Raw genomic sequence first — 57,671 nt, forward strand, 5'->3', positions numbered from 1 at the left:
TAGTTACTTCCACTTCCTTTTCAGCAGTCGCTCCCATTTCCGTTTCAGTAGTTACTTCCACTTCCTTTTCGGCAGTCGCTCCCATTTCCGTTTCAATAGTTACTTCCACTTCCTTTTCGGCAGTCGCTTCCATTTCCGCTTCAGTAGTTACTTCCACTTCCTTTTCGGGTACTTCTACTTCCTTTTCAGTAGTCGCTGAAATTTCGTCGGAGCTCCCAACATCAATCACAGTCTTTTCTAATGTCGAAACGTTCGACATTGATGTTACTGGTGCCATTGAAATGACTGACACACTCTCTGTTGTAGCATTGAATGGAGCAGTATTTGGAATAGAAACCTTGTCTTCCTCCGACGATTGTGGTGCTGTTGTATCATCCATCTTTAGCTCACTAATTTCTAAATGTATAGATTGTTGAATCTGATCTTTATTAGATTGATGTTCTTTCTCTAAATGAAACGGCTCAGAAGAAGACTCCTGTTCCTCTTGATAATTTTCAACAATTGTAGGGGTCGGCTTCGTATTTTTTAATTGCTGTCGAATTCTCCATTTCTCTTTATCTGTTTTTAGCATTAAAACATTGAATGGAACGCCACCACTTTTTTCTTTCTTTTCTACCGGTTGCTCTTCTACAGATTGTTCTTGCAATATATCTTGCTCATTATCTTCATTCATGGATGGCTGGACTACAGTAACTTCACCAATGTGGATGGTAGAATTTTCGATTTGTACTTGTTCTACAACTACTTCTTTCACATGAATTTCTGATTGATCAACCGGAAGTTGTTCAATATTCAGCTCATGCTGAACAGCTTCTTTCACTTGTTCTTCAAATTCTACGGCAAAAGAAGTTGTTAGCGGTACAGGTAATTCCACCGTCGTTTTATCTTTAGGATGATTGGTTTCGTCTGATAATTTATCATCAAAAGTAATCGGTTGCTTCGTAAGTGCTTCAATTGTTTCAGGGAACTGTTCAAGTCCATCTTTTTGCTCTGCGCTAATAGGCTCTTTTTCTTCTAGTATATTTTCAATGGCCTCATTTGTTGTCGCTTCTTTTATAGACTTAGTTGCTGTAGGTATTTCTAACTCTTTTTTGTCGTGCTCTTCCTTCCGTTTCTCTAATAGTTGCTCAATTGGGCTCGGCTTAGTAAAACCATAGACTGGTGAAGGAACATCAGTTGGTACAAAACGTTTGCGATTAGCGGGTAAATCACTTTCATCTGTTTTTTCTAATGGATACTTCGTTTCCTTAGGCGATGTAGGTAATTCATTCTGTGCATCTCGAAAAACAAGACTTGCCCTCGAACGATTCTCTGGTTCAGGCTGACTTCGCGTAATCGTCGTTCTACCTGTTCTTTTCGTTCGATTTGCTAATAGTTCTCGAATACCTGAAATCTCAATATCATACACACTTGAATCCACAATATGATTATTTAAATGCCTCGGTAGCGATAAATCTTCAATTTGTCCAGAGAATACATCGTCCATTTGATTGAATGCTTCTTTTGATGATGGTGGAGTTGAAAATTCATCATCATCAATTAACGGAAAACGAAAAGTTTTTTGCTTTGCTGCTGTTGTTTCTTTAAATGAGTTTTGTTGCTCAGATTGTTCTTCTTCATAGTCTTCATAAAACTCTTCATATTCGTAATCATTGTCATCTTTATTTAAAAATTTATCCATTTGTTTTTTTAACCAATTCACATTGTTTCACTCATTTCTCTTACACTTCATTTATAGCATTAACTAAATCAATTATGACTCAGCATTAATTGCGTCCGGAATCGGCTTTGTCTTAGGGACTGCACGAGGGCCGACACGATGTCGGTCATTTCAGAAATGCCACAGGACGTGACGTTTTTACCGATGCAGGTCAGTTAGCCGATATCGCATGGATGCGATGGTTTTAGGCTAACATCCTATGTGAGCACCTTTCCGATTCAGTGACATCCGCCGGAGGCTTTGGGCCAACACGATGTTGGTCAGTCAGTCATTACCACAGGACGCGGCGTTCTTAGGCTGGGTTCCTCTGCTTCAGCAGATATTTGGACACCAGCTGAAAAGTAGCCTAAATCTGCTTTCATCTACCACCTATAGAGATAGGAGACTTCTGTACCTGTCGCTACAGAAAACATTTTGCTGAAAGAAGTTAAATGTCTATAACAAAAAGCATACCATAAAAATGTAATAGAAACTTGTATTTAGAGGCTCATTCTAGACAAAAAAATCGTTATGTTACTAGCATATTAGTAGCATAACGATTTTAAGTACATATAATCAATTTGATATTGGTGTAAATTGGGTTATCGCTTACTTTCGCAAAGCTAAACCGTGTTTCCCAAGACTTTATTTAGTTGGCGCTTCGAACGCACTACCAGTTATCGCATCTTCTGGCAATACTAAAATCCCTTTTTCAGAAGGTGCATTTGGTATTGCTAATTCGCGTGCTGAACATAGCATACCGTATGATTCAACACCTCGTAAATTACCTTCTTTTATAAGCATTCCAGAAGGCATAACTGCACCGATTTTCGCTACGACAACCTTTTGGCCCGCCTCCACATTTGGTGCGCCACATACGATTTGTAATGTTTCGTCACCTACGTTTACAGCACAAATGCTTAGTTTATCAGCATTCGGATGCTTGTCCTTTGTTTCTACATAGCCCACAACAAATTTTGGAGAAAAATCTACATCTAAGCTGAGTTCAGCTCCGTTTTTTGTGATAGCTGCCTCTAGCTGTGCAGCTAATTCTGGAGTAACTTCAACTAAACCTTGTGCTTCAGTTTGTATATAGTTACTAGCATTAAATAAATTAAATGCTTTAATTTCTCCTGTTTGTGCTTCCTTTAAAATAGCGATATCACCCGCACGCTCTACCACTGTTTTAACGATTGATTCTGTCGCTAATTGTACTAGCAATACATCGCCTACATGCTCTTTGTTGTAAAATACATTCATTGTTTTTCTTGCTCCTTTTTAATTCTGTTTTTTGCTAATATAAAGATTGGTTCAAGTTCCCCATCTTCATAAATAAAAGATAATGACGTAATCGGTACAGTACCGACAGCAAAGAAATGCATTGTCATCTGTGCTAATACATCATACCCTGTTTCATTACGAATATCACCTACTATTAATACATCCTGATGTGGCACAGATAGCGTCATGTCACCCTCAATTTTAGTCTGCATTTCATTCAAAAAGCTTTCATTTAAAATGCGACTTGCATCATAGCCATCATTAGCATTAACAAAATAGAAAACATTCCCTGCAACTTCATCTTTCTTATAAACTGTTGGTAGTTGCTTTACAGAGAATCGTGCCATTTCACGAACTTGCTCTACTGTTAATTGTAGTACCTCTAACATGGATTCATCAATAAAACGATAAGTTTTTCCTAAATCAAGTGCATAAAAAATACGTGTTTCAGCTGTATGTTCAGTTTTGATGAATGCATGCCCCTCCTTTGAAGCTTGAGGGTAGGATGTCGCACGAATAACTGGATAAATTTTTGTAGTCGTTTGGAATCCTTGTTCCATCTCTTGCTCCATCGCATTAAAGGTTTGCTCGATTGTATAAACGACTTCATCGATTGCAGCCTCTTGCTTGTCATTATATTTGGCTAAAATGCCTGGCAGGGAAAGCTCCATCCCTTTACCGATTTTTTTATGGTTTAGACGTAATTTATCGTGCTTTTTGTCAAATTCAAAATCAAACTTTTCCTCATTCAATTGTTGTTTTAATAGGGACACAAGTTGTTCTGATTTAATTTGTTTCACCTAGCTCACATCCTTTCTTCAAAATCAATTTAGGTTCAGCACTGTTGCGCAGATAATGTCACTGGATGTGACGTTTATAAACTGAGTTCCTTTATTGTAGCTTAAAATATACCAAATGAAGAGAAAACGGCTCACATGTTTGTGAACCGCTCTGTTCAAAACTATCCAATTATTTAATCTTAACCGAATGAACGATTTTCGTCATCTCGTGTAGATTATCTTTAATATGTTTCGCGTGAGAAATGGTCGTCATTTTTACACCACCATTACTAACAATAAGCTCAAATTCGTTCTCATTATCAGTTTTTAAAACAGCAGCAAAGCCGAAAATACCATTCTTTTCATAAGTATTTTCTTCGATTATGTTTTTTGAACTATCAGCTTTTAATAGATTGTAATATAGTTTACTATCTGCATCTTCACGATCATTAATGAAAAGAATATAACTCTCTTTTCCTTTCGTTACTAATATATTATATGCATCTGAACTGTCGTCAACTTTAAAGTTTGAAGGTAAGTATAATTCTACATCCCCAATACGATCTGTTTGCTCCTCTGGTTGTTCTGCAAAAACGGTCTTCGTATTTTGAAGTCCATCTTGAATTTGTTCATCAACCGATTGATTACAACCAGTAAGCCCCAAAAGTAAAAGTAGTAAGCCAACAACTCTCACCGATGTAAAAGACATGTTCTTCTTCCTTTCATTGCTAACCTTTTTCTATTTTAAAAAAGCTTTATCAATTATGCAACTTCACTATTCCATTTTTACTAATTAACAATCACTACTCATGCGCTAATGAGAATAAATATTGACCAACAAGAAGTGAAACTATATGTTCGAACATCATCTGACGACTTACTAATCCTTGTGTAAAAATACCTACAGCTCCCGCACCTTGCCGGATATCCCTACGTTGTGTATATTGCTCCATTACAGGTCCAAGTTCCTTCCCTGCTCTTATTTCCTGGGCAATTTCTTCTGGTAATATAATTTGTGCACCCGAAGCTGTATAAGTTGTGCCATTTGATACTGTAAGAGCTCCCCAGTTGCAAACATACATCACACCATCAATTTCAGTCACTCCACCCTCTAATCCAAACGATAGTTGGGCACCCGTCTCATCAATTGCGTTTTTCGAACGGTTTATTGCGCCTATGCGTGTTTCTTCATGAGTCATCGGTTGATCAGACACTTGTGATGCAGCCTTAACGCAGGTGAAAATTGGTTTATCAAAATACTTTCTAGCTATAACTTCAACAGCCTCTGTTTTTGCTTTGTTTGTTGTACCAATAGCTATGTTCATTTTCTAATCCCTCTTTCTTTGCATAGAAAAAGATGCCCCTAAAGGAATCTTTTAACTTATTTCAACGGATGTCTTATTTTACACATTAGCGCGAATCGTTGCTAATGTCGAACGATCTGCATTTTTCACTAGTTCTACAATTAAAGCTTTTGCAGCTGCATAGTCATCAATATGAATAATCGACGCAGACGTATGAATATAGCGTGAGCAAATTCCAATTACTGCACTAGGAACACCGTCATTCGCTGTGTGCACACGTCCTGCATCCGTACCCCCTTGTGATACAAAATATTGATAAGGAATATGATTCGTTTCAGCAGTATCTAAGATGAACTCACGCATGCCTTTATGAGTAACCATCGTACGGTCAAGAATACGTAATAATGTCCCTTTTCCAAGCTGACCAAATTGATTTTTTTCACCTGACATATCATTTGCAGGTGAAGCATCTAGAGCAAAAAACAAATCTGGTTTAATCATATTTGCAGACACTTGCGCACCGCGCAAACCAACTTCTTCCATCACATTCGCACCTGAATATAAATGTGAAGCTAGCTTTTCATCCTTAACTTCTTTCATCAATTCAATTGCCAGTCCACAGCCATAGCGGTTATCCCAAGCTTTGGCCATAATTTTTTTCGGATTAGCCATCGGTGTAAATGGGCAGACAGGGATAATTGATTGACATGGACGAACGCCAAGTGCAATAGCATCTTCTTTATTGTCTGCACCAACATCTATAAGCATATTTTTAATATCCATCGGTTTAGAACGTTCAGTATCTGTTAATAAATGTGGTGGTATTGATGAAATCACACCTGGAATCGCGCCATTTTTAGTAAATACCTCAACGCGTTGCGCTAGCATTACCTGGTTCCACCAACCACCTAATGTTTGAAAGCGGATCATCCCGTTATCGGTAATAGAAGTAACCATGAATGCCACTTCATCCATATGACCAGCAACCAACACTTTTGGTGCGTCAGCAATTTCACTATGCTTTACACCGAAAATACCCCCTAAATTATCTTGAACGATCTCATCCGAGTACTTTTCCAACTCAGAACGCATGAATGCACGTACCGCATGTTCATTACCCGGCGCACCTGGTAATTCTGTTAATGTTTTAAATAATTGTAATGTTTCTTCATTCATGTTGACTCTCCCCCCACGAAGTAGAATATTCTTCCTTGTCCATTGTAACATATTTATCTATATTCAACGGAAGACTCCCATTTTCCAATGAGTAGCGAAAAAGTGCGCATGTAGTTTTTCTTCACAGTGTATCCCAAATTCGCCGAAGTATTTATTTGTAGCGAAAGCGAAGCGACAGCAACAAATATTTTCTGTGCGAAAGCGAAGCGACAGCAACAAATATTTTCTGTGCGAAAGCGAAGCGACAGCAACAATTATGCCAAGGTGAAACTGAACGTCAAATTCCAAATATGATACATTTCATAAAAAAGTGCTAACGTGTGAACGTGCATTCACTCTGTATGCTATGTTAAAATGAACCTATAGAAAAAGGAGGAAAAGAGCATGAAATTACGTGATTTTTTAATTGGTGTTGCTACTGGCCTTGCTGCCGCAGTCATTGTTAAAGAAGCAAGTGAAAAGGTTTCTCCGTATGTACCTGCAGGACAAGTACTCGAAAACATAAAAAAGGAATTTAAAAAAGATTCACCGATTGACGGTTCTTGGATTTTTATGAAAACAGACAATTTCTCAAACGGCATTATGACAATTCCTGTATACCGTGGAGGTATTTCTCGTTTACACGAGGGTGAAATGCAAACATTTGAATTTGCTGCTGACGCTCGCTCAGGTGTTGTAGTAGAGCTACAAGAAGTATAATCTTACACAGTATTACTCGAACAAATATTATAGAATCCTAAAAAGAAGCCATCTCAGTTTTTGAGAGGGCTTCTTTCATGTTGTTGAAAAACTATTATATCAATCAAATTAAGGTCATATTAAAGTGTGGCCCTTCTGCAATATGAGGGGTTGATTTTCGTTCTGGCTGAGCGCTTTCCTTGGGGCGTCCATTGAGCCGCTTCGCCTCGCTGCAAGGTCTCGAAGTTTTTTGCGCGAAAGCGTAGTGCTAACGTAGCGGCAGTAGCACGATGTTGGTCACGAAGGCCTTGTCACAGGACATGACGCATTTAGCCTTCGTTCCTTTAGCGGAGGAAGCGGCTCGACACTCGCCCACAGGAAGCTTTGCTCTGTGCGAAAGCGTAGCGACAGCAACAACAAAGCGAGTAGCCTGGAACAGAAATCCCCCTCATTTATTAAGGAATTTAGTTTTCCGACTCTACGAAAAAGCCATCTCATTTAATTGAGATGGCTTCTTTGTTTTATTCAGTCAAACCTTTATTGTTAAAGTACTTTTTATACTTTCGGTAATAATTTAAATTATTTAACGTTAGCTTCACCCAACGTTTCGCATTCATATCTTGATTATAGTAAAGGGAGTTTGTATATTTCCCTTCACGAATTAATTTTTTAGCTTCTAGTTTAAGCTTTTCATTAGATGCATATTTAAATAATACACCTTTAGGAATAATCATCCATAAATGCTTATCCTGAACATAAGTTACTTCCTGCTCAATATTTAACATATGGTCATCAGCTACATATTTCATTAAATTATGACCACTTGCTGTAACATAGTAGCTTGAGCGACCATTACGCAAATTGATTTCAAACAGCTTATACTGTTTGTCCCGCATATCGTATTTCATATCGAAGTTAGCAAAGCCAGTATAACCGATATCTTCTAGGAAGAATCGTACTTGATCCATTAATTCTTTATCGTATGTTGTAACGATTGCTGCATAACTACCAATTCCTTCAGGTGAATGCTCTTCTAAGATTGGATTTCCTAGACACATTAGCTTCACTTTGCCGTCTTTCCCTACATATGCATTTAATACACGCATATAAGAATCGTCACCTGGGATGAATTCTTGAATAATCATTGTATCCTGATAAGTTGAGCTATAGATTGCTTTTAAGATAGCTGTTTTTTCAGCTTCATCATGTGCAACAAACACTTTTTTCTTACCCGGGAATGAACATGCCCAGTAATCCACCGAGTTCGATGCCTTTAAAATAATTGGATATTCAAAAGGTGGTGTAAAGTTTTCGTAATTGTCAGCTGTCACAGTCGTCGTACCTGGATACTTAAAATCGTACTTATCACACATTTTATAGAAATTTTCTTTTAATAAAATTTCATCCATTAATGATTCGTCAATATATGGTACTGTAAAATGCTCCTGCAATGCTGGCTTATTTTTGATAATAAGCTTTGCATAATCATCTCCACATGCTAACAACAATAGTTTTTTATCAGAATATTTTTTTGCGACCTTTGCAAGTGCAGGTGCAAATACATCCTGTTCATTTAAGCGATCAATTTCTTGGAAATTTATGATATGGCTGTCTTGCGTTGCCGTTAAATGTGAACGTCCTAATACAAGTGGTTTAATTCCATATGCCTCATAAAATGCACGTGCCATACCATATGCATTCATATCTGATCCTAATAATACTGGTAAAAATGGTTGCTCCGTTGCCATGTATTTTCAACTCTCTTTTGTGTTTTAGTATAGTTTTTAGTGTATCATATTTTCCAAAATGTTCACGAAAAAAGTGTCAAAAAGATGGAGTATAGACAATTAGGCTCATCACCATAACGTAAAGTTGATTTCCGTTCCGACAGTTTAACTTCAATAATTTATATGCATGGCATACGTTTGCATATAAAACAAATGCTGAAGTTCAGTTTTATCACTATAAATTAGAGTGGCATACCAGAGAGACATACTATGTGAAGCGTTTGATCTTCGTTACGACTGGGCGAATCCTTGAGGATTAGCGATATAGAGGAATGCAAGCGAAGCGGCAGCTACAAAGCGCCCAGTCGGAACGGAAATCAAACCTAATTTTGCAAATGAGCAATACTTTATTTAATTCCTTAATTTTATTGATACTTTCAACGCAATAAAAAACGTGCGAACATAAAAGGTTCACACGTTTTTTATTTAGAATGTAATAACAGCTTGTCTGCTGCGTTCTAATTTATCTACAACTTCTTTACCTGTTTCATCCCATTTAATCATGCGGTAATACGCGTCATGGTAGAAGATAAAGCCGTAGCCATTCGCCAACGCTTCTTTCATTATACGTTCCTTCGCAAAGACACTCGCCATTGGATAATCATCATACGCTAAAACCCATAATGGATTTTGATGTGCATGTGTTGGCATAATATCTGCCATATGCAATAATACTTCGCCATTTTGAGTCAATTTTATAATGGCATGTCCATCACTATGTCCACCCGTATGAATCATTTCAATACCCGGAGCTACCTCTAACGTACCTTCATACGTTTCGATTAAGTGCTGAACTGGCTCCCAGTTTTCTTTCCAATACGTATTTTTCGAGCGGATATTTGGCTCACGCATTTCATCCCACTCAATTTTCGTTACAAAGATTTTTGCATTCGGGAATGTTGGCACAAGTACATCATCTTCCCATTGCGTTAAACCTCCAGCATGGTCAAAATGTAAATGCGTCATTAATACTACATCAATATCAGCAGTTGTTAATCCTAGCTCCTGTAAGCTAGCCGCTAATGTTGACTCCTCAGTTACCCCAAAGTTACGTAGCTGCTTTTCATTTAATTTGTTAAAACCAACGCCTGTATCAACAATATAATTTTTGCCTTCATATTGAATTAATATTGGCTCAGTTGGTAACTCGATTTGATTTTTTTCGTTGACTGGATATTTGCGTGCCCAAAGTGGCTTTGGCACAACTCCAAACATAGCACCGCCATCAAGGCAAGTGACACCCCCGTTTAGCCATGATAATGACATATTGTGAAACTTTAACTGATCCATCCATTCTCCCCCTAGTTAGTTAAGAATTGCGATTCTAGACGATAAATTGGTTGTCCTTTAGCAGAGAATTTCTCCTCATATTCAGTCATAACATTACCCTCGGGCATATTCGCATGTAGGTCGAGTGATACATACTTTAGTAACATACCATATTCAGATATACTCATTAATGAATACTCAAACAAACCACGGTTGTCCGTTTTAAAATGGATTTCCCCATTATCCACTAAAATCGACTCATATAATTTCAAAAAACCCTCGTGCGTTAAACGTCGCTTAGCATGGCGCGTTTTTGGCCAAGGATCTGAGAAATTCAGATACACACGATCCACATCATTTTTTTCAAAATATTTATTTAAATCTGCGCCATTTACTTTTAATAGTCGTAAATTCGCTGGAGATTTAGCCTCTAAAATTTTTTCCAATGCACAAACAATTACACTATCATAAAGCTCAATGCCAATATAATTTATATCTGGATTTTGTAAGGCCATACCTGTGACAAATTGTCCTTTCCCAGTACCTACTTCAATATGTAGTGGGTTGTCATTTCCGAAAACAGCCTGCCAATTTCCTTTAAAGTCTTCAGGATTTGGAACAATCACCTCTGGATGATCCGTAATCATTTCCTCCGCCCAAGGCTTATTTCTTAATCTCAATTTTCTTCCTCATTTCTTTTTCATGAAATTATTAATTTTTTATAGTATAACGTATTACTATAAAATTCGCATGAAATTATTGCGAAATGGTATTTTTCAGTCTCATCACTATAACGTGGGGTTGATTTCCGTTCCGACTGGGCGCTTTGTTGTTGGTCACGAAGGCGTTATCACAGGACGTGATGCTTTTAGCCTTCGTTCCTCTATATCGCTGATCCCCAAGGAGTCGCCCAGTCGTAACGAAGATCAACTTTTATGCATAGCATAGTTTAACAATTGTCATCCCCAACTTTTAGTTAGAAACCGATTATATCAATGTTTCTCCGATAGTACCTGCCAAGCATCGCGTTGCACTGTACTATGAATCCTCGTTCCCTCTCTTATTTCTCCAATATAGTTACCATCAGTATGACAATCAACATCATTTCCGTGCACGAAAATATTAAATTGATGGCCTTGCAAAAAAGTAATCTCTTTAAATTTTGTATGTTTTTCAAAAAACACTGTGACAAATACTAGTAACAATTTAAGTCGGGAAATACCGTGAACGATTGTTATTTCGATATGACCATCATCAGGTTTAGAAGTAGGTGAAATTTTCATTCCTCCTCCGAAATAAGGTTGATTGCACATCGTAACAAACCATGCCTGTTGAAAGTGCCATTCTTGATTGTCCGCTTGTATCTTTACATCAAAGCGTCTAAAACTAAAAAGTCCCCTTACAACAGCCACAGCATAGGATAGCTTACCGAGCCCTATTTTATTGAGGTAAAGCTTCAAACGGGATGTATTAATACGTTTAGTGACAAATGCGTCAAAGCCCACACCCGCATTATTGACAAATATCTCGTGCTGATGATCTCCAAGCTGAATGGCACCAACATCCATTGGGAGGTGAACCATTTCATTTTGTATATAGCTTTCAATTTGATAGGCATCTTGAAATGTAGAAAAGTATCGTGCAAAATCATTACCAGAACCAGCACGAACTACACCAATAACTATTAATTTATTATGTACAACGCCACTAATAACCTCATGTATTGTGCCGTCACCGCCAACAATAACAATTAATTTTTTTGTTTGAGCATCTTGCGCCCAATTTTTTGCAAGCTCCTGCCCATGTCCCTCATATTCTGTAAAGGCGACGTCATAGTTAATTGTTAAATGCTGTTGAAGACGATGCCAAACTTTTTTACCTTTCCCGTGCCCTGCTGCTTCATTCACAATAAATAATACTTGCATTAACTAATCCCCAGCTGGTTGAGAAGATTGCTGCCAAATATCTCGATTAAAGGAAGTTGTTTGTACATTGCTTAAAATCGTTTGAGAAGCACGAATTTGCATATGCTTCATAGGAGAGGAAACTTTCCTTAAATGCTCCATCCATTCTCCATAATTTCGACGATCAACAAATTGAATTCCGTAAGGCGAGCCTGGATAATCGAAATAGCCATTCTGTGATAAAATAACCTTGCGAATCGGCATATTGATATTATCCTGCTTAAATAATTGAGTTAATACGGACTCCATACGATTTAAACTTATCATTGGATTAAGTACTTTTGAATCCTTCGTCCCTACTTTCTTTATCCAGAATCGCTCACTGCCTCCTACATAAACTGCTTGATTTTCAGCTTCTAGTACTGTTATACAAATACATTCTGTCGGTGACATTAGCACGACATCAAGCTCTATAGGTGCTTTTCTAATTTGTAAAATAGGATAATAAAAAAGCAAATAGTTATCAGGTAATTTTTGTAACAAATTTCGCAACAAGGGATCACGCATAAAACGAGGATCCACATACGACTTTTCACGTAGTGTTGAACTTGCCCATTTCATTTGGAAATGGAAAAATTGATCGATAAACATTCGTTTTAATTCATGAATAGATTGTGGTGCGTAAACAATTTTTGGTTCAAATGTTAAAGTCGTTTCTTCTTCTGGTATGCTATCTTCATCACTCACTAGTTCATTCGTTATTTCGACCTCTTCAATATCCTCAATTTCTTCCCTCTGACGACCAGCAAAAATTTTTTTGAATAAAGAGAATCTTTCTTTTTCCTCAAAAGAATCATTTTCTGAATCGCCGTCGTTATGTTGCCACTCGCTAATTTCTTCTCCTAACTCCCACTGTCGCTTAACACGCTCCCACTGACTTTGCTTTAAGCGTACAAATTGTGTTGGATATCTTGCTAAATCAATTTGATAGCGTGAAATATAATCTTGTAATTTCACCAATTGTGCCATGTGTTTTGGTCACTCCAATCCTACTCGCCCTATATCTAATTTGCTAATTTCTCCACTCTTGCTTAGAAAGCAAATCAATTGCAATAACAATTTCGCCTTGACGTAATTGCGTTGTCGCAAACATTGCTAAATGAAGAGAAATAGACAATTGCATACATTACATCGACATTTGCTCATTGAAATTAAATCCCGATGGCAATCATTCTACAACTGTAGTCATCGTTTTTATTTTACATGACGTTCCAGGAGAAAACATCCATAATTTGTTCTATAGAAAAAGAGAGCTACCTAAAGTTTAGGGTAGCTCTCTTACAAGATTCACTTATCCATTAAATAGAAAGTGGTAATTTCGCCTCGAATGCTTGTTGTAATTTACGAGTCCATTCACCTGGAACTCCAGCACCAATTTTGTTACCATCAACATCGATAACAGGTGTTACTTCAGAAGATACAGATGACACAATAATCTCACTCATTGTTAATAAATCAGCCTTTGTCATTGGTTCTTCAATAACAGGTAAATTAATTTCCTCAGCACATTTTAAAATAACTTGGCGTGTAATACCGTTTAAAATGAAGTTATTTGCAGGGTGTGTATATAGCTTACCATCTTTAATGCCGTAAACATTTGCTGATGAACATTCTGTTACGATGTCACCGCGATGTAAAATAGCTTCATAGCAACCTTTTTCAGATGCTTCCTGTTTTGCCATTACAGCACCTAATAAGTTTAATGATTTAATATCACAACGTAACCAGCGAATATCCTCTACGAAGGTAGCTTTAACACCTTTTTCAAAGTTTTCATATGAACGCTCTCCTGCTTTAACATTCCCTGTTAATACAGCTGGAACACTTGCATCTGGGAAAATATGATTGCGAGATGTTGTACCACGTGTGATTTGGAAGTAAACATGGCCTGTTTCTAAATTATTTTTTTCAATAAGTTCATGTAATAATTTGTGTAATACGTCTTTAGTATAAGGAATGACAAGACGAATTTTTTCGGCACTCGCATAGAAACGATCAATGTGTTCTTGTGCTGTGAACATATTTCCGTTATATACTTTTATTACTTCATAAATGCCGTCACCAAATTGGTAACCTCTGTCTTCTGGAGATACTGTAATAGATCCTTCTTCAACGATTTGATCATTCCATAATGAATATGCCATGTTTCGTTCATCCTTTTCATATCTAATTTATTTATTTCCTGCAAGTTCAACAATTGCTTCAGCATAAATAGCTGTTGCTTTTATAAGATTTTCAATGACGACAAACTCATTCGCACGATGCGCTACGTCAGGTTCACCTGGGAATAACATGCCAAATGCTACCCCTTTTTTCATGACACGCGCATACGTCCCACCACCAGTAGACAGTAAAGGCGTTTCATAATCTCCTGTTTGACGTCTATAGATATTTGCTAAAGTTTGGATAAATGCATCATCCTCGCTTACATAATGAGGTTTAGAGTCATCTTGAATATCCAATGAAAATCCTTTTGCCACAGCTAAACGTTGTGCTTCCGTGATTTTTTCATCAAACGGATATGTGACAGAATAGCGCATGCTAATGACCAAGCTACCACCTTTAGCTACATCGTAAGTTACAATTCCGGGATTTAATGTAGTTTTACCAGACATTTCATCCTCGAATTGTAAATCAAGCTTGTTGCCATAATGGTCTTGATAAAAAACATCTGCGGTAAAGTCGACAAATTGCTTACTTGCCTCTGTCGTCAACTCTTGTTGTAAAAATGCTGAAAGATAAACAGCTGCATTGACACCTTTTTCCGGCTCCATTGCGTGGGCTGCTTTACCTTTGATAGTTATTATATAGTGAGAACCCTCAATTAATAAAGAGCCTTCTAGCTGATTTTTGCTTAAAAATGTGTGAAAATTCTGTTCGAATTGTTCGGAAACAAATTGAACTGTTGCTTTTGCAAAATCTGGTACCATATTTGGTCGCTTTCCAGCATTAAATAGTAATAGCTGTTCTTTCGAAGCATCGCCTGTTCTATTTTGAGAGAACACTAGCTCTGCAATGCCTTTTTCAGCATTGATGAGCGGGAAATCCGCATCTGGTGCAAAGCCAATCGTCGGCATTTCCTCATGTTTAAAATAGTGGTCGACACAGCGGAAGCCAGTTTCTTCATCCGTACCGATTATCATACGAACTCTTTTATTAAGCTCAATACCTGCATCCTTGACAAGTTTCATGGCCATCCATGCTGCAATTGTTGGGCCTTTATCATCTATTGCACCACGAGCAAATAGCTTTCCATCTGCTACAGTGCCACTAAAGGGTGGATATGTCCAATCTGTTTCATCACCAACTGGTACCACGTCAACATGACATAAAATACCTAATAAATCCTCACCTTCGCCCATCTGTATATGACCAGCATAATTATCAATATTTTTAGTTTGTAATCCTTCAGCTTCGCCCTTTGTTAATAACCATTCAAGAGCCTTTAATGGACCAACACCAAAAGGTACTTCAGTAGTGATCGTATTCTCATCGAGAACACTATTAATTTGCACAAGCTCCTGTAAATCTTGTATCAATTCATCTTGTCTTTCCTTTGCAGCTTGTAACCAATCCATATGATGTACCTCCTCTAAAGTAATAACATTATTCTACTCTTTACAACATAATTTACAATCATCTTTCTGGCAAGTTTTCAAAAACTTACTTCAATCACTACCACATATAGCACGTTTTTCACGTATTCCCACAAAATACAGTGAAAATTTTATGTCTGATTTGTAAATTCCTCTTGCATTCACTAGAAAACTGACTTGTTTTTCTATATAATAAACTTATCAGAACTATTTTTCTGAATATAAAATTAGAAAAGGGGATGTCTAAGGCAGCTACTTATTAGCCTAAGTGCACTCCGCACATATTGTCGTCCGCTAGTCTTTGCCAAGAGAATTAAGATGAAGGAGTGGTTCATTTATGAAACCAACTACTGATCGAATGCTTAATCGTATTAAAGATGTGTACATGTTTATTTTAGACAAAGGAACCGTGTCTACACAGGATTTAGTCGAAGAGTTTAGTATCACTCCTCGCACCGTTCAAAGAGATTTGAACGTGTTAGCCTTTAACGATTTGGTGATGAGTCCAAGTCGAGGCAAATGGACAACGACGAAGAAAAAAGTAAAATTGACGTCTTAGTTTTTACGTGTAACACGTAAAACATTTTGTATTGGAAAAGAATGACCTTTCGTCGTGGTCATTCTTTTTTTGTTTCCTACTTTTTTATTCCCCACAATTTATCAAGCTACCAAGTAAATACTCCAAAAAAATCGCGATTACTTTTAGTGAAATTTCCCTCTAACGATAAATATTCATTAGCTCATCATTAAAGTTGAGGATGACATCGGTTGGCTTGAGCGGCTCATCGGACGCCTTCAGGAAGCTATGCTCTGTGCGAAAACGTAGCGGCAGCAACAACAAATGTTTTCTGTAGCGAAAGCAAAGCGGCAGCTACAAATGTTTTAACTGTGCGAAAGCGTAGCGGCAGCTACAAAGCGCCTAGTCGGAAATCAACACACATTATGGTGATGAACCTTATTTATACAAAGCCCTATATCCGCTAAGAATTCATTTATTTTTACAACATTTGCTTCCTTGGCGGTATATTAAAATGTTTTTTCTGACTATTTACAATCGCTTAACAATCCGTTAAAATCGAAACATTCTACATTTTGGAAGGAGGATTTTTATGAAGCTTTCTAAACTGTTTCATCCTCTAGTTTGGATCATTTTAGGTGGAACTATTTTTACACGCATAGCAAGTTTTATGGCAATGCCCTTTTTAGCCATCTACTTACATAATGAAATTGAAGCATCCCCTTTACAAATAGGTTTGACGATTGGTATTGCACCGTTAATCTCCACTGTAGGAGGATTCTTTGGTGGTTATCTAACTGACCGGTTTGGCAGGAAAAGCATCATTTTACTTACTATTGTTGTTTGGAGCATTGTGTTCTTTGGCTTTGCTACAGCTCATACAGTTTGGTTCTTCGTAGCATTGAATGCCTTAAATGGCTTATGTCGCTCCTTCTTTGAACCCTCAACACAAGCATTAATGATTGATTTTACGCCTGTAGACAAACGAAAAAGATTGTTCTCGCTTCGTTATACAGCGATTAACATAGCAGCTGTCATCGGTCCTGTTATTGGTGTTTATATTTCTCAATTGTCTAGCCCAAGTATTCCATTTATGCTGACAGGAATTATGTATATTATTTATGCTGTATTTTTATTTTTAGTTTTAAATCACTATGAAATGCAGCAACCAAAAGCTCCAACACCTACAAAAATACTGCAAACCTTCACGATACTTTTGACGAATCGTGTACTACTAAGCTTTATTTTCGGGGCAATTTTAATAAATGTTGGATACTCTCAATTTGATTCAACACTGCCACAAATCATTGAACTTAAAATCGAAGAAGGTGCCAAGCTCTATTCTGTATTGATTTCACTAAATGCAGCGGTTGTATTATTACTTCAATTACCGATTAGTATACTTTCAGAACGTTTTTCATCTTCGGCTACTCTATTAGTAGGAATTCTGTTCTTCGCATTTGGCCTTTTATTATTCGGCTTCTCGAATAACTATCCACTATATATGATCGCTATGGTTATATTCACGATTGGTGAAATTTTTGCCTTTCCGACTATGAGCATCATGATTGATGAAATTGCCCCTGATACTCAAAAGGGAGTCTATTTAGGAGCAGCTCAATTTAAAAATTTAGGCGGCTTTATTGGACCAATTATTGGCGGGTGGCTTTTAACACATTACATGAATGCAATGTTTGCGGTTATTGCTGTTCTTGTTTTATGCAGTTGTATATTTTACAAATCAAAACATAAGCCACAACAGGGATAAATTAAATCAGCGAGTTCTTTCCTCGACTGATTATTAGTCTTCACCAATCGGGTTGTTAAGGAGTTAACATTCAGACAAAAAAATCGCTCCATGTCTATCAGCGAATCTCAAGCATTTGATATACTTGCTTGAACTTACTAATAGGATTGGAGCGAGCTAATGATTGGTTTTTTACAATTACATTCAAAATTTCAAAGTGGCTTTAACTTTCTTCCTCAACTGTAACTTCTTCATAAATGGTGTATTGGTCTTTACCGGCATTTTTCGATTGATATAATGCTTTATCTGCACGATCAAATAAGCTTCTTTCTGACTCATCTGGATGACTGCAAATGGCACCGCCCAAACTGACTGAAAGCACAGACCATTTATCAACAGAAATATTATCCGCAAACTTCAAGTGATGAATTTTCTCCAAAATAGAATGCGCTAATTTTTCCATATATTCATCTTCCGTATCATATAAAACAATTGCGAATTCATCTCCACCAAATCTAACGACAAAGCCATTTTTCCCCACTTCTTGTTTTAAAGTTCTGGCTGTTTCAATCAGAATCTTGTCACCTTCAACATGTCCAAATCGATCATTTACTTGTTTAAAATTATCTAAATCTAACAACAATAAACCTGGTTTATTCGTCTTCCTTTTTCTTAATAAATTATCCATTTTTCTAATATAGGTAGCACGATTATAAACATTTGTTAATGGATCATATGTTGCGAGATGAATCGTTTTGGAAAGAAGTTTATTAATGACTAATAGCATGATGAAAGAAGTTACTAAGGCAATAAACAGTAGGATTCGAAACTGCTTTGTATTTTTTGTAAGCGCTCTAATTTCTGTGAAATTACCGTATTTTACATATACAACTCTTTTCGAGGATTCTCCCCGAACCTTTTCTGCTTCTGCTTCATACGGTAAAAAACGATGCTTTTCGATATAACCATTTTCAAACTTCTTTTGATATTCCGTTGGCTTCATCGTTTCTTTGGCTAGCTTATAATGCTCTTGAAATCTTTTCGATTGATCATTTACAGTTTTACGAGATTTAGAATCAGAAAAGAAAACCCCTCCCGCAGTTATCGTTTGTACTTCTAATAAATCAGCATATTTATCAATTAAATAGTCAGCAGTCTTTTCGAAGTTAAAAGTTTGGAATACAGGATCTTTAAGTAAGTCTATACCGACCTCAAATAAATATTTCTTGTCTGGTGTTGCTAAATAACCAAATTTTCGATATCCCCCAGTAGTTGTTGAAACATCTATACCATCAACAAAGTATTCCCCGCTTATTCGACGTTCGTCTAGTAAAGCAGAAAAACGTGTGCAGCATTGAGAAAAATTAAAACCTTTATCTTTTTCAAAAGTTGTATAAATTACAGTATTTGATTGATCGAGAATGTACACATCCATTCCATGCTCGTTTTTTATTTTCTCCAAATCCCACTTTGCTATATGAGGGTTTCCTTCATAATATGTAATTAGTTTTCGTAGTAACGCTTCCATTTTCTCAGAGAGAGTTTTATCAAAATAGTAATGTGCATTATCTACCGTTTGCATATCTGTCAGAATATGATTTTCTATTAATGTTCTATTCATAACTTCTTGTTTTTCAATATCAACTGTAAGTATTTGCCTGTTGAAATAAAAAATTACAGCAACAAGTATTAATGCAAAGGCAATTAGAGATATTAATAATTTAATTCTTAGGTTTCTCATTAACGTGTCCTCTACTTATTTTCAACATCATTTTTTCGAAACTTTTAGTGATTTTTAGTACCATAGACTAAATAGCTTTTCACATAGATTACATTAATTATACAGTTACTCGTATAAGTATGTATATAAAAAATACCCCGATACTAATCGTCGTTAGCATCGAGGTATTCTCTAATCCCTATTTTGTAAGCAACCTAGCTCTTCAGCCGTTAATTCTCTATATTCACCTAAATTCAAACTGTCGTCTAGCTTTAAGTTGCCCATTGATAGACGCTTTAAATAGGTTACACGTTTTCCAACAGCCTCAAACATACGCTTCACCTGATGAAACTTACCTTCTTGGATCGTTAACTCAATTTCAGATTGTTGAGCAGATTTTAATATGATGAGCTCTCCTGGTTTGGTTACATAACCATCATCTAGCTCAACACCTTGAGCAAATTTCTCACAATCTTCCTCAGTCACAATTCCTTCTATTTCTGCATAATAAACCTTCGGCACATGTTTTTTAGGAGACAATAAATTATGTGCTAAAGAACCATCATTTGTTATTAGCAATAATCCCTCTGTATCTTTATCAAGGCGACCAACAGGGAAAGGCTGGAAATGCTGATGTAAAGGTTCTAACAAATCGATGACGGTTTCATCTCTTAAATCCTCCGTTGCAGAAATAACGCCAGGAGGCTTATTCATCATAAAATATACAAATTCTGTATAGTTCACACGCTCCCCAAATACAGAAACCTCCTGCTTTTCAGGATCAACATGTAATGCTGCATCCTTCGCATATGCGCCATCTACTGTCACTGCTTTCTGCTTTAAAAGCAATTTAACTTCCTTGCGTGACCCGTAACCCATATTAGAAAGTAATTTATCTAATCGCATTAGTACCTCCTATTTAAATCCCAGTTTGTTCGTTATTCTTGTCAATCGTTCACCGAGAAGCTTTTGTGCTAAGCCTAGGCGTAAAGACAAGAAGCCATATACTGCTATACCTACTCCAGCACAAATAATAGAATAAACTAATGCTGAGAATTTACCACTTACTGGTCCCATTAATAACTCTAAAAGCGTATGAACGATGAATACACTTACCGCCATTATCGCTGTCAAAAGAGAAATGAGCATGACACGACGAATAACCATTTCCGATCTGTAGTTCAATGTTTGTCGTAGCACAAGTATATTAATGATAATTGAAACACTATAGCCAATAGCTGTGGCAAGAAGTGCACCATCTGCCTCCATCAAACGAATTAACGGAATATTAATCGCTAGTTTGACTAAAATCCCCGATAATAAGCTGAGGACAATCCACTTCTGGAAATCAATACCCTGTAAAAGTGCTGCAGTCACTTGGAATAATGCAAATAAAATAGCAACAGGTGCATAATGGGCTAAAATCATAGCCCCCATCTCGCTTTCAGAATAGAGCATAAAATATATTTCATTCGATAACAACGAAATTCCAACTACTGCTGGTAATGTAATGAAAATTAATATTTGATATGTCTTATCCATTGCATTTCGTAACGATAAATATTCACCTTGCGTAAAATATTTTGTAATCGTCGGTACTAGCGCCATTGAAAAACCTGTAGCTAGCATTACTGGAATAATGACAACCTTATGTGTTGTAAAGTTAATCATTGATAAATACTTATCCGTTACTTCCGCTAAGCCTATAGATGCCATAGCTCCATTAAACGTAAGCATATCCACTAATTGGAATAACGGGTTAGCAACACCTACAAACACCATCGGAATCGAATACGTAATTACTTCTTTATATATGTTGGACATTGGTAGCTGTGTAGATGTAACACTTTGACTGCGCAATAAATCAAATTCAGGTTGATATTTTTTCCAATAATAATAGAGTACTAGCAACCCGCCAATTGCTCCAATAAAGGCAGCAAACACCGCAAAGGAAACAGCCGTTTCTGATTTCCCATTAAAAACTACTACAACTAAGAATGAACCACCTAATAACACTACAATACGAACAATTTGCTCTACTAGCTGAGAAACTGCTGTAGGCTCCATTTTGTCATAGCCTTGGAAAAATCCACGCCAAAGGCTCATAAATGGCACAACAATTAACGCAAAGCTAACCCAGCGAATAACTGAGGCAATTTGTTCTACCGAAAATGCCTGTTCATCACTTTTAATAACAAGACCCGCTATTGGTGTAGCTAATAAAAAGAGAACAATAAACGCCGCTAACCCAGTACACATCATAATAAGTATGCCTGATTTCATAAGCTTGCGGCCTGATTGATAATCACCCATTGCATTGTATTTAGAAACAAACTTGGATACAGCAATTGGCGCACCCGAGATGGCTATTGCTAGCATAATCGAGTAGGGAATATATGCATATTGATAGAGGGCTACATTCTCCTCACCCACAATCGCATAAAAAGGAAAAATATAAATTAATCCGAGCACCTTCGATAAAAACATCCCCATCGTTAATATCGCTGTACCTTTCATTAAATTGGACATTGTAACCATCCATTCATTTTAAAGTCAATATTTTCATTATCTTAACACTTAGAAAAACTTATAAACTATTTGCCAATCAATTATGCCTAGGCAAAATTCCAACGCACTCAAGGTTTAAGCTACTTCTTGAGCAGATCTTTCTGCGACCAAAGCACTTGTTTCAAAACTTGTAAACGCCGCTATATAAAAGCTTACTATCGCTGTAAAAACTACAAAGCTACATTAACAAAATTCAGAAAACAACAACCCTAGAAAATTAAATAAGTAAACCATCTGTAATCTTAACATATTTACTAGGTAAACAGACGCATAAATACATTAAAAAGTTCTAGCAATCAAAAAAAAATAGCAGTTATGTCCTCCCAAAGGAAAGTAGAAGTTTCAAAATAATCGGTGGAGATTACGAAAACCCCCACCGATTAAAGCTACCTCTCTATTACATATCTACGAAAAATTGTTTATACCATACTAAGAACACATAGGCTGTCCAAATATAACGCCCACGATTTGCTTTTCCTTCATAGTGCTCATCTAGATAGCCTACTAATTGTTTTGTATCAAAGAATTCATTGGCAAAGTCAGTTGTAAACATTTCTTTTACCAGTTTATAATACTTTTCTTCACGTAACCAGTGACGGATTGGCACTGGGAAACCAAGCTTTGGACGTTTTGCCCATTCTTCAGGTAATTCCTGATGCGCAGCTTGACGAAGAACATATTTCGTATCAATATCATTTACTCGATATTTCGAAGGAATGTTTTTCGCTAATTCCATCACTTCTTTATCTAAAAATGGTACACGTAATTCAATTGAATGGGCCATACTCATTTTATCTGCTTTTAATAAAATATCGCCTGGCATCCAAAGATTTAAATCAAGATACTGCATTTTAGTAACATCATCATCGCCTGGAACTTCATCGTAAATACGTTTTGTAATCGATTTTACAGATGGACCATTTTTATAGTCTGGTTTCAAGACATTTAATGCATCTTCTTCATCCCATACTACCGCTTCCCCGATGAAGCGCTCTTCTACTGTTTGACCACCTTTAACAAGGAAGTGCGTATATTGATTTTTAGGCAACGCCTCTGCTATGCCACGTAACGCTTTACGGATACCAAATGGAACTTTTTCATATTTTTGCATTTTGCCAGAGTTTTGATACCATGAATAGCCACCAAAAATTTCATCCGCACCTTCACCTGAAAGTACTACTGTGACATCCTTCGATGCTAACTCAGAAAGGAAGTATAGCGGTACAGAAGATGGGTTCGATTGTGGCTCGTCCATATGCCACTGAATTTTCGGTAATGCTTCAAAACACTCATCTGCCGAAATATATTTACGCTCATTTTGAATATCTAATGTATCCGATAATTCTTTTGCTAAATTTGTTTCATTGAACATATCCTCGTAGTCAGAGAAACCAACAGAGAAGGATTTATCAGGGCGTAATAATGAAGTAATATAGCTTGAATCAATACCACCTGATAAGAAAGAACCGACCTTCACATCACTAATTTGATGCGCATCTACAGATTCTCGAACTGTCGTACGAATGTCTTCTACATACTTTTCGATTGGAGCTTCTTTCGCATGGAATTTTTTATCCCAATACTGAACAATTTTCTTTTGTCCATTTTTAATAAGAATATAGTGTGCCGGTTGTAATTTGTACACACCTTTAAAGAACGTTTCGTCCATTGAAGAATATTGGAACGTCAAATAAGGACGTAGTGCATCTTTATTTAACTCTTTAATAAATGATGGATGTGGTAAAAATGATTTAATTTCTGAACCGAAAATAAAAGTACCATCTGTTGTGTTTTCTGTGTAATACAGTGGCTTAATACCGAAGCCATCACGAGCGATGAATTGTAAATCATTCTTTTTATCCCAAATACAGAATGCGAACATTCCGCGTAGCTTTTTGACAAATTCTACACCATATTCAACATAACCATAAATAATAACTTCACTGTCAGAGTGTGTTTTAAAGATATGACCTTTTTCAATCAAATCAGCACGTAGCTCTTGGAAGTTAAAAATCTCTCCATTAAATACGAGTACGATGTTACCATCCGCACTGTATAACGGCTGATTTGCCACGTCTGATAAGTCGATAATACTTAATCGACGGAATCCTAAAGTTACTTTATCGTCACTGTGAATCCCACCGCTGTCAGGTCCACGGTGAATAATTGTATTCATCATATTTTCGATCGTTTGATGATGATCGATCACATTTGTTCCATTAATATAGCCTATAAATCCGCACATTCTATTTTTCACCTCATAATTTAGTGCATAACCTTTACCATAATAGCATGAAAAGACATTCATTTCATACCGACAATACATATAAAGTAAAACTTTCATCAGTGAATTTATTCCACACCGATTATTGGTTCAACCAACGAGCACTTTATCTCATTTAAAAACACTTCAATTTCACATCTTCCATCCAAAATCCACACATGAAAGCTCCTCATTAAAACGCGGGTTTGATTTCCGTTCCGGCTGGGCGCTTTCCTGGGGGTGTCCGATGAGCCCCAAGGAGTCGCCCAGTCGTAACGAAGATCAACTAATATGGCATGGCATATGTTTTAACAAATGGCATCCCCCAACACTTGATGACGAGCTCTGCGTGAAAGTAGAAGATAAGAAATTATAAAATACTTTTGTCGTATTTTCAATGCGAAAGAAGCCTCTCTATATAGACTTCATGTATAATAGGAAAGATTCCTAATTTGAAAAGAAAGTGAGTTTTTAAATATATGTACGATGTTATCGTTATCGGTGGTGGCCCATCCGGTTTAATGGCTGCTATCGCTGCTGGAGAACGTAAAAAGAAAGTATTATTACTAGAAAAAGGAACAAAACTCGGCAAAAAATTGGCCATTTCAGGCGGTGGTCGCTGTAATGTCACTAATCGTTTGCCCGTTGAAGAAATAGTCAAGCACATACCTGGAAATGGCCGTTTTCTTTACAGCCCATTCACGGTTTATAATAACGAAGATATTATCGCATTTTTCGAGGGACTTGGTGTGGCATTAAAAGAAGAGGATCACGGACGAATGTTTCCTGTATCTAACCGAGCGCAAGATGTTGTAGATTCACTTATTCGTCAGCTTCAGAGGCTACATATTGAAGTGCGCTTAAACACACCCGTTAATAAGCTTCTAATGGATGAAGAAAAAATACTCGGGGTACGCCTTACAGATGGCACAGAAATTCGTAGCGAGGCAGTAGTCGTTGCCGTTGGTGGGAAAGCTGTTCCACAAACTGGCTCAACAGGCGATGGTTATCCATGGGCAGAGCGTGCCGGCCATAAAATTACTACACTTTTCCCTACTGAGGTTCCTGTTCTATCAAAAGAAGACTTCATTCAAGCTCGTGAGCTACAAGGACTTGCGTTACGCGATGTCGCTGTCTCTGTTTTAAATAAGAAGGGCAAAGCACTCGTAACACATCAAATGGACATGCTTTTTACTCATTTCGGGTTAAGCGGTCCTGCTGTTTTACGCTGTAGTCAATTTATCGTGAAAGAATTAATGAAAACAGGATACGAGCCTGTGACAATGCGAATTCAAACACTTGTTGATTATAATGAGGAAACGTGCCTGCAATATTTAAACAGACTCGTTAAAGAAGATCCCAAAAAAGCTGTAAAAAATGTATGGAAGGGTATTGCTCCTGAACGCTGGCTACTATTTTTATGTGAGCGTGCAAATATCGATGTGCAAATGACAGGCGCTGAATTATCACAGGAGAAAGTCCGCAACTTAGCTAGATTACTCGTTAATTTCACAATGACAGTTAGCGGGACACAATCTCTTGAAAAAGCATTTGTCACTGGTGGTGGCGTCTCAGTTAAAGAGATCGAACCAAAGACAATGGCTTCAAAGAAAAAAGATGGTTTATTTTTCTGTGGAGAAATCCTTGATATTCATGGCTACACAGGTGGCTATAATATTACGTCTGCACTCGTTACAGGACGTATCGCAGGGATGAATGCAGGAAAGTAATACACTCTGTTTCGGACTTCTATTAGTGGTTTTTATCACAAAAAAACTATTGGGTAATGAAGCTCTTCGGCAAAGCGAGTGGGGGTGATTTCCGTTCCGACTGAGCGCTTTCCTGGGGCGGCAGTAGCAAACAGATGTACAATCACATCACTGTTGTATATCTCTTTTGTTCGATTACGGTGAGTAGTCTGGGGTGGAAATCAACACATTAAAAAAAGCGTGTCCTTAAAATACGGACACGCTTTTTCAACCTTCTTTTGACATATATACTTCTTCATATGGTTGAATGATGACAAACCCTTCACCTGAAAATGCCATTTGAATGGATTCACCACTTCCTCGACCGATAAATGTTCGGAAGCTAATATCTGTTTTAAACTCTGGGGACAAAGTACCTGACCACGCTACGGTAGCATGTGGATCAGTATAAACCGTTTCACCAGGCTTTACTAACAAGGTTAACGGTTCGAAATGAGTTGTAATGGCAACCTTCCCTCTTCCTTTTAAAGTTACATTAAACAACCCACCTGACATAACTCCTGCCATTTTACGCATTAAATGAATATCCCAATCAATACTAGGCTCAAATGCGAGTAAATCATTACCGTTTACGCAAATTGTTTCATCCTTTAGATCGAAGACCGTTACTTTTTTCCCTTGATCGGCTAAATAAAGTCGCCCCTTACCCATCGCTTTCATAAGTTGTGTACCTTCGCCGGTTAATGCCTTTTTAAACATTTTACCTAAGCCATGCTCCAACACACGCTCACGCTCAAACTTAATATCTCCTACATAAGAAATCATTGCGCCCATTTTCGACCAAACCTCGCCATTTAGGTTAACCTCTAATACACGCTCAGTTTCTAACTCGAAATATTCATTTTCGCTATCATCCTGCTGTGTTTTATTAATAAACTCATTTAAAGAAAATCTCCCCATATCTCAATGCCTCCTTATTTATTTTATATACGTTTTAAGTTCCGGAAAGATTCAATCAAATTATCGGAGGGGTAAAAACGAACGATTGAATGATGCGTTGAATCTTTTATTCATGAAACCGCAAAAATTTCAAAATTAATTAAAAACAAAGATGTTGACCTAAAAACATTAGTTTGTGGCCACCCACTAGCAAATTTTCATACACCTCGCATTTGCTTTCCGTTACAAAATTTCTCTTTTAGTAGCGAATTCACTTTATTTCCCATAATGATATTGACAGCAGACACCAACTGTTATACATTAAACAAAGATTAATCAAGTGTTATATAACAACAGCTACAAAAAAAGACCATACAAGCGTCACGTGCGAAATGACACTCATATGGCCATTACTTTCAAGTGCGAATTGAAAGTAAACTTTATTGTGTAGCGGAGACGTCTCCAACCTTTTCAGAAGCTTCTTTTAATGCTGTTCGTTTACGTACATCTGCACGTAATGTTAAAGCAATAATTAATGAAGCTGCAATTAACCCTGTAAATACATAGAATACAGGAATATAGCTACCATAAGCATTTTTAATAGTGCTTACTAAAAGTGGACCAAAAATACCACCTAAAGACCAAGTTGTTAATAAATAACCATGAATAACCCCAAGTTGTTTCGTACCGAATAAATCACTTGCAAATGCAGGTAGATTAGAGAAACCTCCACCATAGCAACTAACAACTAAGAAAATAAGTGCTTGGAAAATAATAACGTTTGTAGTATGCGGTAAGACGATAAATGTAACTAGCTGTGCGATAAAGAAAATTACAAAGACATTCGAACGACCAATATAGTCAGACACAGCAGCCCATATTAAACGACCACCACCATTAAATAATCCCATTATACCTACCATTGCTGCGGCTCCTGCAACTGATAACCCTACAATTTCTTGAGCCATTGGAGATGCAACAGAAATCATCATAATACCTGCTGTAACGTTTACTAAATGCATTGACCAAAGCATCCAGAAATGCTTAGTTTTCACAGCTTCACGTGCTGTCATGACAGCTAAATCTTTCTTCACTACTTCTTTACCATTATCTGCAGCCGCCTTCATATTCGCTGGCATATAACCAGGTTTAGGTGGTGCTATATATGAAGCCCCTAAAATCATTAACGTGAAATAACTTGCCCCTAAAATAAAGTACGTTGTAGAAATTCCCACAGCCCCCATTAAGTTAGCTGCGACTGGCGCTGTAATAAGTGCTCCTGAACCAAATCCAAGTACAGCCATACCTGTTGCTAATCCTCGGCGATCCGGGAACCATTTTACTAATGTCGATACAGGCGCAATGTAACCAATACCCATACCCAATCCACTTAGTAAACCATATGTTAACCAGTACAATGTTACGGAATCCATTGAAATCGCTACACCTGCACCAGCTTGTCCTGCCCCAAATAGAACAGCTGCTATCATCGCAGATTTACGTGGCCCCATTTTTTCTACTAAGTTACCAAATAATGCTGCTGAAAAACCAGCAAGCCCCATCATTATTGTAAAGGCAACCGTTACGTTTGTTTCACTCCATCCCATTTCTGTAACAATCGGTATCTTATATACACTGTATGCATATGCTCCACCGATTGAAAGGTGAATAGCGATTGCAGATAATGCAATTAACCATCTATTTTTATTCATAATTTCTCTTTTCTCCCCTCTTTTGCTACCTGTGAAAGTTTTATGAACGTCCTGTAAAACAATTTAACACTTAGAATTATTCAAATGCAAGATGTTTTTTAAAAAAATATTATTTCTGCAAAAAGTATTTTATTTTTTACCCCAATAATTTTATAATGAAAACCCTACAGTCTCTAAGCAAATAGATGTTTTTTAAACAAAAAGCATAACATTTTTTAGCTATTATTATTTTTCTACTCTATTATCCAACTTCCCATTAACTATTTTAATATAATTAAATTTGTGCATATTTTCACATGTAATTAATGTATATTCCACTTTTTCTAACGCTTATTATTTCTTCGTGTTTCTATAAAGGGTCATGAACAAATATCCATTAAGTAGAAATAACGTGGATAAAAGAGAATTACAAAGCTAAAATAGACAAATTCTGTTCGCTCAAAAGGGAATCTGAAAATCATGTTAAATGATTCAATTAACTTTTAATGGATATTCAATTAAATAAATACAATATACATTGTGCATGCTTCAAAACGAATAATCATTACTTATTGATTTTTATTATTCAAATATATATTTTTTCTTTTAGTAAGAATCTTACACATCCTTTTTAGCTATGGATAGTTATACTTTTCAAACTAATAAACAACTAAACCAATAAGTTATAACAGAAATATTTGCTATAGCGCACAAGTAAAAACATACTTTTAAACCAAATACTGTTAATGTTTATAAAACTCAATTCTAGATTTGTTTATGTAAATACTAGCTTTTACGGAGAAATGCATTCTATTAGAGATAGTCAATCTCAGACGATCTTCAATGCATATTTCGAAATGAAGTTCCCCATTAATTTACTTCTATATCAAAAAGAGATGCTCTGGAATAAATTGAGCATCTCTTTCTTTTTATGAAAAGAAAATGATAAATACAATTATTAGTGCTAGTGACATAATAGATGATCCAATCGATGTATAATGTCTTTTTTCCTCTCGCACATAATAATAGTCAATCACAATAGAACTCATCATGAATACTGCTATAAATACACATATTGTAGCCGTATATAAAAACAAACCGTATATATTAAATAAAATTAAAGACGCCCCTTGAATAAACTTAGCAATATACGTTGTGCGTTGATGACCTGTATTTATATATTTTGGCTCTTTCGGAATGCTAAACATTTTTCGAAGAGCTTTTTCAGTAAGCCATACTAGAAAGAGAGCAATTATTAAAAAAATAAACATCTCACGGAAACTAAAATCTTTATCATCTTTTCGCATTAGGGTAATAAATGCTGACGCAGTTTCGGCATCTTCCACCTTGTAAAAGATATTTGTTTGTCGATCGCTAAAAGCTAACTGCTCATCGTTTAAGAACATTTTTAGCTGCACAACCTGCTCATTGTCAAACTCTACCCATACATCACGATATGCATAGTAATCATCATCCTTCTTCGAAATAACTGCCTTTTGAAGCGTATTGGCAATGAGCTTTGTTTCTGAATCATTTTTATAAGACTGTTGTCCTAAAATCCAGCCAGTTCTTCCGGCCTTAAAGGTTTCTTCCTCCCAATTATACGCACTCGTAAACTGTTTAACCTCATGTTGGGTTAGTTCAATAATCGTAGCATGCTTAGATGAATCTCCTTGCTTCCATGGACCAATTACAATCAAGAAAAGGATCGTCACGACTGCTCCTATGAAAATCATTGGATATTGCCATCTGCGAGGTTGTTTTTTTGGCTGAAATGCATTGTGCAAAATACGCTCCTGCAATTGTTGTGAGAAACGTGGTGCTTCTCCAAGCTCTTTATCCAGTTTATCCTTAAAAGATGTCATCTTTTAGCACCTCCCAATGGCTTTTGTCCAGTTTTTCCTGCAAAGTTTGTCTAGCTCTACGCAATCTTGTTTTCACTGTATTTTCGGTACATGCAAGAACCTCCGCTATCTCTCGAACCTTTAATTCTTGATAATAATAAAGAATAATTACTTCTCGATAGTTGATTGGAAGCTCAAACAAAGCTGCTGTCACAATTCTTCGTTCATCCTTTTCAATCAAATTTGTTTCTGGCGATCGTTTACTAACGCCAATGTGCAGCTTTTCAAATAAAATATGTCGCTTATTTTTCCAACTTCTTAAATAGTCATGACTTTTATGTACTGTTATTTTTACTAAATATGTTTTTAGCGAGGATCGTTGTTCAAAGCGCTCTTGTTGCCGATAATAAGCAAAAAATACATCTTGAACGATTTCTTCTGCAATAGCCCAGTCTTTAACATATAGATAAGCTACACGAAGGCAGTACTCACCATGCTCTTCCATAATATTTGCTAAATGTTCACTCAAACAAACACCTCCTATTCACACTATAGTCGTATCGAAATCTTAGATGGTTTCAGTATAAAAGAAAAAAGTGCCCAAATATTGGACACTTTTCACATTTTTATTTCACAACGATATTAACAAGCTTACCTGGAATGACAATTATTTTTACTAAGTTTTTGCCTGCCATATACTCTTGTACTTTGTCATCTGCAAGAGCTACTTTTTCAATTTCTTCTTTTGAAGCATCTTTCGCTACGATGATTTTTGCACGTACTTTGCCTAGCACTTGTACGGCGATTTCCACTTCATCATCAACAAGTTTAGACTCATCATATGTTGGCCATTCCTTATATGAAAGTGTTTCATCATGACCTAATATTTGCCATAACTCTTCTGCAACGTGTGGCACCATTGGAGCTAGTATTTTCACAAAGCCTTCAGCGTATGCTGTTGGAATTACTTCCGCTTTGTAGCAATCATTGATGAATACCATCATTTGTGAAATAGCTGTATTGAAGCGAATACCTTCATAATCCTCTGTCACTTTTTTCACAGTTTGGTGATATGATTTTTCTAATGTTTTGTCATCAGAAGCTTGAACTTTCGCAGCGATTGTACCATCTTCTTCATTGACAAATAGACGCCAAATACGATCTAAGAAACGACGTGCCCCGTCCAAGCCATTTGTTGACCATGCAACAGATGCTTCAAGTGGACCCATGAACATTTCATATAGACGTAAAGTGTCCGCACCGTGTGAAGAAATGATTTCATCCGGGTTAACGACGTTACCTTTTGATTTAGACATTTTCTCATTACCTTCACCAAGAATCATTCCTTGGTTAAATAATTTGTGGAATGGCTCTTTCGTGTGTACAACACCTAAATCGTATAATACTTTATGCCAGAAGCGAGCGTATAGTAAGTGTAATACCGCATGCTCTGCCCCACCGATATAAATATCGACTGGTAACCAACGTTTCAGTAATTCAGGGTCTGCAATTGCTTCTTTATTTGTTGGGTCAATATAACGAATAAAGTACCAGCTAGAACCAGCCCACTGTGGCATCGTATTCGTTTCGCGACGACCTTTTTTGCCTGTTTCAGGATCAACAACATTTACCCATTCAGAAATGTTCGCTAACGGGGATTCACCCGTACCTGAAGGACGAATATTATCTGTTTTTGGTAGTACTAATGGTAATTCTGATTCCGGTACTGGCGTCGTTGTACCATCTTCCCAATGAATCATAGGAATTGGCTCACCCCAGTAACGTTGACGAGAGAATAACCAGTCGCGAAGACGGTAAGAGATTTTCTTCTCTCCTACGCCTTTTTCTTCAAGCCATTGAATTGCTTTAGCAATACCTTCCTCTTTGTTTAAGCCATCAAGGAAGTCAGAGTTAATATGTTTACCATCACCTGTGAAGGCTTCTTTGCTAATGTCTCCACCTTCAAGGACAGGAATAATTTCTAAACCAAATTCTGTTGCGAATTCATAGTCGCGCTCATCATGCGCTGGAACTGCCATAATTGCACCAGTACCGTATGATACTAATACGTAGTCTGCAACCCAAATCGGCATTTTTTTACCGTTAATCGGATTAATTGCATAGGCACCTGTGAATACGCCTGTTTTCTCTTTCGCTAAATCTGTGCGTTCTAAATCAGATTTCAATTTTACTTTATCTAAATAAACTTCAACAGCTTGTCGTTGTTCAGCAGTTGTAATTTGATCCACTAATTTATGCTCAGGTGCAATAACACAGTATGTAGCACCAAATAATGTATCAGGACGAGTTGTAAACACTGTGAAGTTTTCATCTGTTCCATCTATATTAAATGTTACTTCTGCACCTTCCGAACGACCAATCCAGTTACGTTGCATATCCTTAATAGACTCTGGCCAATCAACTTCCTCTAAGTCATCGATTAAACGATCAGCATAGGCAGTAATTTTAAGCATCCATTGCTTCATTGGACGACGTTCTACAGGGTGACCACCACGCTCTGACTTTCCATCAATAACTTCTTCGTTTGCAAGTACTGTTCCAAGTGCTGGACACCAGTTTACAGCTACTTCATCTACATAGGCTAAGCCTTTTTTATAAAGTTGGATAAAGATCCATTGTGTCCATTTATAGTATTCTGGATCTGTTGTGTTAATTTCACGATCCCAGTCATAGCTAAAGCCCAACTCTTGAATTTGACGCTTAAATGTTGCAATATTTTTCGCTGTAAATTCTGCAGGGTCATTTCCTGTATCAAGTGCATATTGCTCTGCAGGTAAACCGAATGCATCCCAGCCCATAGGATGTAGGACGTTATAACCTTGCATACGCTTGAAGCGTGAAAGGATGTCTGTCGCTGTGTAGCCCTCTGGATGTCCTACATGGAGACCAGCACCAGATGGGTATGGGAACATGTCTAACGCATAAAATTTTGGTTTTTCTGTTTCGTTTTCAGTTTTAAACGTTTTATTATCAGCCCAATATTGCTGCCACTTTTTTTCGATTTGTTGATGATTAAAACTCATTATTTTTCCTCCTTTGAATGTGTCATGCTCTTCAACTTAAGAATTGACAAAATATTTAAAAAATAAAAAAACTCGCCCCTTTCTTCATTAGAAAGGGACGAGAGAATTCGTATCTCCCGCGGTACCACCCACATTAGTGATCACACTCGGCTTTAGCTTCCTTAACGCGGAAGGAACGGCACGAGCTGTTTCACTCGGGCAGACTCAGAAGGCGAGTTCAATTTGCTTTCCTACTAGCTTCCACCAACCGCTAGCTCTCTAAAAAGAAACACAAATTTACTATTCCTCATCATTGTCTTACATGTATTGCATTTATTCTAATGGAAAGTACTGAAAAGCACAAGACTTTGTTTACATACTAACCATTTTTGAACAAATTAAATCCCTATGAAGGTAACAATATTCGAAATAAGTTGTATCCATAGTGCTCGCTTTATTTTAAACTACGAGAAAGTTCCGTAAAGATAACTCCTAGCGCATAAGCACCTGCATCCGGATAACCTAGACTTCTTTCACCAACTGTTCCGGCACGACCCATTCGAGCAACGATTTCCTTTGTATATTCCGCTCCTTTAACAGCAGCCTCTGCCCCTTTCTCAAAAGCTGTTTTAAAGTCCGCACCAGTTGCAGCGCTTTCTAACCAGGAATTTACACAAGGTACAAGCGCATCTACAAGCGTTTTATCGCCTACCTCTGCCCCTCTTCCGAAAGAACGCTCACCGACAGATTGTATACCTTTCAGCGTAGCTTGTAACATTTCAGCAAACTCTCCGACAGTTAATTCCATTTTTCCCTCCACTGCTTTACTAGCAGCTCGGAAAGCCCCGCCCCAAATTGGACCAGAAGCTCCTCCGCAATATTCCATAATGATCATGGAACAACCATCAAGGAAAGTCCCAATACTTAAATGTTCATGATTTAGAATCGAGCTCCATCCTCGTTTTAATTCCTTAAAACCTTTAGCGACACTCATTCCAAAATCGCCGTCACCTGCATGGGTATCCAATTCGCAGAAAGGCACTTCGTTCTTAATAATAATCTCGCTCATTTTATCTACAAGATAAATCATATTATTTAATGTGATTACCTCATTTTTGATGATAGCGTGTTCTTTCTCTGTTTCCGTCTCAAAGAAAACTTGTTTCTCTTCTACGTTATCATTAATATCTACGTATTCTACACGCCCAACTGGTCCATCTACCTTAAATGCAGGTGTATTACATTCTTTCGATAATAGTGTATTCAGTTCATCATCTAGTTTCATTACTGTAAGAGAGATTCCAGCCATATCAATACTTGTCATGTAATTGCCGACAAATGTTCTATTGATTCGTATATTTCTTTTACTCAGCTCTCTAGAAACCGCATTATTAAACAGATAAAGTTCTTGAAGTGGTGTACCGCCAAATCCATTTACTAGAACAGCAATTTCAGCATCTTTATCTAATCTTAAATCTTTTAAAAGGTCATTTATCATACGTAAAGCTAATTCATCTGCAGCCATCATTTTTTCTCTTTTTCTTCCTGGCTCTCCATGAATACCGACACCATATTCCATCTCGTCTTCACCCAATTTGAAAGTAGGTGATCCACTAGCAGGAACCGTACAGGAAGTTAGCGCCAGACCAATTGTTCGAACATTTGCCGCTGCTTTTTCCGCTACAGCTTTGACCTGTATCAAATCCATACCTTCTTCAGCGGCTGCACCAGCAATTTTATGTACTAACACAACTCCTGCTACGCCGCGGCGCCCTACTGTATAAAGGCTATCTTCTACTGCAATATCATCTTCTACTCGGACGTACTCTACTTGAATGCCATCCTCCATGGCTAAGTGAGCGCCATTTTTAAAATTCATTATATCTCCGCTGTAATTTTTAATAATGAGCAGTGTACCTTTTTGGCTGGCTGTTGCTTTGATTGCTTGATATACCTGTATTTGTGAAGGAGAGGCAAACACATCACCACATACCGCAGCATCCAGCATTCCTTTTCCTACTAACCCTGCATGTGCTGGTTCATGTCCACTACCGCCACCGCTAATTAAAGTTACCTTATTTGCATTCATTGCTTTTTTCTTAATTACTTTATATTTTTTTAACAGCTCAAGTTCCGGATGAGCCAGAACTATCCCATTGCACATTTCCATAACAAGTGATTCAGGTTGATTCATAATTTTTTTCATCTTTAATCCTCCCCTATAAGTTTTGTCACATTCTACGGAGCCTATTCGTAGGCATATTTCTATAATTATTCAAAGAAGATTCCTGCTATGATACATAGGGGTTTTCTGTTCCCCACTGATTATTAGTCTTCACCAATCGGGCAGTTAGGGGCAGTTTTTTTTATTTACTGCCCCTTATTGCGGGATAACTCCTGACATTCACGGAAAGCGAAATGCTTACAGCCAATACATTTATTTGTATCTAAATAGCTTAAAGCTTTATTAATCGCTTCTCCTGTATGCGGAGAGAAATTATCTTCACCAATTTCATCATATAAGCCATTGTACTTTAGTGCCTTTTTTAATTCGTCTTGTACTCCTGTAACTAAAATGGTGCCACCCTGTGCTTTAAAATTCCGAATGACATTACCAAAATACGACTCACCTGTTGAATCCATAAAAGGTACTTTACCCATGCGTAATACTAAAACTTTTTGTTCGTGCTGAATAGAATTTACAATTGCCTGCTCAAAGGTTTGAGCCGCTCCGAAGAAAAGAGGACCCTCAACTGTATAAATACTAATTTGTGGACAGTCTCGTTTTTGATGAACAACATGTGATTGTAACTTTCCACTCTCTTTCGAATGATCCGGTAAAACCTTTGTTACTACAAGCTTTTCGCTCATACGCTTTGCAAATAATATGACCGCTAGTACAAGCCCCACCTCTACAGCTAATGTTAAGCTTGTAAAAACAGTAAGAAGAAACGTAATGATTAAAACGAGAGAATCTCCTGATTTTAATTTAATAATATGTGCAAAATGCTTTTGCTCACTCATATTCCAAGCAACAACCATTAAAACTGGAGCCATACTAGCTAATGGAATATGTGAAGCAAAAGGAGCAAGTAATAATAAAGTAACTAAAACAAATACACCGTGAATAACACCTGATATGGGTGATACTGCACCTGTTTTAATATTTGTCGCAGTACGAGCAATAGCCCCTGTCGCAGGGATCCCTCCAAAGAAAGGAGTGACGATATTAGCAATCCCTTGACCAACAAGTTCACGGTTACTATTATGCTTTGTATTTGTCATTCCATCCGCTACCACAGCAGATAAAAGTGATTCAATCCCACCAAGCATCGCAATCACAAAAGCTGGTCCAATAAGTAGCTGAATACGCTCCCATGTGATATCTGGAACTGCGAAATTCGGTAGTGTATTAGGAATTTGACCATAGGCTGTTGCTATTGTGGCAACTTGTCCAGAAAAAAAGAATGTTGCCACTAGTGTAGAAACAACAATCCCCGCTAACGCTCCTGGAACTTTGGGTAAAACTTTCGGTGTTATTAAAATAATGATAAGGCTTATGATCGCCGTTATAACACTATAAAAGTTTGTCGTACCAATATGCATAACAATTTCTTTTACATTGTCAATAAAATACTCATGTCTTTTAATATTTGTTAAACCTAAGAAATTGGCAATTTGACCTGTAAAAATAATCACTGCAATTCCTGCGGTAAAACCTATCGTTACGGGTCGGGGAATAAATTTTATTAATGAGCCCAGTTTAAACATACCCATTAAGCACAAAATAACCCCGGCCATTAATCCGGCGATTAATAAGTTTTCATAGCCATACGAAATGACTATCCCTAATAAAATTGGTACAAATGCACCTGTAGGTCCCCCTATTTGGAACTTCGAACCACCAAAAAGCGAAATAAGTATGCCAGCAATAAAAGCTGTATATATTCCATACTCAGGCTTAACACCTGACGCAATGGCAAAGGACATTGCCAGTGGTATTGCTACAATCCCGACAATTGTCCCTGAGATTAAATCTTTCTTCAAATGATGAACAGAATATCCTTCATATCGCCCTGTAAACAGTGACTTCATTTATAAATCTTCCCTTCAAAATAATAGCAAGGTAAATGTTTCGTAAAACCCCAGTTTACATATCCTCTTCATTATCTTCATTAATAGTCATTTCTTCTAATCTAGTAATTGTATTTATTAAGTGATTATTAAAAATTTCTTTTGCGACGCCAAGTAACTCTCCAATCATTGGATCGCTTAAAGAATAGTAAACTTTTTTCCCCTCTTTCGTTCCATAAACAATATTTTTGCCTCGTAATACACTTAACTGCTGAGAAACAGCTGAGCCCTCTTTTTCTAAGCAGCTTTGAATTTCATTGACATTTTTCTTACCATCTACTAGTAATTCCAATATTCTAATTCGTAATGGATGTGCTAAAGCTTTAAAAAAATCTGCCTTAAATTGCTGCAAGCTCTCTTCCACATAAATCCCTCCACGGAACTTCATTTTCATATATTCAAATATTTGAATATGTATGATTGATTGTACGCTACAATATGCTAACTTTCAATATCAAACACTAAAAAACGAACAAAAAACGTGTTTCCCACACAGTTTTTGCTCGTTTTGAGAATATTATTGTTAAATTTATCTATTAATCTGTCACTGTTTTATTCTTTCGTAAAGGATAATCATAGATAAGGCATGGAATTATCGCAAGCAATACAATAATTACTAGTATTAATACAAGTGCAATCATGCCAAACTGATCGACCATAATACCACCAAATAATGGGCCAATCATACGACCTGTTGTTGCTGCACTATTAATAATCCCTTGATAAAAGCCCTGACGCCCTTTTGGTGCAAGTTGATTGGCGATTGTAGGTAAGACAGGTGTATAAAACATTTCACCAAAAGTTAGCACAACCATTGCTGCTCCAAACATTTTAAAATCACTTGCAAACGCAATGATGCCAAAGGATATCGCGATCAGTATAACGCCAAACACTAATTGACGCTTCAATTTATTTTCCCAGCGTTTCACTAGCGGCGCAATTAGCGGTTGCCCTAAAACGATAAGTAAGCCATTAATAGTCCAAAGTAGACTGTACTGTTTCAATCCTAATCCTAGATCTTGTGTATAGGAAGAGATAGTCGCACTCCATTGTGAATAAGCTACCCAGCATAGTACAGAGGAAGAACTTATAATTAATAATGCATAAAACGGTGCTTTATTGATTATTCGCTTACTTTCACTCACGACATTTTTCGGTGCAATGCTTCCCTCTTCAAATCGTTTAAAAGTAAAAAATGCTATAAAAAAGAACAAAATATACATGGCTAAGTTGACCTTAAAGACGTAGTCAAATTGGTAAGCAGCAACAACACCGGCAAGTGCAGGACCAATTGCTACTCCTAAATTTTGAGCTAAATAAATTGCGTTAAAAGCTTTTCGTCCACCCTCCGGCCACGCAGTTCCAGCTAAAGCAAACATCCCTGGGAATACAATACCCCCACTAAAGCCGAGTATCGTTAAAATCCACACATAATGTGGCCAGCCGTGCCAAATCGTTAAAGCTATTAATGAGGCAATCGTCAAAAGAATGCCAAACATTGTTGATTTATAGCCACCTATTCTATCAAATAAGTAACCACCTAAGAGATTCCCTAATACACCAGCAGCAGAATTCAACATCAACACAAAGCCAGCCATCGCAAGTGACTTCCCTAAATAATCGTGCATATAAATGGCGTTTAAAGGCCATAAAAAAGAGTTGCCCGTCGTATTCACAAGCATTCCGATAATTAAAAACCAAACACTTTTTGGCATAGAATGTCCTCCATTATTTCGCTACTCTAAATAGTTAGTTTATGTTTAAACATACAAAAGCACAAGAAAAATAAATTTACTCTTTTTACATATGCTTTAGAATATTTTTTGTGTAGTTTTTCGGGGCCTCCCGGTGGTTTACGACGGTCGATGTACTTTCCGCATGCCTTCTCTCATAGTACATCCACATATTATTAAATTCTCCCTCATGACGGAAACACCAGCACGTGATAAAATATAGTGTTAGAGGAGTGAAATAAATGACAGAAACAAACTTTCCTTTTCCATCAGACGGGAAGAGGTATTATACATGGAATCGCTATTTACGTGAGCAATTTGGCCATAAAGTATTTAAAGTAGCACTAGACGCAGGCTTTGACTGCCCAAATCGTGATGGTACAGTTGCCTTTGGCGGTTGTACGTTCTGTAGTGCTGCAGGTTCAGGTGATTTTGCTGGCAACAAAGTTGATCCTATCGAGGTGCAATTTGCTGAAATACGCGACAAAATGCATCAAAAATGGAAGGATGGCAAATACATGGCTTACTTCCAAGCGTATACAAATACACATGCACCGCTACCAGTATTAAAAGAAAAATTTGAAGCTGCATTAGCCCAAGAAGGGGTTGTTGGATTATCTATCGCAACACGCCCTGATTGTCTGCCAGACGATGTAGTTGAATATTTAGCTGAATTAAATGAGCGTACCTATTTATGGATTGAATTAGGACTTCAAACTGTACATGAAAAAACAGCCAATCTTATCAACCGTGCCCACGATTATGCAACATATGTGGAAGGTGTTGAAAAGTTACGAAAACACGGTATTCGTGTATGCTCGCACATTATTAACGGTCTTCCTCTCGAAGACTCTGACATGATGATGGAAACTGCTCGTGAAGTCGCGAAGCTTGATGTACAAGGTATTAAAATCCATTTACTGCATCTTTTAAAAGGTACTCCAATGGTTAAGCAATACGAAAAAGGAATGTTAGAATTTTTAGATCAAGATGTTTATACAAAGCTTGTAGCCGATCAACTTGAAATTCTACCACCAGATATGGTTATTCACCGAATTACAGGCGATGGACCAATCGATTTAATGATTGGCCCGATGTGGAGTGTTAATAAATGGGAAGTATTAAACGGAATTGATGCTGAGCTTGAACGCCGTGGAAGCTGGCAAGGAAAATTTTATAAAGCTGAGGATGACAAATGAAGCTACAACGCGTTTTACAATATGCCCAACAGCTAATAAAAGATACTGTTGTAGAGGGCGACACTGTAGTGGATGCCACAGCTGGAAATGGCCACGACACATTGTTTCTAGCACAGCTTGTCGGTGATGAAGGACAAGTATACGCCTTTGATGTTCAAAAGAGCGCTGTTGATGCCACTCTCCATCGCCTTTTAGACAATGGTTTAGAGCATCGTGCGCTTGTTTTACATAGAGGGCATGAAGAAGTAGTCAACTATGTCCACAAACCAGTCGCAGCTGCAATTTTTAATCTTGGTTATTTGCCTGGTAGCGATCACGACATCATTACACAGCCAAATACGACGATACAAGCAATTGATAATTTGCTTAAGATGCTAAAAATCGGTGGTCTTATTGTCCTTGTCATTTATCATGGTCATCCAGGTGGGAAGGAAGAACGAGATGCTGTGATAGACTATGTCAGTCAACTTCCCCAAAAGTATGTACATGTATTAAAATACGAGTTTCTAAATCAACAAAATGATCCACCTTTTGTAATTGCTTTAGAAAAAATGAAAGATTACTCGTTAAGCTAAATAGATCGTTTTAATATTCATTTATTTAAGGCATGATTCCGATACCGTATTGGAATCATGCCTTTTAATTTTGAAACCCCCTGCTGTGTAGGGGGTTTTCAAAGAATATAAGAAAATATCCCCCGATGGCGCGGGGGATATGGAGGAGTACTTAACTTTACTTTCATGTCAAATTACCTTAATTAACTTAGCTTAGTTAGATTTTAAAAGTGTTTATTGTTTCCCTTGCATTCACATATCGTTGATTGACTTTGTCCCAATCAACTGTATTCCACCAATTCGTAACAAACTCAGGTCGGCGATTTTGATATTTCAAATAATATGCATGCTCCCAAACATCAATAACGAGTAGAGGGATTTTCCCCTCTTTTAAAGGCGTGTCTTGGTTAGCTGTACTCATAATGGTCAATTGCTCGCCATCTAGCACTAGCCATCCATATCCACTTCCAAAGCGTGAAATTGCCGCTTTAGAAAGCTGATCTTGAAAATTATCAAATGTTTTAAAATAATAATCGATCGCCTTTCCAATATCAGCAGTTGCCTCACCACCACCATTAGGACTCATCAATTCCCAAAATAAACTGTGGCAATAGTGTCCCCCACCATTATTTTGTACGGCTGTTTGAATGTCCGTTGGAAGCACATCAAGATTTCTTAATAAATCTTCCAATGACTGATCTTCTAAATCCTTATGACCTTCTAATGCCACATTTAAATTATTTACATACGTAGCATGATGCTTAGAATGATGAATTTCTAACGTTCTAGCATCAATAAATGGCTCCAACTGATCATAATCATATGAAAGTTTCGGTAAATGGAACACAGTCAATTTTTCACCTCCTCCCAAAAAGTTTCTTAAAGGAAAGATAATTTCCTTATGACAAAATATACCTTCTTTTTCTATTGCCGTCAATAGAAATTTTATTTTCTTTTATAGTTCTTCACCGAAATATGTAAACGACTGCACAGGATACAAGAGCAGATTTTAGTATTAATCTTTTTTTATGGCTCATCACCAAAAATTGTGCATGACATTTATTAAAACATATGCTTTGTATATAAGTTGATCTTCGTTACGGCTGAGCGACTCCTTGGGGACTAGCAATAGAGGAATGAGAGTGAAGCTGGAGGGAAACGAAGGCTAAAAGCATCATGTCCTGTGATAACGCCTTCGTGACCAACATCCTGCTACTGCCGCTTCGTTGGCACTACGCTTTCGCGCAAAAAACATCTTGTTGCCGCGACGCACCCAGGAAGCTTTGCTCTGTGCGAAAGCGTAGCGACAGCAACAACAAATGTTTCCTGTAGCGAAAGCAAAGCGGCAGCTACAAAGCGCCCAGCCGGAACAGAAATCAACCACACGTTATGGTGCTGAGCCTTTTTTAAAGAAAACAAAAAAAGCTATCTAATAGAATCTTTCAATCTATTAGATAGCTTCCTATCTTATTATCTATTATTTATTTTTACGTTTTTCATTATAATCAATCCAGAAATCTGCACCTTTAATTCCTAGTTTACGAGGATCAAAAACAGGATCTTTTCCTTCTTTTTTCTGCTTCTCATAGTCCTTTAATGCGACTATAGCAGGCTTCATAATAATTAAAATCGCTATAACGTTAATCCAAACCATTAGTCCTAATCCAACATCCCCCATAGCCCAAGCAAGGTCGGAAGTACGAATAGTACCGTAAAACGCAGCAATTAAAATTGCAAATTTAGCTAGCCAAATGACGACCTTCTCTGTAGTTCCTGAGAATAAATAAGCCACATTTGTTTCGGCAATGTAGTAGTATGCCATAATCGTCGTGAAAGCAAAGAAGAATAATGCGATCGCTACGAATGGTCCACCAAAGCCTGGTAATGAAGAGTCAACTGCATATTGTGTATATGCTGCACCTTCTTTAATACTTTTCGCAAATGTTATTTGCTCATCTCCAGTTAATCCACCTTTATTGAAATCACCAACATAAACATATGAATCAGTGCCTTCTGCAGCTTTTTCATCCTGTACATTGTACATGCCAGTAAATAAAATCATAAACGCAGTAGCTGAACAAATTAATAATGTATCAATGTATACAGAAGCTGCTTGCACGATACCTTGTTTAGCAGGGTGTGATACTTCTGCTGCTGCAGCCGGATGCGCACCTGTCCCTTGCCCTGCCTCATTTGAATAAATACCACGTTTAACCCCCCATGCAATAGCGGAGCCAACAATACCACCGAAGATTTCTTGCGCACCAAATGCACTAGAAAAAATTAATGAAAATACAGCTGGTACTTCTTTAATATTCATTGAGATAATGACAATGGCCATAAGAATATATGCTAATGCCATAAACGGTACAATGATCTGTGCAGCATTGGCAATCCATTTTACCCCACCGATAATAATAGTACCTAATAATACAACAATAATAAGTCCTGTAATCCAAGTGTCAACAGAGAAAGCGTTTTCAACTGCTGTCGCAATTGCATTCGATTGAACACCCGGCATCAACACTAACATGGCAGCTAATGCGGCAACAGCGAAAATAACTGCAAACCATTTTTGCCCCATTCCCTTTTCTATGTAAAACGCTGGACCACCACGATATTCTGTATCTTTCTCTTCTTTATAAATTTGAGCTAATGTCGACTCAACATAAGCAGTTGCCGCACCGATAAAGGCGATTGCCCACATCCAAAAAACAGCACCAGGTCCCCCCATCCCGATTGCTGTAGCTGTACCGGCAATATTACCTGTACCTACGCGACCAGATAATGCAATAGACATTGCTTGGAAAGATGAAATCCCCTTTTCCGATTTTTCGCCTTTAAACATTAAAACAAACATATCTTTAATGTGTCTTACTTGTAGGAACCTCGTAATGATTGAAAAGAAGAGCCCAATTAACAAAATGCCATAAATAAACCACGGTCCCCATAAAATCTCATTCATTTTCCCAACGATTGCTTCCATTTTACCCCTCCAATTTGAAAAATATTACTTTGAGTCATTATAGTATTACACTTTTCAGAAAATTACAACATTATATTTAAGTAACAAAAAGTTAGTATTTTTCTAGTTAATTGGAGAGGTCATTCACTACTTAATTATATAGCCAATGTTTCGAAGAGCATTATTAATAAAATCACGTATATAAACAAAAATCTCGTCACGCTCTACTTCATGAAATAGATTATGATAACTGTTTGCCCATTCTTTAAATTGAAACTCTGTAAAGTCCTGCAGATGAAGCCAATTACGAGTTTGTTTAGTTTCAGTAATATTATCTTTTTCAGCTGTCATCACTAACATAGGTCTATTAGGGAATTCTGCCTTAGGCAATAACACTATATTACGCATCATTTGCTGTAGTTCTCGATACCATTTCACTGAAACAACTGACGAAAAAGGAACTTCATCCTTCATCTCATCTCTACCTTCTACACTGCGCGTTAATGATTCTATAGTAATTTCATGAGTCAGCTTCACATTTGCAGTCAGGGCACTTAAACTAGTTAAAGCATTTGATAGTTTACCTGGCAGTAGCTTTAAATGAAGCCATGGTGAGGTTAAAATAATTCCTGCGCATTCATATTTTCTTTTTTGCATGGTATGTAGTAATAGTGTCGCACCAAGCCCATGCCCTATTAAAAAGACAGGTAGATTATACGAAAAAGCATTCTCGATTAAATGCCTAGTATATTTGTTGTATTCTTTAAAATCTTCATCGTGAACATTTGAAAACCCTTTATTCACTCCATGATTAGGTAAATCCCCCATGACTATGTGGAAGCCTTCCAATCTTAATTTTTCTATAAGCCATGCATACCAGCGGTGATTTTCATATGCCCCATGAAGAATTGCAACCACAGCCTTTGCTTGTCCATCAGCTTCCCATTTCCACATTTCACATAGTCCTCCTAAAAAAATAATTACACAATGATTATAACGGAATATCTAGCTCATTTTAATTTAATATTTCCATCAAGTTGCGTATTTGATACGATAATATTACATCATAGAAAGAAAAGAGGCGATTCTCATGATCTATCCATTTAAAGGGAAAACACCCAATATTGATCCATCAGTATTTATTGCCGATTATGCAACCGTTACTGGTGACGTAACAATAGGTGCTGAAACAACTATTTGGTTTAACACAGTTATTCGAGGGGACGTATCACCGACAATTATCGGAAAAAGAGTTAGTATTCAAGACCTCTGTTGCTTACATCAAAGCCCTAAATATCCACTAATTATCGAAGATGAGGTAACAGTCGGACATCAAGTAACTTTACATAGCTGTACGATTCGTAAAAAAGCCTTAATAGGTATGGGCTCTATCATATTAGACGGAGCGGAGATTGGAGAGGGTGCATTTATTGGGGCAGGTAGCCTTGTTCCTCCAGGCAAAGTCATTCCTCCAAATAGCTTAGCATTAGGGCGTCCCGCAAAAGTTGTAAGAGAATTAAACGATGAAGATAAAGAAGATATGGAACGCATCATACATGAATATGTAGAAAAAGGCCAATACTATAAATCTCTTCAACCAAAAAATAAATAGTTATTTCAACTTAATCAAAGCAGCTCCACGTTTGCTTGGACAACCTAGCCATACACGATTATATATGGAGTTTTTTTTAGTATAAATACAGTGAAAGGGGCAATAGCATGTAGAGCCCCTTTCTGTAATAGTATCTTAAAATATTGGTCCAGCTACTTTATTACTTTAGCTGAATAGTTTATAAACCTGCTTTTTCTTGTAATGCGTCTGCTTTGTCTGTTTGTTCCCAAGGTACATTTAAGTCTGTACGACCAAAGTGACCATATGCTGCAGTTTGCTTATAAATTGGGCGACGAAGGTTAAGCATTTTAATAATCCCTGCTGGGCGTAGGTCAAATAGCTCGCGTACCCATTTTACAATTTCACTTTCCGTAACTTTTCCTGTCCCGAATGTATCAACAGCAATAGATACAGGTTGAGCAACACCAATCGCATAAGCTAGTTGTACTTCAGCTCGATCTGCTAAACCAGCTGCTACGATATTTTTTGCCACATAGCGGGCTGCATATGCCGCTGAACGGTCTACCTTAGTTGCATCCTTACCAGAGAAAGCACCACCACCATGACGGGCATAGCCACCGTATGTATCAACGATGATTTTACGTCCAGTTAGACCAGCATCTCCTTTTGGACCACCAATTACGAATCGACCAGTTGGGTTGATGAAATATTTAGTCTCGGCATCTAATAATTCACTTGGAACAACTGGAGCAATAACAAATTCTTTTAAGTCTGCTTGAATTTGCTCAAGTGTAGCTTCTTCGTCATGCTGTGTAGAAATGACAATCGTATCAACGCGCACTGGTACATTGTTTTCATCATATTCAATTGTCACTTGTGTTTTTCCGTCTGGACGTAAATAACCTAGTTCATCAGATTTACGTACTTCCGTTAAGCGACGAGCCAATTTATGCGCTAAACTAATTGGTAATGGCATAAGCTCTGGTGTTTCGTTACATGCATAACCGAACATTAAACCTTGGTCACCTGCGCCAATTGCTTCAATGTCAGCGTCTGTCATAGAGCCTTCACGTGCCTCTAATGCTTGGTCAACACCTTGAGCAATATCAGGTGATTGTTCACCAATAGCAACAAGTACTGCTAGATTTTCAGCATCAAAGCCATATTTCCCACGTGTATAACCGATTTCTGCTACAGTATCACGAACGATACCTTTAATGTCTACATAAGTAGAGGTAGTAATTTCTCCTGCTACTAGTACTAAACCAGTTGTTACTGTTGTTTCACACGCTACACGTGCGTTTGGATCTTCTGCTAAAATAGCATCTAAAATGGCATCCGAGATTTGATCACATATTTTGTCTGGATGTCCTTCTGTTACACTCTCTGATGTAAACAGTCGACGTTTTGTCATTTGGTTTTCCTCCTATTACTTTTACAAATAATATTTGCGAATTAATACGGTACTCATTACCCATGTCAAGCCCGCTCCTATAGATTGAACTCTAAAGCAGTTGTTGCTGTCGCTACGTTTGCACTGCGCTTTCGTACAAAAAAACAACTGTTGCTGTCGTTTCACTTTCGCACAAAAAACAACTACTACTTTTAACACGAGGTTTTCGAAAGATCCGTCATTATAATAAGGAAAGGACTATATACTTACCTTTACATTCGTTTTTAACAATAAAAAAATCCTTTTCTCACGCTTACTTAACATGAGGAAAGGAATAATGACTTCGTAACCTTTCACTCTTATCGTTCAAGGGGGTTCCCTTGCATCAGGTTGGCACCAGCGCATGTCGTGAAATAGTTCATGCAGGTTGCCGGGTTTCACAGGGCCTGACCCTCCACCAGCTCGGGATAAGAGTATCCGTTCAATATCTCATAATACGTAAAAGGTCGAACGTTGTCAAATATTTTTAACTTCTTTCAGCAAGTGCCCAAACACCCGCTAAAATAGAGAATCTCAGTGTAAGAACACCACGTCCTGCAGCATTGCCGAAAGCGACATCACGTCGGCTCTCGTGTTGTCGCTTTCGCACAAAGAACATCTCCAGGTCTAAGCACAAAACCGATTCCGTTCGCTTTGTTTATCTGTAGCGAAAGCAAAGCGTCAGCTACAGTTATACCATTATTATGAAACCTATTTGTATTATCCTGTAAATTCAAACAAAATAATCCCTACTCTCCACCTCACATCATGTGTTAACATATGTGTAACCCTTTACAGCACATTTTGTAGTGAAAGCAAAGCGTCAGCTACGGAACATGTGGTGGATGAAAATGATTGTAGCCCCTTTTCAATCGAAGACAAGCTCCAACTAATAAAAAACAAGCTAAAACTTCACATCCTGTGCGAACCTCATATAAGCCAAAAGCTTCTAGAACACAATTTTGCTGTGTCGAAAGTGATTGACTGATCACTTATAATAAATAGGGTAAAAAGCATTATCAAAACGAATCAATTTACTTTTTGTCGTTTTCTTGAAAAGTAATAAAATCTGAAAAATAATTTCTGAATTAGTATAGATTATTTAAGCAATTGTGTTATACTATTTTTGAAATTAAGAAAATCTCCCTCAGACTCAAGGGAATACTATAAAAAAGGATGGTATTTAATCGATGAATTCAGTAGAAATTGCAAACGAACTGAAGGAATTATTAAGCGGCGGTAACATTAATGTTCAACTTTCAGTACCACAATTAGCTGAAAAAGCTACTTCTCGTGGTGAAGCTATGTTAACAGTAGATGGCGCAGTTCGTGCAGAAACTGGCAAATACACTGGTCGTTCACCTAAAGATAAATATACGGTAGAAGAAGAGAGCACAAAAGATAAAATTGACTGGGGAAAAGTTAACCGACCAATTTCTTCTGAAGTGTTCGATAACTTATATGTAAAAGTAGTAAAATATTTAAAAGAACGTGACGAATTATTCGTATTCAAAGGCTTTGCTGGTGCTGACAAAGATTCTCAATTAAGCATCCAAGTAATCAATGAATATGCTTGGCACAATCTGTTCGCTCATCAATTATTTATCCGTCCAACTAAAGAGGAATTAGCTTCTCATGTTGCTGACTTCACAGTTATCTCAGCTCCTAATTTCAAAGCAGACCCTGCCGTTGATGGCACTGCTTCTGAAACATTCATCATTGTATCACTTGAAAAGAAAATCATCCTAATCGGTGGTACTGAATACGCTGGTGAAATCAAAAAGTCTATTTTCGGTATTATGAACTACTTATTACCACAACAAGGCATCCTTTCAATGCACTGCTCAGCAAACGTTGGTGAAGCTGGTGATGTTGCATTATTCTTCGGTTTATCTGGTACTGGTAAAACTACTTTATCAGCAGATCCTGACCGTAAGCTTATCGGTGACGATGAACACGGATGGTCTGATAACGGTGTATTCAACATTGAGGGCGGTTGCTACGCAAAAACAATTAACCTTTCTGCTGAAAAAGAACCAGAAATCTACAACGCAATCCGCTTCGGATCTGTTTTAGAAAACGTAGCTGTTGATCCAGAAACTCGTGTTTGTGACTATGATGACGGTTCATTAACAGAAAATACACGTGTAGCTTATCCAATTCAATACATTGAAAATATTGTTGATCCATCTGTTGCTGGTCACCCAAAAACAATCATCTTCTTAACAGCTGATGCATTTGGCGTATTACCTCCAATCAGTAAATTAACAAAAGAGCAAGCAATGTACCACTTCCTAAGCGGTTTCACATCTAAACTTGCTGGTACAGAACGTGGTGTAACAGAGCCAGAACCAGTATTCTCTACTTGCTTCGGTTCTCCATTCCTTCCACTTCCAGCAACAGTTTATGCTGAAATGTTAGGTCAAAAAATTGACGAGCACGGTGCACAAGTATTCTTAGTGAACACTGGTTGGACTGGTGGCGAATATGGTACTGGTAGCCGTATGAAGCTTTCTTACACTCGTACAATGGTGCGCGCTGCAATTGATGGTAAATTAACTGATGTTGAAACAATTCAAGATTCAGTATTCGGTTTAAACATCCCAACTACTATTGAGGGTGTACCAACTGAAGTGCTTAATCCTCGTGATGCATGGGCAGACAAAGCTGCTTATGATAAAAAAGCTGCTGAACTTGCTGGTTTATTCAACGACAACTTCAAGAAATTCTCAAATGTTTCTGAAGCTATCACAAACCTTGGTGGTCCATTAAAATAATTTACTAAGCAAAGGGAACGATTTCAGTCGTTCCCTTTTTTTATTGTTGAAAGAGGAAATTTTTGTGAAAATGAGGGAGATTTCCATACTAAGCTACTCGCTATCCTATGTATCTAGCCACTTCCTCTACTTTGTTTTTTGCTGCCGCTTCGATTTCGCATTCAAAACAGTAGCGTTTTAAATTAATAGTAGTTCGACAACATACAAAGGGAACGATTCAAGTCATCCCCTTTTTTATTTTCCCCTATTTTAGAAAAGTCCACTTTTCATATTGTCAACTTTGTGTATAATTCATAATAGAAGTTTTAGGGGGAAATATATGAAAAGAAAGTATAAAGTAATTATTATCATTGTCAGTCTTCTATTAGTATTGTTTGTTGGTGCTGGATTTTTTGCAGGGAATTATTTTTATAATCTCGCTTTAAATCCTAATACAGATAAATCAGCTGTGCTTGATGCTCCGCACAATTCAATCGCTGTTAATCCTAAGGAAGCTAAAGAAAAAGAAGAGAGCGAAAAGTGGTTTAAAGAGAATTACCAGGATTCTTATGTAAAGTCTTTTGATCATTTGAAATTACATGCCTATACGCTTAAAAATACAAACGAAACAAATAAATGGGCAATTGTTTTCCATGGATATTCATCTGATGGCTCACAAATGTCAAAGTATGCTAAGCATTTTTATGATTCAGGCTACAATGTTCTCATACCCGATGCAAGAGCTCATGGAAAAAGCGAGGGTGACTATATTGGGATGGGCTGGCACGATCGACTTGATGTAGTCTCTTGGATTAATAATGTTACCAATTCGGATAAAAACGCTGAAATTATTTTGTATGGTATTTCCATGGGAGGTGCTACAGTGATGATGGCCTCAGGAGAAGATCTCCCTAACAATGTTAAGGCTATAATTGAGGATTGTGGTTATTCCTCAGTTTGGGATGAATTCTCTTACCAATTGCAAGAAATCTTTCATTTACCGGCCTTTCCTATAATGCACTTCTCTTCAATTGTTACGAAAGTAAGAGCTAACTATACGCTTGGTGAAGCTAATACTGTTGAGCAAGTTGCCAAATCGAAAACACCGATGCTATTTATTCATGGAAGTAATGATACATTTGTGCCATCTGATATGCTAAATGAAGTATATGAAGCTGCCAATGTACCGAAGGAAAAAATGATAGTTGAGGGTGCTGGACATGGCGGTGCAGAAAGCGTCGCTGGTGATTCGTACTGGGAAACTATTAATAACTTTTTAGAAAAATACGCAGAGTAAATATCCTTTTATCAACCGTTCAGGTGCCTGTTAAAAAGCACCTGAACGGTTTTTTAAGTCGGCTCGGGCACTTCTTCGATCTACCTAAGCAATTTTCACTAAAAAAACTCCATATTACAAAAGGTAATCAAAATGGAGTTAATTCTCTAAATCCAGTATGCAATTTTCCTTTATTATTCTAAATATCAAAAATAAATGCTTTCAAAACCTTGAAGTATTTGGAAATCTATTTTATCCGCTTTTGTCCTTTGAATTATAAAATCTAATCCTTTTTTTGTGTTATCTGCAAATTTAGGCATTGCTTCTAGAGCATCTGTTAATGGTTTATTAAAGTTGTCCCAATGTATTGGAATAATAAGTTTCGGCTGTATTTCCCGGACAGTTTGCTCATAATACATATTTTGAAAATCTTGATCCTGAGCTCCTAATACTCCGATTCCTAAAAATAATACATCAGCTTGAATGCCATCCAATGCCCCTTCTATATAGTTAGCACTTGGTTTTACAAAAAATGTTTTATGATGATGCGTAATCAAGAAATCGTATGAAGAATCTTCATGCTAATCTAGAGCTTTCGCTGGTTGTTTAAGTGGCTCTTTTATTTTTTCTCCTTCGTCAAAGGTTGGCGAATGTTTTGATTGTAGGACTGTGACAGTAAAATCACCAAACTGCATAGCCTTATTTACTTCGTATACAGACATTTGTGTCGTGTTTATACCATTACCAAGTCCTATATTAATTGCTGATTCCGAGCCATATACATGCGTTCCAGTTTGTTTAGCGATATAAGCTAAATCTAATGCATGATCATAATGTGTATGAGCTACAAACAATCCCTGAAGTTTATTATGATCAACCCCTATTTTACGAAAGACTTCATTTACAATATTTGTATCTGTTTTCACATTGCTAAAAGGCAATATTTTCAATAAGGGCGGCCTAGAAATAAAACCATCAATCATTAATTGTGTGTCGCCATCATCAAATAACAAAGATGATGTTCCTAAAAATGTGACCTTTACCTCCCCTTCGTTTAATGTTTTTTGCGATGTATTCGAAGGATAATATTCCTTGTATTGCTGAATGTCTGCTGAAGGTATTAAAAACTTATAATAAATAAAAGCTGAAGCGATTATCATCAATACTAATCCTACAATAATAATCTTGCGTCTTTTACTTTTTATGTAATTCAAAAAATAGCCTCCTCTCTAGACAAACTTGAAATATTAAACTGAAGGAAGACAACTTGAATATCTTATTGTCGTTTCATCCATTCACAAAGAGCATGTACTGTCTCGCGATTTTTGGCAGGTGGATATTGATGCGCGTAGCGATGATCATACCATGTCTCATATGTTTTATTGGCATCTTTTAAATAAAATTCTAACTGTCTAGCATGTTCAATATCTACATTTTCATCACGATAGCCATGAATAATAAGGACGGGAGCTGTCATATGCTCTACCTCAAAAAGTGGTGTTCGGGCATCATAAGCCTCTGGTACACGATTAGGCGTCCCTCCAATAACACGCTTCATCATCCGGCGCATATCTGTTCGCTCCCAATATGTAGCTGTTGCATCAGATACTCCTGCCCATGTTACAACAGATGTAATATCTCTACGTAAGATTGCAGTCCAAAGTGCCATAATACCGCCACGTGAAAAACCAAAGACATGAATATTATCATTACAGAACTGCTTTAGTACGTCTACTGCGTATACAGCGTCATAACGATCAGCTCCTGCAAACTCATCTCGACCTTCTCCACCTCGATTGCCACGGTAATATGGGGCAAAAACGATAAAGCCTCGTGCTGCAAACTGAGCGACACGAGAAGGTCTAACCATACCAATACTTTGCATACCTCCACGTAAATATAAAAAGCCATCATATGTACCTTCTGCCTTAGGTTCCGCTAATAATCCCTTCACACGTAGACCCTGTGACATATACGTGATTTCCGTTAAACGAATTGCTGAATTAGGTGAAGGATAAGGACGTTTTTCAACAATCTTACCATTGGTCATAATGTTTCAACTCCTCCAGCATTTTCTCCATTCCTTCATCCTTCATATGAAAACTTAAATTTGGATGATTAGTAAATTCTTCATCTGTTAGCCAAGTCATTCCGGAAGTTTCTAAATCAAAATCAATGTCCTCCTGCCCCACAAACTGTGCAGTAAAGACCGTTTTACAAAATAAATTGTCATCATGAACGGCATATTCAGCAAACCATCTAAGATTTTTCACATGAACACCAGTTTCCTCGAATACTTCCCTAACCGCTGCCTGCTCCAATGTTTCCCCAGGTTCTTGCTTTCCACCTGGAACCTCTACACCACGGCGTTTATGAATCGTACACAACCACTTATTTTCATGCTTTAATAAAACCAGTACATGCTTAGGCTCAATGTCCAATTCGCCTCTTATAAAACTTAAATCCACTCGTAAACCATTTAAATCTGTAAATGAGAACATGCTCTTCTGCTCCTTTTTTATATCCCTAAAGCCTTATTTCATAAACTGAGTTGAATCTATTACTAAAAAATAATGACATTCTTTGGCAGATAAATTAATAAATCTATGCTCTGTATCGGCCTCAAAAAAGAATGAATCCCCCTCGTGTAATTCTTCAATAAAAGTACCGTTGCCTAATTCGACTCGTAAAGCTCCCTGTTTAATAAAAACGAATTCCTTCACCCCTGATTTATGGGCAGGAAATACCCCAGATTCTTTATTTGCAGGAATTATATTCAAAATAAATTCAATCCCTCTAGAGGGGAACGATGGGGATAATAAATGACGCTGGAATCCCGTTTTTTCGTCTATATAAACTGGTCGTTCATCTTTTCTTATGACAATAATATCCCTTTTCTCTTGCTGTTCTAATAACGCGGATAGAGTAGTATTTAAAGCCTCAGCAATTTGACAGGCAACTTGTATGGTTGGGTTTTTTTCTTCTCGTTCTATTTGAGATAACATAGATGCACTTACCTTACTAACTGAGGAAAGGTCCTGCAATGTCATATTCCTTTTCTTTCTAATGATATTTACTTGCTTTCCAAATCCCACTTGCTCACGCTCCTTTTCACTATCCTATTGGATAAATTTTTATTTTAATTCATCACCAAAAGTTTGAAATGACTATTTACAATGTATATAAGTTGATCTCCGTTCCAACTGGATACCCCAGAAATCAATTCAACGTAATGATAACGAGCCTTTATTTTTACTATAGTGTAATTACGTAGCTACAATCAACAAATAAAATCCCTTAAATTCAACTTCTTTATTTACACTATAGAATAAATTTTATATACTATAGTGTAAATAAGTGTCATTAGGAGTGATTTTCATGTTAAAGGTCATGTTTGCTCTTTTACCGCTAGTTAGTATTTTATTTATGCTTTTCGTTCTGAAGAAATCCTCTATTTTCACAGGTAGTGTAGCAGTACTTATTACAACAGCCATTGCAATTTCTCCTCTTTTTCACACTAGTATAAAAATATTACCTACTCCGTTTGCTAAAAGCTTTCTTACCACATCACTTGTAGCCTATATTTTGTTTTTTGGTATCCTTTTATTTCATTTTATGGAGCAAGCAGGCGCTATAGAGAAAATAGCCTCTTCTATTTCTACTTCAACTAATGATCGCATCTATCAAGTTTTGATTCTTGCTTTAGGGCTATCTCCTTTAATAGAGTCTATTAGCGGTTTTGGTTTAGCTGTTATTGTAATAGCTCCAATTTTAATAGCATTAGGTTTTCACCCTATTCAATCAGCTCTTATCGCACTAATAAGTCTTTGTATCATTCCATGGGGCACTTTAGCAATGGGAACAATTATCGGTTCAACATTAGCAGATATTCCTTTAACTTCTTTAGGAATCGTGAGCGCATCTATGTGTATCCCTATTTATATTTATTTCGCTTTTTTAGTTACTTTCATAGGTGCGGGCAAGGAAGCTGTAAAAGAAAAATCTTCAAGTGTTCTCTTCACTGGATTGCTATTAGGTGCCTCTGTCTGGTTCTGTAATTGGTTTATTAGTGTAGAACTTGCTGGTTTATTTGGATCATTAACAGTCATTGCTGCAACCTTCTTTACCATTAAACGGAAGAATGAAGAATCTTTTTCTAAAAGTCAAAAAAATTTATTTAAAAATCTTTCACCTTACTTACTACTTATTACATTGTTATTCACATCAAGAATGCTACTTCCACTAAAAAAAATTTTGTTAACTTGGACAATAACGATCGAAAAATTTAATTTTCAATTCTCCCCACTCTATGCTCCAGGTTTTTTTCTTATGGTCGTTTGTATTTTTACCATTGTTGTTTTTAAATTAAATCGAATCGGCATCTTAGAGAGTATTAAATTAACAATTAACAAATGCTACCCCATTATCATCACGACTTTTTTATACATTGTCGTTTCTGAAATAATGTCACAGTCACAAATGATAAAAGTTTTATCATCAGTTGCTGCACAATCTTTTGGTCAATACTTTGTGCTGATTACGCCATTAATCGGTGCGATAGGGGGTTTTTTAACGGGAAGTAATACAGCATCCAATACGATGTTTATTCGATTGCAAACAACAACAGCGCAACAAATCGGAATTTCCCCACTGCTAGCGGCTAGTGCTCAAAATGTGAGCTCATCTCTAATGACAATGGTCAATCCATCTAGAGTCGCACTTAGCTGCTCAGTTTGTCAAATCAGTGCATTGGAAAATAACGTTCAGAAGAAATTGACGCTCGTAGGTATCGGGACACTATTAATTTTAATCAATGAAATTGCAATAATAGTAATTTTCAATATTAGCTTTCATTAACAGTATCTTCTCTTAACGAAAATAGCGCTTCTAAGGAAAAGCTATCAAAGTAGGGTCACTGAAGTTTTTCAGTGACCCTACCTTTTAAGCACGTTTGTTGAAATAAGGAAGTTGCTCCACAAATGTCTTCGTATCCGCATCCCCATATTCATGAACTAGTGCATAAATTTTTTTTAATCGTAAATCAATTTCATCATTTTCTCTATCAAGATGATATTGGATATATGGCAATTGCGCACGCCACGCATTCGCAATCTCTAACATCTGCATTTGCTGAAATATTTTTTCAAATACATCTAATGCTTGTCGGTCTACATTGAGCTCAAAGTTCCACGGTCCTGCATATGGATTTGTATAATACGTTCTATTGGCAAGTGAAAAATATACACGCTGACGCTCCATCTCAAAACACTCCTTTTTCCATAGTATGGAGGTAAACGTGTTGTTTTATTCGCTGGAATGTCAAACTTCCTTCACAACTAAGTTAGATGATCTAATTTATAATAAGAAGTAAGGAATAAGGAACGGAGTGAATGCCATGAGTTTAATCACACTCTTAATTGTAGCAGCAATCATCGTTATTTTAGTAACGGTCGCGACTATTATTAGTGTCAATCGTGCGTATGCTTTTAAACATACAGTTGACGAAAAACCTCAGCAAAGCTTTCATCGAGATGATGACTAGTTCAATTTGTACATTTTTTTTAGCAATTCTTTTATAATATTATTATCAAGCAGAATTTGGAGTGAACGCAATGGGAGTACCATTACCAATAATCATTATGATCGCAATGATGATGCTTATGTTTGGCGTATCTGTCATTGTCCTGTTGAAGAAAAAAGGCAATTTCTTTACACAAACTATCGATGCTAAGCCTAAGCAATCCAACGCTCAACAAGAGGACAAAAAAATATGAAGTATCCCTTTATATGGCTCATTAAGTTTTACAGAAAATTTATATCACCCATGACACCGCCATCCTGTCGCTTCCATCCTACATGCTCCTCCTATGGACTAGAAGCTTTTCAAAAACACGGTGCCATTAAAGGATTCTATTTAACGATTAAACGTATATCAAAATGCCAACCATTCCATCCAGGTGGCTTTGATCCAGTACCTGAAAAATGGCCTTCGAAAAAGAATTAATCTTCGAAGGTCATTTTTTCTTGTGCTTTTTTAAGATGTACGTTATTATAGAAATTGTTCAAAAAACAAATCGTAATGATTACTATTAAAAAGAGGTATGCTATAAGATGAAAAAATTATTTTTGTTATTTTCAGTTGCAGTACTTGCCCTATTCACTGCTGCCTGTGGGGATAAATCAACGTCCAAACAGTCAGAGACAAAAGATAAATTAACAATTTACACGACTGTCTATCCATTAAGTTATTTTGCACAACGAATTGGTGGCGATTTTGTAGAGGTTTCTTCAATTTACCCTACCGGTGCCAATGAACACACATTTGAGCCAACACAAAAAGATATGATGAAATTAGCAGATGCTGATATATTTTTCTATATTGGCTTAGGGCTAGAGGGCTTTGTTGAAAATGCCAAAAAGACTCTAGCTAATGAAGATGTAACAATGGTGGCAACAGCAGATCAGATTTCAGATGAAAAATTAGCTATGAGTTCA

General features: G+C 37.1%; 48 protein-coding genes, 2 pseudogenes, 1 riboswitch and 1 other annotated feature (1 of these 52 only partly in view). Of the genes and pseudogenes, 14 read left to right on the forward strand and 36 right to left on the reverse strand.

Going from position 1 to position 57,671, the window contains the following annotated elements; genetic code table 11:
• From AC3WSK_RS11050 to AC3WSK_RS11075, 6 genes and pseudogenes are all read right to left on the reverse strand, one after another.
• Positions 1-1,702 (reverse strand): annotated as a pseudogene (locus tag AC3WSK_RS11050) (DNA translocase FtsK); the annotation flags it as partial.
• Positions 1,703-2,344: 642 nt separating this feature from the next.
• Positions 2,345-2,959 (reverse strand): YtpR family tRNA-binding protein, encoded by a 615-nt coding sequence (gene ytpR / locus AC3WSK_RS11055; RefSeq protein WP_427483215.1) that lies wholly within the window; start codon positions 2,957-2,959, stop codon positions 2,345-2,347.
• On the reverse strand, positions 2,956-3,780 hold the full coding sequence (locus AC3WSK_RS11060; RefSeq protein WP_492412871.1) for a DUF1444 domain-containing protein: 825 nt from the start codon (positions 3,778-3,780) through the stop codon (positions 2,956-2,958). Before AC3WSK_RS11060 ends, ytpR begins: the two co-directional genes overlap by 4 nt.
• Positions 3,781-3,949: 169 nt before the next feature.
• Entirely contained in the window at positions 3,950-4,468 is a 519-nt protein-coding gene (locus tag AC3WSK_RS11065; protein WP_427483219.1) for a hypothetical protein, read from the reverse strand.
• A 94-nt stretch (positions 4,469-4,562) separates the two neighbouring features.
• On the reverse strand, positions 4,563-5,084 hold the full coding sequence (locus AC3WSK_RS11070) for a DUF84 family protein (RefSeq protein WP_079561647.1): 522 nt from the start codon (positions 5,082-5,084) through the stop codon (positions 4,563-4,565).
• A gap of 78 nt (positions 5,085-5,162) precedes the next feature.
• Positions 5,163-6,239 (reverse strand): M42 family metallopeptidase, encoded by a 1,077-nt coding sequence (locus AC3WSK_RS11075; RefSeq protein ID WP_492412874.1) that lies wholly within the window; start codon positions 6,237-6,239, stop codon positions 5,163-5,165.
• A gap of 384 nt (positions 6,240-6,623) precedes the next feature.
• On the opposite strand from AC3WSK_RS11075, the gene AC3WSK_RS11080 reads away from it, so the two are divergent.
• Positions 6,624-6,938 carry a peptidase M4 gene (locus AC3WSK_RS11080; protein ID WP_053485038.1) on the forward strand — a complete coding sequence of 105 codons (315 nt, stop codon included), beginning with the start codon at positions 6,624-6,626 and terminating at the stop codon, positions 6,936-6,938.
• 500 nt (positions 6,939-7,438) lie between these two features.
• Here AC3WSK_RS11080 and AC3WSK_RS11085 read toward each other — a convergent pair whose 3' ends face one another.
• From AC3WSK_RS11085 to pepV, 7 genes are all read right to left on the reverse strand, one after another.
• A complete protein-coding gene (locus AC3WSK_RS11085; protein WP_079561649.1) occupies positions 7,439-8,665 on the reverse strand; it encodes a carboxylate--amine ligase in 1,227 nt (408 codons plus the stop codon).
• A 465-nt stretch (positions 8,666-9,130) separates the two neighbouring features.
• Entirely contained in the window at positions 9,131-9,994 is an 864-nt protein-coding gene (locus AC3WSK_RS11090; protein ID WP_492412877.1) for a YtnP family quorum-quenching lactonase, read from the reverse strand.
• 11 nt (positions 9,995-10,005) lie between these two features.
• Positions 10,006-10,653, reverse strand: coding sequence for a tRNA (guanosine(46)-N7)-methyltransferase TrmB (gene trmB / locus AC3WSK_RS11095; RefSeq protein WP_427483222.1), 648 nt, complete (start codon positions 10,651-10,653; stop codon positions 10,006-10,008).
• A 312-nt stretch (positions 10,654-10,965) separates the two neighbouring features.
• Positions 10,966-11,898 carry a diacylglycerol/lipid kinase family protein gene (locus AC3WSK_RS11100; RefSeq protein ID WP_492412879.1) on the reverse strand — a complete coding sequence of 311 codons (933 nt, stop codon included), beginning with the start codon at positions 11,896-11,898 and terminating at the stop codon, positions 10,966-10,968.
• 3 nt (positions 11,899-11,901) lie between these two features.
• Positions 11,902-12,906: a nuclease-related domain-containing protein gene (locus AC3WSK_RS11105; protein ID WP_079561653.1), complete on the reverse strand. Its 1,005-nt coding sequence runs from the start codon at positions 12,904-12,906 to the stop codon at positions 11,902-11,904.
• 329 nt (positions 12,907-13,235) lie between these two features.
• Positions 13,236-14,081 (reverse strand): D-amino-acid transaminase, encoded by an 846-nt coding sequence (dat, locus tag AC3WSK_RS11110; protein ID WP_079561654.1) that lies wholly within the window; start codon positions 14,079-14,081, stop codon positions 13,236-13,238.
• A gap of 27 nt (positions 14,082-14,108) precedes the next feature.
• Positions 14,109-15,515 (reverse strand): dipeptidase PepV, encoded by a 1,407-nt coding sequence (pepV, locus tag AC3WSK_RS11115; RefSeq protein ID WP_079561655.1) that lies wholly within the window; start codon positions 15,513-15,515, stop codon positions 14,109-14,111.
• A gap of 355 nt (positions 15,516-15,870) precedes the next feature.
• Here pepV and AC3WSK_RS11120 point away from each other — a divergent pair, with 355 nt between their 5' ends.
• A complete protein-coding gene (locus tag AC3WSK_RS11120) occupies positions 15,871-16,092 on the forward strand; it encodes a DeoR family transcriptional regulator (protein ID WP_049667439.1) in 222 nt (73 codons plus the stop codon).
• 550 nt (positions 16,093-16,642) lie between these two features.
• Complete coding sequence (locus AC3WSK_RS11125; RefSeq protein ID WP_492412883.1) at positions 16,643-17,818, forward strand: MDR family MFS transporter; 1,176 nt, start codon at positions 16,643-16,645, stop codon at positions 17,816-17,818.
• 202 nt (positions 17,819-18,020) lie between these two features.
• On the opposite strand, the gene AC3WSK_RS11130 is transcribed toward AC3WSK_RS11125, so the two are convergent.
• From AC3WSK_RS11130 to asnB, 4 genes are all read right to left on the reverse strand, one after another.
• Positions 18,021-19,538 (reverse strand): GGDEF domain-containing protein, encoded by a 1,518-nt coding sequence (locus tag AC3WSK_RS11130; RefSeq protein ID WP_492412885.1) that lies wholly within the window; start codon positions 19,536-19,538, stop codon positions 18,021-18,023.
• 171 nt (positions 19,539-19,709) lie between these two features.
• Positions 19,710-20,423: a pseudouridine synthase gene (locus AC3WSK_RS11135; RefSeq protein WP_079561658.1), complete on the reverse strand. Its 714-nt coding sequence runs from the start codon at positions 20,421-20,423 to the stop codon at positions 19,710-19,712.
• 9 nt (positions 20,424-20,432) lie between these two features.
• Positions 20,433-22,046, reverse strand: coding sequence for a putative polysaccharide biosynthesis protein (locus AC3WSK_RS11140; RefSeq protein ID WP_492412887.1), 1,614 nt, complete (start codon positions 22,044-22,046; stop codon positions 20,433-20,435).
• Between the two features lie 436 nt (positions 22,047-22,482).
• Positions 22,483-24,330: an asparagine synthase (glutamine-hydrolyzing) gene (gene asnB, locus AC3WSK_RS11145; RefSeq protein WP_079561660.1), complete on the reverse strand. Its 1,848-nt coding sequence runs from the start codon at positions 24,328-24,330 to the stop codon at positions 22,483-22,485.
• 497 nt (positions 24,331-24,827) lie between these two features.
• On the opposite strand from asnB, the gene AC3WSK_RS11150 reads away from it, so the two are divergent.
• Positions 24,828-26,078, forward strand: coding sequence for a BaiN/RdsA family NAD(P)/FAD-dependent oxidoreductase (locus AC3WSK_RS11150; protein ID WP_079561661.1), 1,251 nt, complete (start codon positions 24,828-24,830; stop codon positions 26,076-26,078).
• A gap of 246 nt (positions 26,079-26,324) precedes the next feature.
• Here AC3WSK_RS11150 and AC3WSK_RS11155 read toward each other — a convergent pair whose 3' ends face one another.
• The 9 genes from AC3WSK_RS11155 to AC3WSK_RS11195 all read right to left on the reverse strand — a co-directional run bounded on the left by AC3WSK_RS11155 (position 26,325) and on the right by AC3WSK_RS11195 (position 39,403).
• Positions 26,325-27,017: an AIM24 family protein gene (locus AC3WSK_RS11155; protein WP_079561662.1), complete on the reverse strand. Its 693-nt coding sequence runs from the start codon at positions 27,015-27,017 to the stop codon at positions 26,325-26,327.
• Between the two features lie 419 nt (positions 27,018-27,436).
• Complete coding sequence (locus AC3WSK_RS11160) at positions 27,437-28,708, reverse strand: L-lactate MFS transporter (RefSeq protein WP_079561663.1); 1,272 nt, start codon at positions 28,706-28,708, stop codon at positions 27,437-27,439.
• Between the two features lie 908 nt (positions 28,709-29,616).
• A complete protein-coding gene (locus tag AC3WSK_RS11165; RefSeq protein ID WP_492412891.1) occupies positions 29,617-30,552 on the reverse strand; it encodes a DUF4181 domain-containing protein in 936 nt (311 codons plus the stop codon).
• A complete protein-coding gene (locus AC3WSK_RS11170; protein ID WP_492412893.1) occupies positions 30,539-31,060 on the reverse strand; it encodes a sigma-70 family RNA polymerase sigma factor in 522 nt (173 codons plus the stop codon). Before AC3WSK_RS11170 ends, AC3WSK_RS11165 begins: the two co-directional genes overlap by 14 nt.
• Positions 31,061-31,157: 97 nt before the next feature.
• Complete coding sequence (leuS, locus tag AC3WSK_RS11175; RefSeq protein WP_492412895.1) at positions 31,158-33,575, reverse strand: leucine--tRNA ligase; 2,418 nt, start codon at positions 33,573-33,575, stop codon at positions 31,158-31,160.
• A gap of 90 nt (positions 33,576-33,665) precedes the next feature.
• Positions 33,666-33,877: a binding site (T-box leader), on the reverse strand.
• A 131-nt stretch (positions 33,878-34,008) separates the two neighbouring features.
• Complete coding sequence (dhaK, locus tag AC3WSK_RS11180; protein WP_492412897.1) at positions 34,009-35,760, reverse strand: dihydroxyacetone kinase subunit DhaK; 1,752 nt, start codon at positions 35,758-35,760, stop codon at positions 34,009-34,011.
• Positions 35,761-35,924: 164 nt separating this feature from the next.
• A complete protein-coding gene (locus tag AC3WSK_RS11185) occupies positions 35,925-37,649 on the reverse strand; it encodes a SulP family inorganic anion transporter (RefSeq protein ID WP_492412899.1) in 1,725 nt (574 codons plus the stop codon).
• 55 nt (positions 37,650-37,704) lie between these two features.
• Positions 37,705-38,052, reverse strand: a complete 348-nt coding sequence (locus AC3WSK_RS11190) for an ArsR/SmtB family transcription factor (RefSeq protein WP_079561668.1) — start codon at positions 38,050-38,052, stop codon at positions 37,705-37,707.
• Positions 38,053-38,224: 172 nt separating this feature from the next.
• Entirely contained in the window at positions 38,225-39,403 is a 1,179-nt protein-coding gene (locus AC3WSK_RS11195) for an MDR family MFS transporter (protein WP_492412901.1), read from the reverse strand.
• 260 nt (positions 39,404-39,663) lie between these two features.
• Here AC3WSK_RS11195 and mnmL point away from each other — a divergent pair, with 260 nt between their 5' ends.
• Both mnmL and mnmM read left to right on the forward strand, forming a co-directional pair.
• Positions 39,664-40,620, forward strand: a complete 957-nt coding sequence (gene mnmL, locus AC3WSK_RS11200) for a tRNA modification radical SAM protein MnmL/YtqA (RefSeq protein ID WP_079561670.1) — start codon at positions 39,664-39,666, stop codon at positions 40,618-40,620.
• Positions 40,617-41,195 carry a tRNA 5-(aminomethyl)-2-thiouridylate-methyltransferase MnmM gene (gene mnmM, locus AC3WSK_RS11205; protein WP_079561671.1) on the forward strand — a complete coding sequence of 193 codons (579 nt, stop codon included), beginning with the start codon at positions 40,617-40,619 and terminating at the stop codon, positions 41,193-41,195. Before mnmL ends, mnmM begins: the two co-directional genes overlap by 4 nt.
• A gap of 196 nt (positions 41,196-41,391) precedes the next feature.
• On the opposite strand, the gene AC3WSK_RS11210 is transcribed toward mnmM, so the two are convergent.
• The 3 genes from AC3WSK_RS11210 to AC3WSK_RS11220 all read right to left on the reverse strand — a co-directional run bounded on the left by AC3WSK_RS11210 (position 41,392) and on the right by AC3WSK_RS11220 (position 45,093).
• Positions 41,392-42,027, reverse strand: coding sequence for a superoxide dismutase (locus AC3WSK_RS11210; RefSeq protein ID WP_427483244.1), 636 nt, complete (start codon positions 42,025-42,027; stop codon positions 41,392-41,394).
• Between the two features lie 624 nt (positions 42,028-42,651).
• Entirely contained in the window at positions 42,652-44,160 is a 1,509-nt protein-coding gene (locus tag AC3WSK_RS11215; protein WP_079561672.1) for an alanine/glycine:cation symporter family protein, read from the reverse strand.
• A 126-nt stretch (positions 44,161-44,286) separates the two neighbouring features.
• Positions 44,287-45,093 carry an alpha/beta hydrolase gene (locus AC3WSK_RS11220; protein WP_079561673.1) on the reverse strand — a complete coding sequence of 269 codons (807 nt, stop codon included), beginning with the start codon at positions 45,091-45,093 and terminating at the stop codon, positions 44,287-44,289.
• 136 nt (positions 45,094-45,229) lie between these two features.
• Here AC3WSK_RS11220 and AC3WSK_RS11225 point away from each other — a divergent pair, with 136 nt between their 5' ends.
• Positions 45,230-45,751: a gamma carbonic anhydrase gene (locus tag AC3WSK_RS11225; protein ID WP_079561674.1), complete on the forward strand. Its 522-nt coding sequence runs from the start codon at positions 45,230-45,232 to the stop codon at positions 45,749-45,751.
• A 178-nt stretch (positions 45,752-45,929) separates the two neighbouring features.
• Here AC3WSK_RS11225 and metK read toward each other — a convergent pair whose 3' ends face one another.
• Positions 45,930-47,126, reverse strand: a complete 1,197-nt coding sequence (metK, locus tag AC3WSK_RS11230; RefSeq protein WP_427483248.1) for a methionine adenosyltransferase — start codon at positions 47,124-47,126, stop codon at positions 45,930-45,932.
• Positions 47,127-47,461: 335 nt separating this feature from the next.
• Positions 47,462-47,579, reverse strand: a riboswitch (SAM riboswitch).
• A 52-nt stretch (positions 47,580-47,631) separates the two neighbouring features.
• Positions 47,632-47,754 carry a hypothetical protein gene (locus tag AC3WSK_RS11235; RefSeq protein WP_427483250.1) on the reverse strand — a complete coding sequence of 41 codons (123 nt, stop codon included), beginning with the start codon at positions 47,752-47,754 and terminating at the stop codon, positions 47,632-47,634.
• A 580-nt stretch (positions 47,755-48,334) separates the two neighbouring features.
• Here AC3WSK_RS11235 and pckA point away from each other — a divergent pair.
• Together pckA and AC3WSK_RS11245 are read left to right on the forward strand one after the other, a co-directional pair.
• A complete protein-coding gene (gene pckA / locus AC3WSK_RS11240; RefSeq protein ID WP_079561676.1) occupies positions 48,335-49,921 on the forward strand; it encodes a phosphoenolpyruvate carboxykinase (ATP) in 1,587 nt (528 codons plus the stop codon).
• Positions 49,922-50,240: 319 nt separating this feature from the next.
• On the forward strand, positions 50,241-51,197 hold the full coding sequence (locus AC3WSK_RS11245; protein ID WP_079561677.1) for an alpha/beta hydrolase: 957 nt from the start codon (positions 50,241-50,243) through the stop codon (positions 51,195-51,197).
• 185 nt (positions 51,198-51,382) lie between these two features.
• Here the strand turns inward: AC3WSK_RS11245 and AC3WSK_RS11250 are convergent.
• The 4 genes and pseudogenes from AC3WSK_RS11250 to AC3WSK_RS11265 form a co-directional block, all read right to left on the reverse strand.
• A pseudogene (locus AC3WSK_RS11250) lies at positions 51,383-52,336 on the reverse strand (MBL fold metallo-hydrolase).
• Positions 52,337-52,452: 116 nt separating this feature from the next.
• Complete coding sequence (locus AC3WSK_RS11255) at positions 52,453-53,229, reverse strand: alpha/beta hydrolase family protein (protein ID WP_427483262.1); 777 nt, start codon at positions 53,227-53,229, stop codon at positions 52,453-52,455.
• Positions 53,213-53,677, reverse strand: a complete 465-nt coding sequence (locus tag AC3WSK_RS11260) for an NUDIX domain-containing protein (protein WP_427483252.1) — start codon at positions 53,675-53,677, stop codon at positions 53,213-53,215. The genes AC3WSK_RS11255 and AC3WSK_RS11260 overlap by 17 nt, the downstream gene beginning before the upstream one ends.
• Positions 53,678-53,710: 33 nt before the next feature.
• Positions 53,711-54,271 carry a helix-turn-helix domain-containing protein gene (locus AC3WSK_RS11265; RefSeq protein WP_079561680.1) on the reverse strand — a complete coding sequence of 187 codons (561 nt, stop codon included), beginning with the start codon at positions 54,269-54,271 and terminating at the stop codon, positions 53,711-53,713.
• 283 nt (positions 54,272-54,554) lie between these two features.
• On the opposite strand from AC3WSK_RS11265, the gene AC3WSK_RS11270 reads away from it, so the two are divergent.
• The gene (locus AC3WSK_RS11270; protein ID WP_492412908.1) at positions 54,555-56,033 is read left to right on the forward strand and encodes an L-lactate permease; all 1,479 of its coding nucleotides are present in this window, start codon (positions 54,555-54,557) and stop codon (positions 56,031-56,033) included.
• Between the two features lie 84 nt (positions 56,034-56,117).
• On the opposite strand, the gene AC3WSK_RS11275 is transcribed toward AC3WSK_RS11270, so the two are convergent.
• A complete protein-coding gene (locus tag AC3WSK_RS11275) occupies positions 56,118-56,435 on the reverse strand; it encodes a transposase (protein ID WP_079561682.1) in 318 nt (105 codons plus the stop codon).
• A gap of 136 nt (positions 56,436-56,571) precedes the next feature.
• Between AC3WSK_RS11275 and ytzI the strand changes: the two genes are divergently transcribed.
• The 4 genes from ytzI to AC3WSK_RS11295 form a co-directional block, all read left to right on the forward strand.
• Positions 56,572-56,718: a YtzI protein gene (gene ytzI, locus AC3WSK_RS11280; RefSeq protein ID WP_094075099.1), complete on the forward strand. Its 147-nt coding sequence runs from the start codon at positions 56,572-56,574 to the stop codon at positions 56,716-56,718.
• Between the two features lie 70 nt (positions 56,719-56,788).
• Positions 56,789-56,950 (forward strand): hypothetical protein, encoded by a 162-nt coding sequence (locus AC3WSK_RS11285; RefSeq protein WP_170938966.1) that lies wholly within the window; start codon positions 56,789-56,791, stop codon positions 56,948-56,950.
• Positions 56,947-57,180 carry a membrane protein insertion efficiency factor YidD gene (gene yidD / locus AC3WSK_RS11290; protein ID WP_053485074.1) on the forward strand — a complete coding sequence of 78 codons (234 nt, stop codon included), beginning with the start codon at positions 56,947-56,949 and terminating at the stop codon, positions 57,178-57,180. Before AC3WSK_RS11285 ends, yidD begins: the two co-directional genes overlap by 4 nt.
• Positions 57,181-57,287: 107 nt before the next feature.
• Positions 57,288-57,671 carry the beginning of a metal ABC transporter solute-binding protein, Zn/Mn family gene (locus tag AC3WSK_RS11295; protein WP_079561683.1) on the forward strand. The gene runs 603 nt beyond the window's last position, so 384 of the gene's 987 nt are visible here — the first part of the coding sequence; its start codon is at positions 57,288-57,290; its stop codon lies off the right edge, out of view.

The sequence above is a fragment of the Lysinibacillus sp. EB271-A1-10B genome (assembly GCF_058791335.1).

Excerpts from the sequence above, each read along its gene's own strand:
- AC3WSK_RS11090 (WP_492412877.1), bottom strand. The coding sequence starts at position 9,994 with ATGGATCAGTTAAAGTTTCACAATATGTCATTATCATGGCTAAACGGG.
- pepV (WP_079561655.1), bottom strand. The coding sequence starts at position 15,515 with ATGGATTGGTTACAAGCTGCAAAGGAAAGACAAGATGAATTGATACAA.
- AC3WSK_RS11080 (WP_053485038.1), top strand. The coding sequence starts at position 6,624 with ATGAAATTACGTGATTTTTTAATTGGTGTTGCTACTGGCCTTGCTGCC.
- AC3WSK_RS11070 (WP_079561647.1), bottom strand. The coding sequence starts at position 5,084 with ATGAACATAGCTATTGGTACAACAAACAAAGCAAAAACAGAGGCTGTT.
- AC3WSK_RS11140 (WP_492412887.1), bottom strand. The coding sequence starts at position 22,046 with ATGTCCAATTTAATGAAAGGTACAGCGATATTAACGATGGGGATGTTT.
- mnmL (WP_079561670.1), top strand. The coding sequence starts at position 39,664 with ATGACAGAAACAAACTTTCCTTTTCCATCAGACGGGAAGAGGTATTAT.
- AC3WSK_RS11275 (WP_079561682.1), bottom strand. The coding sequence starts at position 56,435 with ATGGAGCGTCAGCGTGTATATTTTTCACTTGCCAATAGAACGTATTAT.
- AC3WSK_RS11270 (WP_492412908.1), top strand. The coding sequence starts at position 54,555 with ATGTTAAAGGTCATGTTTGCTCTTTTACCGCTAGTTAGTATTTTATTT.
- mnmM (WP_079561671.1), top strand. The coding sequence starts at position 40,617 with ATGAAGCTACAACGCGTTTTACAATATGCCCAACAGCTAATAAAAGAT.
- AC3WSK_RS11120 (WP_049667439.1), top strand. The coding sequence starts at position 15,871 with ATGAAACCAACTACTGATCGAATGCTTAATCGTATTAAAGATGTGTAC.
- AC3WSK_RS11065 (WP_427483219.1), bottom strand. The coding sequence starts at position 4,468 with ATGTCTTTTACATCGGTGAGAGTTGTTGGCTTACTACTTTTACTTTTG.
- AC3WSK_RS11075 (WP_492412874.1), bottom strand. The coding sequence starts at position 6,239 with ATGAATGAAGAAACATTACAATTATTTAAAACATTAACAGAATTACCA.
- ytpR (WP_427483215.1), bottom strand. The coding sequence starts at position 2,959 with ATGAATGTATTTTACAACAAAGAGCATGTAGGCGATGTATTGCTAGTA.
- AC3WSK_RS11130 (WP_492412885.1), bottom strand. The coding sequence starts at position 19,538 with ATGAGAAACCTAAGAATTAAATTATTAATATCTCTAATTGCCTTTGCA.
- asnB (WP_079561660.1), bottom strand. The coding sequence starts at position 24,330 with ATGTGCGGATTTATAGGCTATATTAATGGAACAAATGTGATCGATCAT.
- dhaK (WP_492412897.1), bottom strand. The coding sequence starts at position 35,760 with ATGAAAAAAATTATGAATCAACCTGAATCACTTGTTATGGAAATGTGC.
- AC3WSK_RS11220 (WP_079561673.1), bottom strand. The coding sequence starts at position 45,093 with ATGTGGAAATGGGAAGCTGATGGACAAGCAAAGGCTGTGGTTGCAATT.
- AC3WSK_RS11165 (WP_492412891.1), bottom strand. The coding sequence starts at position 30,552 with ATGACATCTTTTAAGGATAAACTGGATAAAGAGCTTGGAGAAGCACCA.
- AC3WSK_RS11185 (WP_492412899.1), bottom strand. The coding sequence starts at position 37,649 with ATGAAGTCACTGTTTACAGGGCGATATGAAGGATATTCTGTTCATCAT.
- AC3WSK_RS11160 (WP_079561663.1), bottom strand. The coding sequence starts at position 28,708 with ATGAATAAAAATAGATGGTTAATTGCATTATCTGCAATCGCTATTCAC.
- AC3WSK_RS11085 (WP_079561649.1), bottom strand. The coding sequence starts at position 8,665 with ATGGCAACGGAGCAACCATTTTTACCAGTATTATTAGGATCAGATATG.
- AC3WSK_RS11195 (WP_492412901.1), bottom strand. The coding sequence starts at position 39,403 with ATGCCAAAAAGTGTTTGGTTTTTAATTATCGGAATGCTTGTGAATACG.
- metK (WP_427483248.1), bottom strand. The coding sequence starts at position 47,126 with ATGACAAAACGTCGACTGTTTACATCAGAGAGTGTAACAGAAGGACAT.
- yidD (WP_053485074.1), top strand. The coding sequence starts at position 56,947 with ATGAAGTATCCCTTTATATGGCTCATTAAGTTTTACAGAAAATTTATA.
- leuS (WP_492412895.1), bottom strand. The coding sequence starts at position 33,575 with ATGAGTTTTAATCATCAACAAATCGAAAAAAAGTGGCAGCAATATTGG.
- AC3WSK_RS11105 (WP_079561653.1), bottom strand. The coding sequence starts at position 12,906 with ATGGCACAATTGGTGAAATTACAAGATTATATTTCACGCTATCAAATT.
- AC3WSK_RS11225 (WP_079561674.1), top strand. The coding sequence starts at position 45,230 with ATGATCTATCCATTTAAAGGGAAAACACCCAATATTGATCCATCAGTA.
- AC3WSK_RS11135 (WP_079561658.1), bottom strand. The coding sequence starts at position 20,423 with ATGCGATTAGATAAATTACTTTCTAATATGGGTTACGGGTCACGCAAG.
- dat (WP_079561654.1), bottom strand. The coding sequence starts at position 14,081 with ATGGCATATTCATTATGGAATGATCAAATCGTTGAAGAAGGATCTATT.
- AC3WSK_RS11285 (WP_170938966.1), top strand. The coding sequence starts at position 56,789 with ATGGGAGTACCATTACCAATAATCATTATGATCGCAATGATGATGCTT.
- AC3WSK_RS11260 (WP_427483252.1), bottom strand. The coding sequence starts at position 53,677 with ATGTTCTCATTTACAGATTTAAATGGTTTACGAGTGGATTTAAGTTTT.
- AC3WSK_RS11100 (WP_492412879.1), bottom strand. The coding sequence starts at position 11,898 with ATGCAAGTATTATTTATTGTGAATGAAGCAGCAGGGCACGGGAAAGGT.
- AC3WSK_RS11245 (WP_079561677.1), top strand. The coding sequence starts at position 50,241 with ATGAAAAGAAAGTATAAAGTAATTATTATCATTGTCAGTCTTCTATTA.
- AC3WSK_RS11155 (WP_079561662.1), bottom strand. The coding sequence starts at position 27,017 with ATGGGGAGATTTTCTTTAAATGAGTTTATTAATAAAACACAGCAGGAT.
- AC3WSK_RS11125 (WP_492412883.1), top strand. The coding sequence starts at position 16,643 with ATGAAGCTTTCTAAACTGTTTCATCCTCTAGTTTGGATCATTTTAGGT.
- ytzI (WP_094075099.1), top strand. The coding sequence starts at position 56,572 with ATGAGTTTAATCACACTCTTAATTGTAGCAGCAATCATCGTTATTTTA.
- AC3WSK_RS11150 (WP_079561661.1), top strand. The coding sequence starts at position 24,828 with ATGTACGATGTTATCGTTATCGGTGGTGGCCCATCCGGTTTAATGGCT.
- pckA (WP_079561676.1), top strand. The coding sequence starts at position 48,335 with ATGAATTCAGTAGAAATTGCAAACGAACTGAAGGAATTATTAAGCGGC.
- AC3WSK_RS11215 (WP_079561672.1), bottom strand. The coding sequence starts at position 44,160 with ATGGAAGCAATCGTTGGGAAAATGAATGAGATTTTATGGGGACCGTGG.